Annotated in this window: 42 protein-coding genes and 1 riboswitch (2 of these 43 cut by a window edge); of the genes, 15 read left to right on the forward strand and 27 right to left on the reverse strand. The window is 47.0% G+C overall.

The annotated features are described in order from the left end of the window. The 6 genes from RIH33_RS09410 to acs form a co-directional block, all read right to left on the reverse strand. Positions 1 to 280, reverse strand: the beginning of a protein-coding gene (locus tag RIH33_RS09410) for an aldo/keto reductase (protein ID WP_406650034.1). Its footprint begins 698 nt before the window's first position; 280 of the gene's 978 nt are visible here — the first part of the coding sequence; its start codon is at positions 278 to 280; the stop codon falls past the left edge of the window. A gap of 21 nt (positions 281 to 301) precedes the next feature. Further along, positions 302 to 571 carry a Trm112 family protein gene (locus tag RIH33_RS09415; protein WP_406650035.1) on the reverse strand — a complete coding sequence of 90 codons (270 nt, stop codon included), beginning with the start codon at positions 569 to 571 and terminating at the stop codon, positions 302 to 304. Continuing rightward, on the reverse strand, positions 568 to 1,176 hold the full coding sequence (locus tag RIH33_RS09420; protein WP_406650037.1) for a thiamine phosphate synthase: 609 nt from the start codon (positions 1,174 to 1,176) through the stop codon (positions 568 to 570). The genes RIH33_RS09415 and RIH33_RS09420 overlap by 4 nt, the downstream gene beginning before the upstream one ends. After that, on the reverse strand, positions 1,173 to 2,237 hold the full coding sequence (locus RIH33_RS09425; protein WP_406650038.1) for an AIR synthase-related protein: 1,065 nt from the start codon (positions 2,235 to 2,237) through the stop codon (positions 1,173 to 1,175). Before RIH33_RS09425 ends, RIH33_RS09420 begins: the two co-directional genes overlap by 4 nt. Beyond that, entirely contained in the window at positions 2,234 to 2,941 is a 708-nt protein-coding gene (locus RIH33_RS09430; protein ID WP_406650040.1) for a class I SAM-dependent methyltransferase, read from the reverse strand. The genes RIH33_RS09425 and RIH33_RS09430 overlap by 4 nt, the downstream gene beginning before the upstream one ends. Before the next feature lie 86 nt (positions 2,942 to 3,027). Continuing rightward, positions 3,028 to 3,122, reverse strand: a riboswitch (TPP riboswitch). A gap of 59 nt (positions 3,123 to 3,181) precedes the next feature. Next, complete coding sequence (gene acs / locus RIH33_RS09435) at positions 3,182 to 5,137, reverse strand: acetate--CoA ligase (RefSeq protein ID WP_406650042.1); 1,956 nt, start codon at positions 5,135 to 5,137, stop codon at positions 3,182 to 3,184. A 253-nt stretch (positions 5,138 to 5,390) separates the two neighbouring features. On the opposite strand from acs, the gene RIH33_RS09440 reads away from it, so the two are divergent. Continuing rightward, a complete protein-coding gene (locus RIH33_RS09440) occupies positions 5,391 to 5,786 on the forward strand; it encodes a hypothetical protein (protein WP_406650043.1) in 396 nt (131 codons plus the stop codon). Continuing rightward, the gene (locus RIH33_RS09445) at positions 5,786 to 8,119 is read left to right on the forward strand and encodes an ATP-binding protein (RefSeq protein WP_406650045.1); all 2,334 of its coding nucleotides are present in this window, start codon (positions 5,786 to 5,788) and stop codon (positions 8,117 to 8,119) included. Before RIH33_RS09440 ends, RIH33_RS09445 begins: the two co-directional genes overlap by 1 nt. A gap of 6 nt (positions 8,120 to 8,125) precedes the next feature. Here RIH33_RS09445 and RIH33_RS09450 read toward each other — a convergent pair whose 3' ends face one another. The 4 genes from RIH33_RS09450 to RIH33_RS09465 form a co-directional block, all read right to left on the reverse strand. After that, positions 8,126 to 9,811: a sodium:solute symporter family protein gene (locus RIH33_RS09450; protein ID WP_406650047.1), complete on the reverse strand. Its 1,686-nt coding sequence runs from the start codon at positions 9,809 to 9,811 to the stop codon at positions 8,126 to 8,128. A gap of 8 nt (positions 9,812 to 9,819) precedes the next feature. Further along, positions 9,820 to 10,077, reverse strand: a complete 258-nt coding sequence (locus RIH33_RS09455) for a DUF4212 domain-containing protein (protein WP_406650048.1) — start codon at positions 10,075 to 10,077, stop codon at positions 9,820 to 9,822. Between the two features lie 81 nt (positions 10,078 to 10,158). Continuing rightward, positions 10,159 to 10,872, reverse strand: a complete 714-nt coding sequence (locus tag RIH33_RS09460) for a ZIP family metal transporter (RefSeq protein ID WP_406650050.1) — start codon at positions 10,870 to 10,872, stop codon at positions 10,159 to 10,161. A 139-nt stretch (positions 10,873 to 11,011) separates the two neighbouring features. Beyond that, the gene (locus tag RIH33_RS09465; protein WP_406650051.1) at positions 11,012 to 12,040 is read right to left on the reverse strand and encodes an FAD:protein FMN transferase; all 1,029 of its coding nucleotides are present in this window, start codon (positions 12,038 to 12,040) and stop codon (positions 11,012 to 11,014) included. 139 nt (positions 12,041 to 12,179) lie between these two features. Between RIH33_RS09465 and RIH33_RS09470 the strand changes: the two genes are divergently transcribed. From RIH33_RS09470 to RIH33_RS09485, 4 genes are all read left to right on the forward strand, one after another. Continuing rightward, positions 12,180 to 12,758 carry a hypothetical protein gene (locus tag RIH33_RS09470; protein ID WP_406650053.1) on the forward strand — a complete coding sequence of 193 codons (579 nt, stop codon included), beginning with the start codon at positions 12,180 to 12,182 and terminating at the stop codon, positions 12,756 to 12,758. A 47-nt stretch (positions 12,759 to 12,805) separates the two neighbouring features. Continuing rightward, a complete protein-coding gene (locus RIH33_RS09475; RefSeq protein WP_406650054.1) occupies positions 12,806 to 14,431 on the forward strand; it encodes a hypothetical protein in 1,626 nt (541 codons plus the stop codon). A 96-nt stretch (positions 14,432 to 14,527) separates the two neighbouring features. Continuing rightward, positions 14,528 to 15,553: a Holliday junction branch migration DNA helicase RuvB gene (ruvB, locus tag RIH33_RS09480; RefSeq protein ID WP_406650056.1), complete on the forward strand. Its 1,026-nt coding sequence runs from the start codon at positions 14,528 to 14,530 to the stop codon at positions 15,551 to 15,553. A 137-nt stretch (positions 15,554 to 15,690) separates the two neighbouring features. After that, on the forward strand, positions 15,691 to 17,685 hold the full coding sequence (locus RIH33_RS09485; protein ID WP_406650057.1) for a glycoside hydrolase family 9 protein: 1,995 nt from the start codon (positions 15,691 to 15,693) through the stop codon (positions 17,683 to 17,685). 66 nt (positions 17,686 to 17,751) lie between these two features. Here RIH33_RS09485 and RIH33_RS09490 read toward each other — a convergent pair whose 3' ends face one another. The 4 genes from RIH33_RS09490 to RIH33_RS09505 all read right to left on the reverse strand — a co-directional run bounded on the left by RIH33_RS09490 (position 17,752) and on the right by RIH33_RS09505 (position 20,824). Continuing rightward, positions 17,752 to 18,195, reverse strand: a complete 444-nt coding sequence (locus RIH33_RS09490) for a carboxymuconolactone decarboxylase family protein (protein ID WP_406650059.1) — start codon at positions 18,193 to 18,195, stop codon at positions 17,752 to 17,754. A gap of 68 nt (positions 18,196 to 18,263) precedes the next feature. Continuing rightward, positions 18,264 to 19,142: a sigma factor-like helix-turn-helix DNA-binding protein gene (locus RIH33_RS09495; RefSeq protein ID WP_406650060.1), complete on the reverse strand. Its 879-nt coding sequence runs from the start codon at positions 19,140 to 19,142 to the stop codon at positions 18,264 to 18,266. A gap of 99 nt (positions 19,143 to 19,241) precedes the next feature. After that, the gene (locus RIH33_RS09500; RefSeq protein WP_406650062.1) at positions 19,242 to 19,454 is read right to left on the reverse strand and encodes a hypothetical protein; all 213 of its coding nucleotides are present in this window, start codon (positions 19,452 to 19,454) and stop codon (positions 19,242 to 19,244) included. Further along, positions 19,451 to 20,824 carry a YeiH family protein gene (locus RIH33_RS09505; protein WP_406650064.1) on the reverse strand — a complete coding sequence of 458 codons (1,374 nt, stop codon included), beginning with the start codon at positions 20,822 to 20,824 and terminating at the stop codon, positions 19,451 to 19,453. Before RIH33_RS09505 ends, RIH33_RS09500 begins: the two co-directional genes overlap by 4 nt. Before the next feature lie 79 nt (positions 20,825 to 20,903). Here RIH33_RS09505 and RIH33_RS09510 point away from each other — a divergent pair, with 79 nt between their 5' ends. The 7 genes from RIH33_RS09510 to purU all read left to right on the forward strand — a co-directional run bounded on the left by RIH33_RS09510 (position 20,904) and on the right by purU (position 33,080). Next, a complete protein-coding gene (locus RIH33_RS09510) occupies positions 20,904 to 21,188 on the forward strand; it encodes a SelT/SelW/SelH family protein (protein ID WP_406650065.1) in 285 nt (94 codons plus the stop codon). 18 nt (positions 21,189 to 21,206) lie between these two features. Then, positions 21,207 to 22,709 (forward strand): BCCT family transporter, encoded by a 1,503-nt coding sequence (locus RIH33_RS09515; protein WP_406650067.1) that lies wholly within the window; start codon positions 21,207 to 21,209, stop codon positions 22,707 to 22,709. Continuing rightward, positions 22,706 to 23,632: a tRNA epoxyqueuosine(34) reductase QueG gene (gene queG / locus RIH33_RS09520; RefSeq protein ID WP_406650068.1), complete on the forward strand. Its 927-nt coding sequence runs from the start codon at positions 22,706 to 22,708 to the stop codon at positions 23,630 to 23,632. Before RIH33_RS09515 ends, queG begins: the two co-directional genes overlap by 4 nt. A 60-nt stretch (positions 23,633 to 23,692) precedes the next feature. After that, positions 23,693 to 29,191, forward strand: coding sequence for an alpha-2-macroglobulin family protein (locus tag RIH33_RS09525; RefSeq protein WP_406650070.1), 5,499 nt, complete (start codon positions 23,693 to 23,695; stop codon positions 29,189 to 29,191). A gap of 13 nt (positions 29,192 to 29,204) precedes the next feature. Then, complete coding sequence (gene pbpC / locus RIH33_RS09530) at positions 29,205 to 31,523, forward strand: penicillin-binding protein 1C (RefSeq protein WP_406650071.1); 2,319 nt, start codon at positions 29,205 to 29,207, stop codon at positions 31,521 to 31,523. A gap of 26 nt (positions 31,524 to 31,549) precedes the next feature. Then, a complete protein-coding gene (locus tag RIH33_RS09535; RefSeq protein WP_406650073.1) occupies positions 31,550 to 32,152 on the forward strand; it encodes a trimeric intracellular cation channel family protein in 603 nt (200 codons plus the stop codon). A gap of 64 nt (positions 32,153 to 32,216) precedes the next feature. Continuing rightward, positions 32,217 to 33,080, forward strand: a complete 864-nt coding sequence (gene purU, locus RIH33_RS09540) for a formyltetrahydrofolate deformylase (protein ID WP_406650074.1) — start codon at positions 32,217 to 32,219, stop codon at positions 33,078 to 33,080. 7 nt (positions 33,081 to 33,087) lie between these two features. On the opposite strand, the gene RIH33_RS09545 is transcribed toward purU, so the two are convergent. Continuing rightward, the gene (locus tag RIH33_RS09545) at positions 33,088 to 34,395 is read right to left on the reverse strand and encodes a pyridoxal phosphate-dependent aminotransferase (protein WP_406650076.1); all 1,308 of its coding nucleotides are present in this window, start codon (positions 34,393 to 34,395) and stop codon (positions 33,088 to 33,090) included. 93 nt (positions 34,396 to 34,488) lie between these two features. Continuing rightward, positions 34,489 to 35,031 carry a hypothetical protein gene (locus tag RIH33_RS09550; protein ID WP_406650077.1) on the reverse strand — a complete coding sequence of 181 codons (543 nt, stop codon included), beginning with the start codon at positions 35,029 to 35,031 and terminating at the stop codon, positions 34,489 to 34,491. A 222-nt stretch (positions 35,032 to 35,253) separates the two neighbouring features. On the opposite strand from RIH33_RS09550, the gene RIH33_RS09555 reads away from it, so the two are divergent. Both RIH33_RS09555 and RIH33_RS09560 read left to right on the forward strand, forming a co-directional pair. Continuing rightward, a complete protein-coding gene (locus RIH33_RS09555; RefSeq protein ID WP_406650079.1) occupies positions 35,254 to 35,838 on the forward strand; it encodes an NfeD family protein in 585 nt (194 codons plus the stop codon). A 3-nt stretch (positions 35,839 to 35,841) separates the two neighbouring features. After that, the gene (locus RIH33_RS09560) at positions 35,842 to 37,293 is read left to right on the forward strand and encodes a flotillin family protein (RefSeq protein ID WP_406650080.1); all 1,452 of its coding nucleotides are present in this window, start codon (positions 35,842 to 35,844) and stop codon (positions 37,291 to 37,293) included. 79 nt (positions 37,294 to 37,372) lie between these two features. Here the strand turns inward: RIH33_RS09560 and RIH33_RS09565 are convergent, their stop codons facing one another. The 11 genes from RIH33_RS09565 to RIH33_RS09615 form a co-directional block, all read right to left on the reverse strand. Beyond that, positions 37,373 to 38,554, reverse strand: a complete 1,182-nt coding sequence (locus RIH33_RS09565; protein WP_406650081.1) for a serine hydrolase domain-containing protein — start codon at positions 38,552 to 38,554, stop codon at positions 37,373 to 37,375. Continuing rightward, positions 38,551 to 39,120: a hypothetical protein gene (locus RIH33_RS09570; RefSeq protein WP_406650083.1), complete on the reverse strand. Its 570-nt coding sequence runs from the start codon at positions 39,118 to 39,120 to the stop codon at positions 38,551 to 38,553. Before RIH33_RS09570 ends, RIH33_RS09565 begins: the two co-directional genes overlap by 4 nt. Before the next feature lie 88 nt (positions 39,121 to 39,208). After that, positions 39,209 to 39,748, reverse strand: a complete 540-nt coding sequence (locus RIH33_RS09575; protein ID WP_406650084.1) for a Crp/Fnr family transcriptional regulator — start codon at positions 39,746 to 39,748, stop codon at positions 39,209 to 39,211. A gap of 147 nt (positions 39,749 to 39,895) precedes the next feature. Next, on the reverse strand, positions 39,896 to 42,544 hold the full coding sequence (locus RIH33_RS09580; protein WP_406650086.1) for a TonB-dependent receptor: 2,649 nt from the start codon (positions 42,542 to 42,544) through the stop codon (positions 39,896 to 39,898). A gap of 410 nt (positions 42,545 to 42,954) precedes the next feature. Beyond that, a complete protein-coding gene (locus RIH33_RS09585; RefSeq protein ID WP_406650087.1) occupies positions 42,955 to 45,444 on the reverse strand; it encodes a glycoside hydrolase family 31 protein in 2,490 nt (829 codons plus the stop codon). 70 nt (positions 45,445 to 45,514) lie between these two features. After that, the gene (locus RIH33_RS09590; protein ID WP_406650089.1) at positions 45,515 to 47,899 is read right to left on the reverse strand and encodes an RICIN domain-containing protein; all 2,385 of its coding nucleotides are present in this window, start codon (positions 47,897 to 47,899) and stop codon (positions 45,515 to 45,517) included. A gap of 40 nt (positions 47,900 to 47,939) precedes the next feature. Continuing rightward, on the reverse strand, positions 47,940 to 50,624 hold the full coding sequence (locus RIH33_RS09595; protein WP_406650090.1) for an amylo-alpha-1,6-glucosidase: 2,685 nt from the start codon (positions 50,622 to 50,624) through the stop codon (positions 47,940 to 47,942). A 77-nt stretch (positions 50,625 to 50,701) separates the two neighbouring features. Next, a complete protein-coding gene (locus tag RIH33_RS09600) occupies positions 50,702 to 52,456 on the reverse strand; it encodes a glycoside hydrolase family 66 protein (protein ID WP_406650091.1) in 1,755 nt (584 codons plus the stop codon). Positions 52,457 to 52,539: 83 nt separating this feature from the next. After that, complete coding sequence (locus RIH33_RS09605; RefSeq protein ID WP_406650093.1) at positions 52,540 to 54,012, reverse strand: SusF/SusE family outer membrane protein; 1,473 nt, start codon at positions 54,010 to 54,012, stop codon at positions 52,540 to 52,542. Positions 54,013 to 54,024: 12 nt separating this feature from the next. Further along, positions 54,025 to 55,503, reverse strand: a complete 1,479-nt coding sequence (locus RIH33_RS09610) for a RagB/SusD family nutrient uptake outer membrane protein (protein ID WP_406650094.1) — start codon at positions 55,501 to 55,503, stop codon at positions 54,025 to 54,027. Positions 55,504 to 55,514: 11 nt separating this feature from the next. Next, on the reverse strand, positions 55,515 to 57,671 hold the 3' portion of the coding sequence (locus tag RIH33_RS09615) for a SusC/RagA family TonB-linked outer membrane protein (RefSeq protein ID WP_406650096.1). It continues 936 nt past the right edge of the window; 2,157 of the gene's 3,093 nt are visible here — the last part of the coding sequence; its start codon lies beyond the right edge, outside the window; its stop codon occupies positions 55,515 to 55,517.

A 57,671-nucleotide genomic window follows, 5' to 3' on the forward strand; every position in this document is an offset into this window, starting at 1 on the left:
ATCCCACCACTACCTCCTCCTCTGGGTGGGCTTTGAGCCAGGAGCTTAAGAAAGATTCCGCCTTTCCGTATGATTGGGCAGCATCAAAATAATTAATCCCCTGCGCCCTGGCCAATGACAACATCGCATGGGTCTGTGCTTCCATCTTTGGAAGCTCATAAGTGCGTCCAAGGTCCTCCTCATGGCCCAGGTTGATATATCCCGGTCTGCCCAGAGCCGCCAGGCCAAGACCTATACAGGACACATCATATCCTGACGCTCCAAATTTTCTATACTCCATAGGTCCTAAACTAAAAAAACCCTAGGACTCCACCTGCTCAGAGAGCCTGAAATTGGTGACTTCTCCTATTTCCAGTCCCCATCGCTGCAGAATAGGGGCCTCCAGGGCAGGCTGGCGGTATTCATCAGGGGACATGATAGGGATACCATGTATAATGGGGTAATACCTGGCACAGGTGGTGCAGGTCATGAGCCCTTCCAGTATTTCCTGATCCGCTTCCCTGATCACGCTTATTTCCAGATCACTCTTATCAAACGGGCAACATAACTTCTTAAAAAATGATTTCTTCATGGTTTTGATATGATTTGATTAAACTTTTTGGTTGTCTCCAGTGGGTCTTCAGCGCTCAGCAATGCTGATATCAGGGCAATTCCGGACACTCCCAGCCCTGCTACTTCTCCTGCATTTTCAAGGGTGATCCCACCGGATGCAAACACCGAACCTTCAAAGTGCCGACACGCCTCACGCACGACATCCGGTGATACCAGTGCGCAGGTGTCCACAGATGAAGAAGGATACATCGCACAAAAACTGATATAGTCCACACCCCTTTTTCTAAGGGCCTTCCAGTCCGCCGGAGCATTGACCGTGAGCCCAATCATTTTATTAAAAGTGCATTCGGGATCCGGCAAATCCTCTTCCCGGTCAAAATGCACACCATCAATTCCGGGAAGGCAAGCCAGTTCCAGGTGGTTATTGACAAAGAGTGGTACTCCTCGTGTGACTGCCATCAACTGGTACAGAAACCCGGGCTTGTCCTGATCAGGCCGCCAGTGATCCCATATCTGTAAAGCGCCGATCCCTCCTTTCAAAATATTTAATACCCTTTGCTCCAATGCCTCAAATCCTTCCGCAGGATCCAGCACCAAATAAACTCCCTTTAGCTTCGCCTTCATTTCAATCCACTCTTCAGAGCATTAAAAAAAGCCGCCCAATAAGGATCAGTCCCTGGAGGTGTCAGTGGTCTATGCCCGTCTCGCTCTGCTACCCATCTACCTTCCGATGGCTCCAGTACCTCTCCAATCACGGAGGCACGAAACCCATCATTCATCAGGTGATCCACCACCCTTTGCTGATAACCAGGCGCTACAGAAAGCAGCAACGCTCCAGCACCAATACAATGGTTATGGTCAATGCCAAAAACCTGACAAATATGTTCCTGAGCCGTCTCATTCGGAATCGCTTCATAGTTGACCCGCACGCCACAACCTGCTGCCTGCATCATTTCCCATATGGCTCCCATCACTCCGCCCTCGGTCACATCATGCATGGCACGAACACCTTCATCATGAATACCCACAGTAATCGCCGACATGGAAGCTTCCACTGTAGACGATTCGTAAAACAGTCCCTGACCAGTCTCCAGAACCTCCTTCCCACATTTGTTCAAAATGGTTTCGGGAAAACTCAAAGCCAAAATAGCCGAGCTGATAATGGCTGGTTCCTTGACAAGGATCAGATGATCTCCGGGCCGAGCCATGCTACTAAGCAGCACCTGTTCCGAAGCAATGGTACTTAGCATGGTTACTCCTCCAGCTATGGTACTGTTTTGCCCCGCCACTTTGCCGGTATGACCACCAGTAATCGCCACACCCAGCTTCCTACTGTATTCACTGATGTGGTCCCAGTAGACATGAAAGTCCCGGGTGGTCAACGTCTCAGGAAGATTGAGACAAAACTGAGCATACTGGGGCCGTGCACCTGCCGTGGCCATATCTGAGGCCACCAGATGCACAGAGAGCCACGCGGACTCCTGTAGCCCAAGGGTGGGAATGAGTGACGCAGGATCTGTGGCCATGACCAAGGATTGGCCGGCGGCCAGCTGAATCATGCTCACGTCCACACCGTATCTCGGCCCGCTTACCACCTCATCTCGCTTCGCTCCGGTGGAAGAAAAAACATGATCCTTTAGGAACCCCTCCTGGATCTTTCCTACTTCAGGAAATAGAGACTTCATGGTTGATTTCTCTTGACATAAACCCCAAAAAAATCCCCAACTGGTACATGCCACTCCTGCACAGGAAACCACTTAGGCAGCCCTGTACATTGCCATTCCACTGTATAATCTTCGCCTTTGAGTGCAATGTCAATCACCTTCAGCAGCGACTTTGGCGTATAAAAATTGGCAGTCACATAAAAGGGATTTTTACCCATCATCTGCTGTACCCTCCGGCGTACATACTTGGTGGTATTTCGGTTCATCATCCCAAAGACAATCCCATGTTTCCCCACACGGGCCGCCTCCCTGATCACCTTCACCGGGTCTTTGTAATACTCAAAGGTGGTAATGAAAGCCACTGCATCGAAGGTGTTGTCACGGAAAGGCATGTGATGAGAATCGGCCAGCACCAGGTCACCCTGAAAAAGCTGTCTGCCCTGGGCGAGCATGAAGGGGCTTAAATCACCACCGGTAGCCTCTATCCCAATCTCATGCCACCACCTGGTGAACCGTGTGGTTCCACACCCAAACTCCAACAGGGTCTTTACCCTGGGATCTTTCCGGAGACGATCCCCTATGATCTTCTTTTGAAAAATCTCTGCCCGCTTATACCGCCCCTCATACCAGAGCTCGTACGTATCGGTAAACTCCCGGTTGAAAAACCACTCTTTTCGTCCCTGCCAATTGGTCAGGTTCTGTTTTACTAATTCATCAAAAGCCATCTCATCATTTTTTAAAAATGGAATAAAAAAAACCGTACCGTCCGGGCATGCGCGGACAATACGGTTTCATTGATGACTCAATATCTTACTAAGAATCAACCGATATTCCTACGCTGGCATTACCCAGATCAGGTTCAACGGGTATCATCTCAGCCGAATAACGGCACCCCGTGGTTACTTCAAATCTATAGGCTAAAAACCAGAACCAAAAAGGAATCCGGCTCCTTTCCATTAATTAATTTATTTACTCGCTCCTTTGACAATGGCCTCTACTACCTCTGGATTCAGTAAAGTAGAAGTATCACCTAACTGATCTGCTTCACCGGAGGCCACCTTCCGGAGAATTCTTCGCATGATTTTTCCGGAGCGGGTTTTGGGCAGCCCTGGCACGATCTGCACTTTATCCGGTTTGGCTATTGGCCCGATAATCTTGCTGACCGTCTCCCTGATTTCATTTTTCAGACTCTCTTCGGAGCGGCCTTCCATGTCACAGATCACGTAAGCATAAATCCCCTGGCCTTTCACTTCATGCGGGTACCCCACTACGGCTGACTCAATCACCTTAGGGTGCTCATTGATGGCGTTCTCCACTTCCGCAGTACCCATCCTGTGACCGGAAACATTGATCACATCATCCACACGGCCCAGGATTCTCAAATAGCCATCATGATCCCTTTTGGCTCCATCGCCTGTGAAATAAAGTCCCTTATAGGTGGAAAAATAGGTTTGCTTGCATCGGTCATGATCTCCGTAGGTGGTCCTGATCATTCCAGGCCATGGGAATTTGATACACAGGTTTCCCTCCACGTTGTTTCCATGAAGTTCATTTCCCTCCGTATCGACAATGATGGGCTGCACGCCCGGTAGAGGCAACGACGCATGCGCTGGCTTATTAGGCGTCACACCCGCGATAGGAGCGATCATGATCCCTCCGGTTTCGGTCTGCCACCACGTGTCCACCAAAGGACAATTTCCCTTGCCCACATGATCGTGGTACCAGTGCCAGGCCTCTTCGTTGATCGGCTCACCCACCGAGCCTATCACCTTCAGCGTATCCATTTTGTATGGCTCCAGGGGCTCCAGTCCATACGCCTGCAATGCCCGGATGGCTGTGGGTGCGGTATAAAACTGATTGACCTTGTGCTTGTCAATGATCTCCCAAAAACGACCAACATGCGGGTAAGTAGGCACTCCTTCGAACATGAGTGTGGTAGCTCCGGCCAGCAATGGCCCATATACAATATAAGAATGCCCTGTGATCCAGCCCACATCCGCAGTACACCAGTAAACATCTCCCACGTTATACTGAAAAACATTCACAAAGGAGTAGTAGGTATAGATCATATACCCTCCACAAGTGTGCACCACGCCCTTGGGCTTACCTGTGGATCCTGAGGTATAAAGGATAAAGAGCATATCCTCGGCATCCATTTCCTCAGCAGGGCAATCCAGCGGCTGACCATCGATGGCATCATTCCACCAAATGTCTCTTCCTTCTTTCATGGTCACTTCGGTGCCAGTTCTTTTGAATACGATCACCTTTTCCACTGAAGAGGTCTTTTCCAGGGCTTCATCCACCACGCTTTTCACACCGATACTTTTGGCTCCTCGGTAATTCCCGTCAGAGGTGAGCACCATTTTAGCCTGGCAGTCATTGATGCGATCTGCCACAGCGGTGGAAGAAAATCCGGCAAAGACCACAGAGTGTACCGCACCGATACGTGCACAGGCCAGCATAGCCACAGCGGCCTCAGGCACCATGGGCATATAGATAATCACACGGTCACCCTTCTTCACACCCTGGGTCTTGAGTGCATTGGCAAACTGGCAAACCTGATGATAAAGTTCTCTGTATGTAAGGGTAACGACCTCATCCCCCGGCTCATTGGGCTCCCAGATAATAGCTGGCCTGTCTCCCATGATGAACAGGTGCCGATCGAGGATATTTTCAGTGATGTTCATCTTCCCATCTACAAACCAGTTGACATCCGGCCCATCAAAATCCCACTTCAATACCTTTGACCATGGCTTCTTCCAATGAAAAGACTCTGCGACTCTCCCCCAAAACTCTTCTGGCTGGAGGACGCTTTTCTGATATTCATGGATATAACCGCTGAGGGTTTGAATCTTGTGACTCATGTGTTTTGAATTTTTATATTTTTGATAATTTACACTAGATAGGCCTTCAAATATCATGGATATCACTTACAATTCCTATGTGATATTCCCAATTTGACAATGATCCATCAGGGCAATCTCAAAGCGAAAGCCAAATATTTTACCGACATTTTCTCCACGTCCAAAAGAATATTCCATTTGTCGCTATTCCTCTCCAGTACCAGACTCCTTCTGCATGGCTGTATTTGAAAAGGCCAGAAACAATCGGTTAATATGGTCATGCGTATTACCCATCCAATGACTATATTTATGAACCCGACCAAACCACAATATGAAGATTAACAAGCTACTCATCGCTACTCTCGCATTATTTGCATTAAATATTCCGGCCTATAGCATGGACCAAATGGAATCAGGAAGCTTCAATATGACCCTCGGACTTCTGGAATTGCCCTTTCTGATGATGGCGGTCGTTTTCAGTTTCTTAAACGCCAGGAATCTCAAGGGAGGAAAATTTGGTACCGGAATGATCTACCTGGCCTGGGGGTTTCTTGTGATGGCCGTGGGGCATCTCCACATGCAGGTGGACTATCACTTCGGCTTCAACCTGTTTAATAGCGTCCTGGGCGAAAATGGAGGTCTTGTGGCCTGGTTTATCGCGCTTATGCTCACATGGGGGCTTTCTGGTTGGGGGTTTTATCAGATATGGAAGGTAAGTAAGTCCTGATGTTGAAGTCACTTTACAAAAGATTGAGTTCCCGACCCCATGGGAACCTCTTGCGTGAAGAGCATAACCGTTTTATTGAATACATTAAGTCCTATGAGGCGCAAGAGGTTTGGAACGAAAACCTGGACAACAGAATAAAAAGTCTGGCCAAAGAAAGCGTCGACAATCAGCTGAACAGGTCTGCCGGGCTCTATCTCCTCTTCGAACATTCCTTCATTTACAAGCAAAAAAATCCGTCCAAATATCAGGCTCAGCTAAGAAGGGAAATGCGGAGCCGGTTTCCCAATTTGGTGGATACTTTGTTTTTCAGGATCATCTTCAGCACTGTCAACAATCAGGAACGTGATCTGGCCTATCTCATAGTGGATCTGGTGTGGTCCAAATACACCGACATAGTGGGGAACTCCAAAAACGAGCTCCTCAAAAACTATAAGTACCAGGTGGACAAGGCAGCCGAGCAGTTAAAATTTAATCAACTCAACAGGAGCGAATTCAGGAGTACCGTGAAATATGAGGTATCCAGGCTTTATGAATACCTCTGCCTCTCTATGGGGCAAGCCAAAATATCGGAGTGGCTCCAGGAGGCTTATCAGTTGCTGGCAGACAATTATCAGTTTCTCGATGGCTTCTCCCTGCTGATCGGCATACTTCCCGAACCCCTGCTGAATGAACAGCAACTAAGCCAGCTGAGTCGGGAACAAATTCACGGGGTGCTACTGGAAAAAACTGAAAAGCTGGAAGAAACGAACCAGAAATTGCAGGTACAGATCGCCGAGCGTGAGAAGATTCAACGCGAGCTGGCTCAGAGTGCTGAAAGGCTCTACACGGTAGTGGAAAATGCCATGGACGCGGTAGTGCTGCTGGATGCTTCCGGGAGGATTACTTTTTGGAACAACCAGGCTGAGACCATTTTTGGATGGTCTGGTGAGGAAATCATTGGTAAGAAATTCTCTGAATACATCGTGCCCCCGGACCGAAAGGAGATTCTCGACAGAGGACTGGATTTCTTCCTGAAGGGCCACAAAATGCCCACCATCAACCGAAGATTTGAGCTGGTGGGGCTTTCAAAAAAGGGAAAGCTCATTGACCTGGAGTTGTCCATTGGTGCCAATCAGATTGGTGATGAAGTCATTTTCACCTCATTTATCAGAGACATCTCCGACAGAAAGCGCTACGAAAAGCAACTCATGGATGCACGGGACAAAGCCCAAAAGGCCTCTCAAACCAAAGCAGAGTTTCTCTCTACGATGAGTCATGAGATACGCACCCCCATGAACGGGCTGTACGGTACCATTGAGTACCTCCTGTCAGAAAATCCAAGGGACGATCAGCGCGAATCGCTGAAAATGATGAAGCACTCTGCAAAGGGTTTGCTCGTGATACTGAACGACATCCTCGACCTTTCCAAACTGGAAGAAGGTCATGTGGAATTTGATCAACGCGACTTCTCCATTCAGGAGCTGTGCAACAGGACGATCTCCACGTTTATGCAAATGGCTGACGAAAAAGGGATCAAACTGCACCTCAACCTCCATCAGCCCATATCCGGACTCATAGGAGACCCCGTACGCATTGGGCAAATCCTGAATAACCTCATCAGCAACGCCATCAAATTTACTGATGAGGGCTCTGTGGAGCTGCGGGTGGAGTGCCTGGGAACTTCCGATGAATCCGTCAACCTCCAGTTCAAGGTCATCGATACGGGTGCAGGTATAGCGCAGGCGGATCAGGAGCGGATTTTTCATCGGTTTACGCAGATTGACAACCACGGAAAAGCACATCTGCGAACAGGCACAGGACTTGGGTTGTCCATTTGTCAAAAACTCCTGCAGCTTCAGGGAAGCGATCTCCGTGTGGAGAGTACACCCGGTAAGGGATCCAGTTTCTTTTTTCAGCTTTCATTTCCCAAATCAATCCAAAACAATGCGCAACTGACCAAACCGGAAGATCAAAAAAGGGACCTCTCGGGCATCAGGGTGCTCCTGGCAGAAGACAACCAAATCAACCAGATAGTGGCCAAAAGATTCCTGGTGAAGTGGAACTGCGAAGTGGACATTGCCGACAATGGCTTAATTGCCCTGGACCTGCTGGCGATCAACCAGTATGACGTGATTCTCATGGATCTGCAAATGCCCGAGATGGATGGATTTGAGGCCTCCAGAGCCATCAGAAATCAGGAGAATGACCATATGAAAAACATCCCCATCATTGCCCTGACGGCAGATGTATTTCCTGAAGTAAAGGAAAAAGCATTGCAATCGGGCATGAATGATTTTATGTCCAAGCCTTTCGATTCCGAAAAACTCTACTTTACAATCGCCTCGAACCTCTAAACAGCACTAATGATGAGTGGCTCCTCCGGCCCCTCTCGGGTACCTGATCTGCTCCACCATCTCCTGCACGTCTGTGGGTGGAGCCGGATAAAACCTGGAAATACTGAATGAAACGGCAAAATTGACCAGCATGGCAATGGTACCAAACCCTTCCGGAGAAATCCCCAACCACCAGTCTGCCTGGGTACCCCCTCCAAATCCATCAAACTTAAACTTGATCATATAGAACAGCATCAGCAAAATACCCACCACCATTCCGGCGATGGCCCCCTCTTTGTTCATGCGCTTATCGAAAATGCCCAAAATGATGGCCGGAAAAAAAGAAGCTGCAGCCAGGCCAAAAGCCAGTGCCACGACAGCTGCCACAAATCCGGGTGGGTTAATGCCAAAATAACCAGCCACCAGTACTGCACCCAGCGCGCCTACCCGTGCCCAAATCAATTCCTCCTTATCAGAAAGGTTAGGCTTGAGCTGTTTCTTGATCAGGTCATGTGAGATACTGGCAGAGATCACCAGCAGCAAACCTGCGGCAGTAGACAAAGCTGCTGCCAGACCTCCGGCTGCCACCAGCGCAATTACCCAATTGGGCAAATTGGCGATTTCCGGATTGGCCAGTACCATGATGTCCCGGTCTATGGTGAGTTCATTCTTTTCCCCAGCCACGTACTGGATCTTCCCATCCCCATTTTTATCATCAAAAGCAATGAGCCCCGTTGACTCCCAGTTGGAAAACCACTGGGGCACCTCCTCATATGCCTGGTTGGAAACTGTCTCGATCAGATTGGTCCGGGCGAAGGCCGCTATCGCCGGAGCAGTGGTGTAGAGAATGGCTATGAAAATCAAGGCCCACCCGGCTGACAAGCGAGCATCCTTCACCTTCGGAACGGTGAAGAACCGTACAATCACATGGGGCAGACCTGCCGTACCCACCATCAGTGCAAAAGTGATGGCAAAAACGTCAATCATGGACTTGGTGCCGCCGGTGTACTCCGCAAAACCCAACTCCCTGTGAAGATTGTCGAGTTTGTCCAGCAAGTAAGTACCATCAGCCACCTGGCTCCCAAAACCCAGCTGAGGGATATAATTTCCTGTTAGCTGAAAACTGATGAAAATAGCGGGTACCATAAATGCAAAAATCAGGACACAGAACTGAGCCACCTGGGTATAAGTCACCCCTTTCATTCCGCCAAGGACTGCGTAAAAGAAGACAATACCCATACCTATGTACACACCCACATTTACCGGTACCTCCAGAAAACGTGAAAACACGACACCTACACCGCGCATCTGACCTGCCACATAAGTGAAAGACACGATGATGGCACAGATCACCGCCACCGTACGAGCTACATTAGAATAGTACCGATCTCCAATAAAATCAGGTACTGTAAACTTTCCGAATTTCCTGAGATACGGAGCCAGTAGCAGTGCCAATAACACGTACCCGCCGGTCCAGCCCATGAGGTATACAGAGCCATCATAGCCCATAAAGGAAATGAGCCCGGCCATACTGATGAAAGAAGCCGCAGACATCCAGTCTGCTGCAGTAGCCATGCCATTGGCTAAAGGTGATACGCCACCTCCGGCTATATAAAAATCGTTGGTAGAGGCCGCGCGGGCCCAAATGGCAATCCCAATATAAAGTGCGAAAGTAAGTCCTACAATGAGGAAAGTCCAGCCTTGTACATCCATTTCCAGCTCTATTTTTCGTCTACATCAAACTCCTTGTCCAGCTTGTTCATCAGGCGGACATACACAAAAATGAGGATCACAAAAGCATAGATAGATCCCTGCTGGGCAAACCAAAAGCCCAGTTTGAAGCCTGCAAATTGAATTTCATTGAGTAGGTCCACCAGCAAAATGCCGGCACCAAACGAGACGACAAACCAAATGGTCAGGAGGATTAGTAAATACCTGACGTTTCTGCGCCAGTACTGCTTCATTCTATTTTCACTCATGGTTGGGATAGTTACTTAACCTTGAAAGATATAAGATTTTACATTCCCGAAAAGAATGAATCCTAACTCAAAATGAATTTTTCATAGAAAATATTCTGTAGCGATGGCCGTGAAAGCCCCAAACAGACTAATTAAGAACTTTTTAAGTCCAAAGTGATGATTGGGGCTGCTCTCCACAAAAATGGTGGTGGAAATGTGCAGGAAGCTCCCTGATACAAAAGCAAAAAGCAGAAGGAGTACCTCAGCTGACAAGTTGAGGATCTGGTCACTCATGAGAAAACCAACTGGTGAGGAGATACTGAAAATGATCAGTATGGCCCAGAGTCGTCCATCAAAACCACTTTGAGTTCTGAGGGTAGTGACCAGCGCAAATGCAGCGGGCATCTTGTGGAGCACTATCCCCACAAGCAGTGAATACGATTCATGTTGCTCATGAAATGGGGAATCATGAGTCAGCAGCGCACCTTCCAGTAGCGAATGGATCACAAGAGCGATCAACAATCCTAGTTTGGAGATTCCCGTGCGGTCGTCATGGGTATGTGCATGCCCATGCTCAATACCGGAAGTAAAGTATTCCAGTAACTGCTGAAAGAAAAAACCTACCAGCACGTACAGGCCTATTTTCATCGGGTCTCCTGACAATGAAAAAACTTCGGGCAGTATATGAATGATGGTAATGGAGAAAAGAAAGGACCCGGCGAAGATCAAAGGATAGCGAATGCTTTGGGTATGGTGGCCGAAAAATTTAGAAGAAACACCTCCCAGTACGGCTGATAAGAAAAGAATAAGAATCATTAAAACCATGGATTGGCGATATTATAGTGCTGATGCCGAAGCCTTAGTAGCTTCTTCGCTGCGACTTCACAAAAGGGATAATGCAAATCCTTTGAGGAAAATTCACCCAACACTGAACTTTTGTTAAATTTTAAAAATGTTATTGAATGTTGTTTCGTTCGATCCGGGTTTGCAACCCCGGGGATACATAACTTTTCAATATACCCTGATCATCCTGATAAATCAAAAATGCCTCCAGGTCAGCGGACGCCAAAACCTCTTTTGAGGCTTCCACTCCCAGCACCATAAAGGCCGTAGCATAAGCATCTGCTGTCATGCAATCAGCTGCAAACACAGACGCACTCAGTAAATTATGACTGGTATTGTATCCCGTGCGCGGATCAATGGTATGGGCAATGGTACGGTCACCCACCTGATAGTAATTTCGGTAGTTACCGGAAGTAGCCATTGAAAGGTCATCTAGCTGTACGATGGCAAGTAATCGTTGCTCATTACTGGCCACTAAAGGATCTTCTATCCCGATTTTCCAAATCTCATTGTCCTGATTCTGTCCACTCGCCCGCACCTCACCACCTATCTCCACCATATAGTGCTCAAAGCCCTTGCCCTCGAGAAACTCAGCCACCAGGTCCACGGCATAGCCCTTGGCAATGGCACTAAAGTCCAGATACATGCCGGAATCCATGCTCACCTCAGTCCCCATAGAAATGATGCGCTGAAAACCCACCAGCGATCTCAAAGAATCAATCACCATGCTATCGGGCACACTCACTGACTTATCCGGGCCGAAGCCCCAGGCATTCACCAGAGGTCCCACAGTAGGATCAAAGGCTCCACCTGTCTGCTCAAAGACCCGCCTACTGGATTCGAGAACTTCCGAAAACATTTTCGTAGGGTACCTTATACTGCCCGTACTGTTAAGCAGAGAGATCTCCGAATCCGGAATATATGTCGACAATGACTGATTGAAAACCTGAAGAACTGAATCAATCTCCCTTTTGTAGTTGGGCACGTCCTCACCCATATACTTCACATTGTAGACGATGGTGCCCATGGTCTGACCGGTGACATGCGTCAGCTGAAATGTCGGTTGACCTAAAAACACCCGGTACATGGCTCCCAACACCACAACCGCCAGGATGAGTCTAAAAAATAATTTACTTGTCATACTTTAGAAAAATCGAAGACAAAACTAACACAAAAGTGCACAAGACCATTCCTTCCTTCGAGCATAGAAAACCAACACTCACTATCACTTATCTATGAATCTTTATTAACTTTCCAGTACTACTAGCCTTCAACCAGCTATGAAAAAAATTAGACTCACCCTGTTTCTAACAGGGATACTTACGTCCTATGCTCATGCCCAGAGTGATAGCACTTCCCTGTCCTATTACTTTGATGATGGTGGCATATCCACTGGCACCATGTATAAGACCGATCTAATCTCTATCATCCATGGGGATTGGCCAATCATTGCAGAGATTCGCTTAAAAAACAATCTCACCCTGGAAATGGGCGCCGGTCTTTTGATGCCCTACTATGTGCATGATTTTTTGGCACTTGCCTTCACTGATAACAAGGGTATTCAGAACGACAGGCTCGGGTATAGTACCCGCCTACATGTCAAGTGGTATACCAAAGCCCCCGAAAGAAATTATTGGGGGGTGCAGTACTATCGGCGTTCTTTCCATCACGTCAAGGTAAACGAATGGTTCTTCACAAAAGGAGACCAGCGGATCATTGGCAAACGCCTGATTCTGGACATGGCCCTTGGACTAGGGGTGAGGTTCCAGCAAACGAATGGGCCAGACTACATGTTCGATCCTGACTTTGGCTTTTTCCCCATCATGCCACTAATGATCCGGTTCGGTGTGATCCCATAGCTTATAAGCATCTCAGCAATAATTTTAACAACCTAAAAATAACCAGCATGAAAATCAATTTGAACTATCCACTAAGCCTTTGTCTGCTTTTGTCAGTCACTTTTAGCTATGCCCAACAAGCCAAAACCCTCATGGGTGCAACTCACCGAATGTCTGTGAAGGAGGGTGGCTGGTCCGATGTAGATGGAATTGGCCAGGACGAAACAGGACTCTATTATTTGCTATACCCCTTCTCCAAAGTTTATAGCGGTACTTACATAGGCAATAAGGATACTTATGTGGGTAAAGTCAACAACCAAATGGAGTTGGAGCGCTTCGAGCTACTTCCGCTTGATTATGAGGATAAGCAATTGGAATTGGAATTCGGCTTCCAACTGGGAGGCAATATCTACCTCTTTTCATCTTTTCAAAACAACCTGCTCAAAAAGACCTTCCTTTTTGCCCAAACATTGGATAAAAATAGTCTTGCTCCCAATCCAGACCTGGTGCCTGTTGCCGAAATAGATTACTCCAGTGAGGGTCGGTATAAAAATGCCTCTTTCAGCTACAAGCTATCGGATGACAATTCTCAAGTACTGCTTGTACATAACCTCCTCGATAAGGATGGTTCGCTTCTTAGTTTTGGCTACTCTGTCATAGATAGCCAGCTGAAGACCATTGACAAGGTGGAGGGCATAGCACTAAAAGATGACGGCATCTACAGCTTCCAGGACTTCTACCTCTCCCCCTCTGCTGAGGTGTATATGCTGACCAAGTTTTTCGATGAAAAAAAAGAATACAAAAACAGTGTCCAACTCAAAAAGCAGGGAGTACTTTCATCAACACGTTCTTTTGAACTGGAGGCCATATACGACTTTAAGGTTTTAAAATTTTCTAAAGGATCTCCCACTCCCAAGGCCCTCACCTTGTCTTTGGGTGACCTTTTTATTACCAGCCTTGACCTAAAGCCCAAAAAAGATGGCGGATTAATGATCATAGGGTTCTATTCTGATGATGAAGATGCCCTGGCAGATGGCGTGTTTACCCAAACCGTAGACAAGACCTTGACTAAAATACTCAGTGCCGACAAGAAAAGCCTGGAGGGAAAATTTGAACAGCCAAGCAAATATATCAACGACACCTATGTCACCGGATTGCTGGGAAAAAGGGACGATCTTGATCAGTATAGATTTGTGATGAAAGATATACTCCAAAAAAAGTCCGGGGGTTATGTACTCACTGCAGAGAGAAACACCACCCTCGAAAAAACCCAAAATGACGGCCGCAGCATTACCGTATACAACATTTACCACTCCGACGACATAGTGGCTATTGATGTGTCAGCTGCAGGCAAAATCAACTGGGTGAATAAAATTGAAAAAGCTCAGGAAACTTCTGGTTTGCTTACACTATACTCCTCTTACGAGGTGGCAGAATATGAGGACAGTTTGATCTTCTTTTTCACAGATTTTTCTTCCCAAAACACAAAAACACTGGGAAAAATTGTTGACACTGAATCTGTGATGGTGACGGTAAATGCCTCAGGGGAACAAACCAGGCAAACACTTTTCACTGCCTCTGAGGATAAAATCACGGTGAGAGCCAAAAATACCTATCAGCCCCAAAAAGGACGCTGTATACTTTACGGGCACAATGGTCAACTCATCGTAGGGTTTACTGAGGTGAAATTCTAAAAGATACCTTCAACTCTCCACAAAATGGAGGAAATATGTGCTGGCAGCCTTGAAAAGCCCATCAAAAAACTGATCTTTGTTGAATAGCTATCAACCATGAGAGAAGACTACCTGAGAGGTGACGATGAGCAGATGGATTCCGGCGAAAAAGAGTTTGAAAAAGCACTGCGCCCTCTGTCGTTCGATGATTTTGCCGGACAGGACAAAGTAGTTGAAAACCTGAAGATTTTCGTGAAGGCTGCAAAGCTGCGCTCAGAGCCCCTTGACCATGTACTCCTGCATGGCCCTCCCGGCCTGGGCAAGACCACCCTCTCACATATCATAGCCAATGAGCTGGGCTCAGGCATCAAAGTCACCTCCGGGCCCGTATTGGACAAAGCCAGCGAGTTGGCAGGCCTGCTCACCAACCTGGAAGCGCATGATGTGCTGTTCATTGATGAAATCCACAGACTCAATCCGGTAGTGGAAGAATACCTCTACTCGGCTATGGAGGATTACCGCATCGACATCTTGCTGGACAGTGGCCCCAATGCCCGATCTGTGCAGATCAGCCTGGAGCCTTTTACCCTGATCGGAGCTACCACCCGCTCGGGCCTGCTCACCTCGCCACTGCGTGCCCGATTTGGCATTAACTCCCGACTGGAATATTATGATGCCAAACTCCTCACCTCTATTGTGGGCAGATCCGCAGACATACTGGAAACGCCCATAGATCAGGAAGCCGCATACGAAATAGCCCGCAGAAGCCGCGGAACCCCTCGTATCAGCAACAACCTTTTGCGTCGAACCCGTGATTTTGCTCAGATCAAGGGTGACGGGGCCATCACCCTGGAGATTGCCAAAATGGCGCTAAAAGCACTGGACGTGGATGACCATGGACTGGACGAAATGGATAACAGAATCCTGGCGACCATTATAGAAAAATTCAAAGGTGGACCTGTAGGGCTCTCTACCATTGCCACAGCCTGTGGTGAGGAAGCTGAAACCATAGAGGAAGTTTACGAGCCATTCCTGATCATGGAAGGCTACATCAAACGGACCTCCAGAGGACGTCAAGCCACCGAACGGGCCTACCAGCACCTTGGCCACATCCCTCCTCAGGAGATGGGGCGGCTCTTCTGAAAAGTCTGAAACCAGCCTTCTTTCAGGATCATATGTATCGCTGTGATACCACAAATGTCTATTTCGGGCTTATTGGGGCAGGGAAATTACATTTAAACAGGCTTTTCACTCTATTTTAGGACTATAGCGTGAAAACCATGAAAAAAATACCATTCCTGTTCCTATCACTTATCCTCCTGAAAGTCTCCGGGCAATCCGCTCCGGACAACATCCGCCTCAATCAGGTGGGCTTCCTGCCGGAAGCCCAGAAAATTGCGGTGGTCGTTGGCTCCAGCCAATCTGCGTTTGATGTGATCAAAAACAGTAACTCTGCGGTGGTCTATTCCGGCACATTGTCCGCTTCAAAATATTGGAACAAGTCGGAAGAAGAGGTGAAAATCGCAGACTTTTCAGACTTTAAAACCAGGGGCACCTATAGACTGAAGCTTGGCAATGGCGACCTCTCCCATCCGTTCAAAATAGCCGATGATGCGCTCCTGGATGTGACAAAAGCCACCATCAAAGCCTATTACTACAACCGCGCTTCCATGGAGCTCACCGAGGAGTTTGCCGGAGTATACAATCGCCCATTGGGCCACCCGGATAATAACGTCGTGGTACTACCTTCGGCGGCTTCCGCAGAGCGTCCGGCAGGCACCGTCATTTCTACCCCGAAAGGCTGGTATGATGCCGGTGACTATAACAAGTACATTGTGAACTCAGGCATCAGCACTTTTACCCTGCTGGCTGCCTACGAGAACTATTCGGAATTCTATGACACCCTTGATCTCAACATTCCCGAAAGCGGCAACTCCATTCCCGACCTCCTCGACGAGGCCCTTTGGAACATCGAATGGATGAGCACCATGCAGGACCCCAACGATGGTGGGGTGTACAACAAAACCACCGCAGCCAACTTCCAGGGGGTAATTATGCCACATAAGGCTACCGCCACCCGATATGTAGTGGCCAAAGGCACGGCCGCCACACTGGACTTTGCTGCCGTAATGGCCATGGCTGCCCGAATTTACGAGCCCTACCTCCCGGAATTTGCTGCCGAATGCCTGACAAAAGCCGAACTGGCATGGGAGTGGGCCAAAGCCCATCCCAATGTCACTTATAACAACCCCGGAGCCCAGAATGGCTATCCGGCAGTCCATACCGGTGGTTATGGAGATGGCAACTTCAACGATGAGTTTTTCTGGGCTGCCACAGAACTTTACATCACCACCGGGGAGGATAGCTACTATTCTACCCTTAACTTTTCTCAATACTTTGGAGTACCCGGGTGGCCCAACGTGCAAACCCTGGGTATCCTGTCGCTCATCACCCACCGAAAATCGCTCACGGCAGCTGCGGATACTGCGGCTATCAAGAACATCCTGACAGACCTCACCGACGACCTCAGGGATTTTCAGAAAAGCACCTCTCCCTATCTCATCCCAAACAATGACTTCTACTGGGGGAGTAACAGCGTGCCCGGCAACCAGGGAATGCTCCTGATGTATGCCTACGAACTTACCAAAGACCTTGACTACCTGAATGCTGCCATTGGAGCAACGGATTACCTGCTGGGGAGAAATGCTACCAAATATTGCTTTGTGACTGGTTTTGGCAGTGTGCCTCCGATGGACATTCACCACAGGCAGTCTGGCGCAGACAATGTGGCTGAACCGGTTCCGGGTTTCTTGGCCGGAGGGCCAAACCCACAAAATGTAAATGACGACTGTGGGGCCAGCAAGTACCCCAGCCTGATCGCTGCCAAATGTTATGTGGATGATTTTTGCAGCTACTCCACCAATGAGATTACCATCAACTGGAATGCCCCGCTGGTGTACACAGCCGGGGCCATACATGCCGTGTATGACCGGGACCTGAAAACACCCAACACCGATCCGGTGGAGGAACCCCTTTCCACGGGCAGCACCCTGGAGGTGGAGATATTTCCTAATCCGGCACACGATTTTATTACGGTGAAGACCAATGGTAACGCTCAGGAACCAATGGAAATTCGGATTTTTTCGATCAACGGAGGAGAGGTCATCCGTACGGATAAGTCCACTGTAGACGTTTCGGCACTTAGTCCGGGAGTCTATGTGATCAGGTATAAAAACCCGAAGCAAACCATCAGCCGGCAGATTCTCATCAGGTAATCGGAACCAAAACAAACAAGCTGGCAAACGTGTCTGCCAGCTTGTAAGCGAGGAATAACCCCTGGACTAACCTTTGTAAGACCCAGGCTCATAGCCGAAGGTGATCGCAATGCGATTCCATGAATTGATCTGACAAATGAGTAAAACAAGATTAGCGATCTCTTCCTTGCTAAAGTGCTCCGACGCATGGTCATATGCAGCTTTCGGATCAGTATGACTGATACCAGTCAATGCCTCTGTGAAGTGTAATGCAGCAGCCTCGGCAGGAGTAAAGCAGGTAGCCTCACGCCATACCTGAGTGAGGAAGAGTCGTTGAGCAGTCTCTCCATCCTTGGCCGCCTCTTTGGCATGCATGTCCATGCAATAGCCACATCCATTGATGGCCGAAGCCCGAAACTTCACCAGATGATAAATCATTGGATCTATTCCGGCCTTTTTCAGGTAACCCTCTGTATTCAGCATGGTGTCGTACCAGCCTTTGGGTAGTTCTTTTGCAGTTATTCTTTCCATTGTCATACTTTATATGGTTTGTGAAGGTATGACTGGCCCGCAGCCCAATACGTGACAGTTTTTTATGCTTAATGTTTTATTTTAAAGTCACTCAGCTTTTCCGGGTTTAAAACCACAAAGATTCCGGTGACTTTGCCCTCATCCACCTCCAGGATCATCACACGATACACTTCATTGTTCTCCAGGAAGGCAATGGCCGGCTGATGATTAACAGCAATGATTTTCACACTGGTGTTTTCCAGATAGTATTTGGTACCAATGGCCCGTAACAACTTCGACACATGGTCCTTCCCTCTGAGTACTTTCCGGGCTGCCGAAACGTCCGGTCCCCCGTCTGAGAAACTCACCACCTTGTTTTTGAGTAATTTCTTAAGTCGTGGCAGATCAGCCGCTCGCATCGCCCCCGTCAATTCATTGAGCAGTGTTTTATCCTCATTTGAAAGTGCTTTTTTCTTCCCTCTTTTCAGGTGAATCTTATCCTTTGACCTTTTGTGAAGCTGCCTTGAATGCTCCTCCTCAATCTCCAGTACCTCACCTATCTCTTTGTGAGAAAAATCAAAAGCGTTTTTCAGCATAAAAACGGCCCGCTCCTGTGGGCTGAGTTTCTCCATGAGCACCAGCAGGGAATAACTCAGAATCCGTTCCCGATCTGCACCCTCATAGATACCATCTTCAGTAATCACTGGTTCCGGTAGCCAATAATCCGGATAATGCTCGAGTTTGTTTCTCAGCAGGTTTTTATGGCTGATCGATCGGTTGATGACGGACCTAACCAGATAACCGGTGGGATTATTTACCTCTTCGTGTTTTTTTAGCACAAAAGGCACCAGAACCTCCTCTACTACATCACGGGCTGGCTCCATGGCTCCCAGGATGTTATAAGCATAAGGCAGAAGGGTGGCCCTGAATTGCTCAATCTCATTTTCCGGATAATGAAGCTCGCTCATTTCAATTGTGCAATTTAAATTTTCATCGGTCTGCATCTGCTCACGTCTTTTGGTCCGAAGGAATGACGCTGGCAACCCGAAATCCGTGACAATTATTTTTTACTCGGCCAGCAGCTTTCGCATTTTCTTCTCCGCTCGCAGTGCATGATCACTTTCCGTATAGAAAAAAGCCGCCGGATCCATTTGCTCTTTCAGTATGATGGACTGCTGTAGCTTAAACGTCTCTGAGCTTTCGCCAAAGAACACAATACTGCGCTCCAGCCCCATAAGGATCAGCACGAAAAAAATAATATTTCGAATGCGTCGCCTCATATCGTTGCAGTGATTTCAGGAAAGATCTTGTAAAACACCAGCCAGGCCATGAGTAAGGTAAGTCCGAGGTTGAGCAACTGGCCACATACATAAAGAATCAGGGGCTTGCCACCAGAAAACTGTCCCCGCAGTTCCTTAAAGTTGGTAGACAGACCAATGCTTACAAATGCGAGGCAAAAGAGCCACCCGCGGATTCCTTTGGTAAACCCAAATAGCTGTTTTTCAATCAACACCTCAGAAAGCTCCGGGTTCATCGTTCCCTGTAGGAGGGAGAAGAAAATGGAGGCCCCTATAAATCCCAGAATGAATTTGGGGAAGCGATTCCATATTTCAGAAGCAGGTACTTTTTTACCCTGTACACGATCCACTTTGGTGGTCCAGTACATGGCCACTGCAAAAGCAATCACCCCGATGAGGATGTTTTGAATCATCTTGATAGTAGCCGCCACATTCATGGCAGTGTCCCCTAAAAAGGCTCCGGCAGCCACCACCGCTCCGGTGGCATCTATGGTGCCGCCCAGCCAGGCGCCACCTAGTACCTCCGGCATTCCCACCGCCTGAATGAAAGCAGGCAACGCCACCATCATCACTGAGGTAAAGACCATGGACAAGCCGATGGCCGTTGTAAGTTCTTCCTTTTTGGCATTGCAGGCGGCCGCTGTGGCTATGGCGGCTGATACCCCACAGACTGACATGTCAGCACTAATGGTGATATTCAGGCTTTTGGAGGACATCTTCAGTATTCGCTGACCAAACCAAAAAGTGCTGACCAGCACGATGGGAGTAACCACCCAGGCCACAAATATTCCGGGAAGCCCTATGGCCATGATCTTGCCGAAGAGTACCTCAGCACCTAATAGCACCAATCCGGTTTTGATAAACAGCTCATGTCTGAGAGCTGGCTTTAGCCACTCCGGCAGGCCAAAAGTATTGCTGATAAAAATTCCGAGCACAATGGCCCACAGCGCGTAGCCCAGGCCTATGGACTTGAAGCTGACCTGAGACTGTAAGACATAAGCCACCAACCCTACCAAAAAGACGATGACAAAACCCTTTAAAAACTTTTTGACGGGTGTACCCAGCACGGCCGCTCCTGCACCCAGAAGTACCCCAAATGCCAGCAAAAGGCTCAGCAGCCCCCAGGCGTAGTTTTTCCCCTCAAATGTGTCCAGCGGATTTTGGGTCCATTTCTGGAACTTCGCCACCATCAGGTGAAGGTGACTCGTCAATGTGGTCTGCTCTATGTTCACAGACCCGGTGGTCACCTGTTCACTGGCACTCGCATACGGCGCCATCACAAATACCACAAGGGCAAACCCCAAGATAAATACACCCGTGGCAATGGCCACCAAATCTTCTGTCCATTTCATCCGCTCAAATTTTCCAAAAAGATATGAATTCTCCGCAACTCACCATGTCAGATATTAGCCCAGCCTTTACCTTTAGGGCATGAGCCATCAGAATGTTACCATCATATATTGTAAAATGTGCCGCTGGATGATGCGCGCTCACTGGATGAGCCAGGAGCTACTGACCACTTTTAGTGAAGAACTGGACGAAGTAACACTCCGACAGGGTACAGGCGGCATTTTTGATATCTATGCCAACGATACACTGATTTTTTCCCGAAAGGAAATGGGGCGATTCCCTGAAATCACCGAGCTCAAACAGCTCGTCAGGGATCACATTGCGCCCGACAAAAGCCTTGGTCATTCTGATAAAAAGGCAGATTAATCTTTAGTTTGCAGCCGGATGCAACAACTCAACCCCATCAAATTCTGGCCGCCGCTGATCCTGCTTACAGGTACGGTCACCTACAGCCTGGTGGACAAAGAAGGGTTTTTGGCTGCCGCTCAATCCGCCAATACCCGGATTCTCCAACACTTCAGCTGGCTGTTTAGTTGGAGCGTACTGTTGTTTGTCATACTCCTCCTCATTATATATCTCTCACCTTTTGGTAAGACTACCATAGGAGGAAAAGGAGCTTCTCCGCTGCTCTCCAAATGGAAATGGTTTTCCATCACCCTCTGTACGACCATCGCCACGGGGATCTTATTTTGGGGAACTGCAGAGCCACTCTTTCATTTTCATCAGCCACCTGCCAGCCTGGAGATCAACCCGGCCAGTGCAGAAGCCCGGGATTTTTCTATGGCTACGATGCTCCTCCACTGGACCCTAAGCCCCTATGCCATCTATACCATAGCCGCGCTGGTATTTTCGTATTGTTTTTATAACCTCAAGCGCCCTTTCGAAGTAAGTTCCATGCTCTTTCCCCTCATGGGGAAACATGCCTCCGGGATCATTGGCCACCTTACAGATATCATTTGTTTGTATGGATTGGTAGCGGGCATGGCAGCTTCTCTTGGAGCCGGTATACTCACCATCTCCGGCGGGCTTCGCACATTTCTGGGCATCCCCCCATCGGGTTTTCTCCTGCTGGTCATTACCCTGACCATTGTGGTCACGTTCGTGGCCTCTGCCAGCAGTGGGTTGATGAGAGGGATACGCATACTTTCCGACTACAACATCAAGGCATTTATCCTCCTTGCAATTTTCTTTTTCTGCTTCGGCCCCACCATGCCTATTCTGGAAACAGGAAGCTCGGCAGTGGTCGCCTACATTCAAAACTTTCTGCCCCGTAGTGTCAACTGGAACAATGTCCTTGACCAGAGCTGGTTTCAGAGCTGGACGGTATTCAACTGGGCCAATTGGCTGGCCTGGACACCCATCACAGCCCTTTTTCTCGGTCGCCTGGGTAAAGGGTATACCGTTCGTCAGTTCATCCTCGTCAACCTGGTATTTCCCTCGCTTTTCGGAGGACTGTGGATGATGATCTTTAGTGGTTCGGCCATTCACTTCGACAGCCTGAGTGATGGCGCACTTTTTCAAACCCTGACTGATGAGGGACCTGAAAATGTCATCTATGCCATATTTGAATCATTGCCTTTCACCTGGCTGATTAGCATTATTTTCTTACTGATTACCTTTATCTCCTATGTCACAGCCGCTGACTCCAATACCTCGGCCATGAGTAATCTTTGTACCAAAGGGATCACCACTGAGCATCAGGAGGCCCCTGTTTTTACCCAGATCATTTGGGGTACTATTGTGGGCGCACTGGCGTGGATCATGATCTCCTACTCTGGCATAGAGGGCATCAAAATGATCTCTGTACTCGGGGGGTTTCCGGCATTATTTCTTGTGATTGCTGTGGCATTTGGCGCTATCAAACTCATGATCACCACCAAACCATGAATACACAGCAGCATACCGAACTGATCAAATCCCTGGCTACGGAGCTTGGTTTTAGCTTCTGCGGTATCTCCAAAGCGGGGTTTCTGGAAGACGAGGCGCCCAAAGTAGAGGAGTGGCTCAAACGCGGATATCAGGGCAAAATGGGTTATCTGGAAAATCATTTTGACAAACGACTTGACCCCACCAAACTGGTGCCCGGTGCTAAGTCCGTGGTATCACTCGTCTACAACTACTACCCTGAAAAAGATCACACTGAGGCACAAGGCTACAAACTAGCAAAATACGCCTACGGTCAGGACTATCACCATGTGATCAAAGATAAACTGAAGGGTTTCATGGACAGCATTCAGAACCAAATCGGGGCTGTGGAAGGCCGCGCATTTGTAGACTCCGCCCCGGTGCATGAGCGGGCCTGGGCGGCCAAAGGCGGGATAGGTTGGATCGGAAAAAATTCTTTGCTTCTCAACAGAAAAATGGGAAGTTTTTTCTTCCTGGCGGAGTTGATCATCGACCTGGAACTGGAGCCCGATGGCCCCATGAAAGACTACTGCGGTACCTGCACTGCATGCCAGGATGCCTGCCCCACGGATGCCATCTCAGAAGCTTATGTGGTAGATGGCAGCAAATGTATTTCTTATCTCACCATCGAGTTGAAAGACAGCATCCCCGCGGAGTTTAAGGGCAAAATGGAAAATTGGGCTTTCGGGTGTGATATCTGCCAGGACGTATGCCCATGGAACCGGTTCTCCACACCCCACCATGAACCGGCATTCCAGCCGCAGGGCTGGGAAGATTTCTCTACTCAGGACTGGGAAGAAATGACCCAGGAAGTATTCAGCAAAGTATTTAAAAAATCGGCTGTAAAACGGACCAAATACGAAGGGCTCAAACGGAATATTTCTTTCCTAAAAAATAACACTTAACCCCTGCTTTTCTGCGTTGGGTTGCGTAATATGGCACTGTTATTTTTTTAAGTCCCAATCATGAAAACAAAACACATTTCCCTCCTCACACTCCTGAGCCTCCTCTTTGCCTGCGGTGGCGACCAAACAGGGTCATCCGGCACCATTGTCAATGACTCCCGCTTTGGCGAATACATCAGTGGCTACACCAGTGGCACCATCTCGCATAAAGACAACATCAATGTACAGTTCACCGATATCGTACCGCTCCCTGATAACCCTGACCTGAAAACACTTTTTTCCATTTCACCCTCCATCAAAGGAACCATTGTGAAAACAGGTCCACATGCCCTCACGATTTCCCCGGAAGAGCCTTTGAAATCGGGACAAAAATTTGTATTCACACTCAAGCTCAATGAACTCTTAGAAGTACCAAAAGAGCTGGAAAAATTCAAGTTTGAAATCGCCATCATCGAGCAAAACTTTGAAGTGATCCTTGGTGAAATCCTCGCGCCGGATCCTGCTGCTCCTGATCAGTTACAGTTTGAAGGCACGGTGAATACAGCAGACTTTGCCGAAAATGAGGCGGTAGAAAAAATGATTCAGATGGACGGGAGTCTCCCCATCACCTGGCAGCATCGCAGCGGAACCTCCCACCGATTTGCCGTCACGGGGATCACCCGCACCAAAGACTCCAAAACCATCCAAATCAATGCCAGTGGTGCGCCAATAGGCGTGAAGCGATCCGAAGACCTGCGAATGGAAGTCCCCTCTCAGGCGGTATTTTCGATGATTTCCACCAAAGTAGACAACTCCGGAGACCCCTTTGTAGCCATCTATTTTTCTGACCCTCTGGACCCTGCTCAGAGTCTTGCCGGGCTCATCAGCCTGGAGGGTGTTCAAAACCCCGGAATGGTCATAGCCGGTAATCAGGTAAAAGTGTATGTCCCTCAAAACATGACCGGCAGCAAAAAGCTGCAAATCTTCGAGGGCATCAAAAATTCCAAAGGTCAGGTACTGGGCAAAACCACCACCAGCTACATTCCTTTCGAACCAGAAAAACCACAGCTACGACTGGTCGGAAATGGCACTATTTTGCCATCTACGTCAGGGCTGGTACTGCCCTTTGAATCCGTCAATCTCAAGGCCGTACAGGTAGAAGTAGTGAAGATTTTTGAAGCCAATATGCCTGCCTTTTTTCAGGTAAACAATCTGTCTGGTGAGGATCAGATTAACCGGGTCGGCCGAAAGGTCATGAGCCGGAAGGTTGACCTTTCGGCCAAGGCCGAGGACCTCAGCAGCTGGAACCGGTTTACCCTCGATTTATCCACGCTATTTGAAGCAGAAAGAGGTGCCCTGTATCAGGTAAGGATTGGCTTTCTTCCAGAATATACCAATTACCCCTGCGATCAGGTCTTTGAGTCACAAGACAATCCCTCGGAGAAGGAATCATGGAGCATTCATCAGGATGACAACTTTTACGAATGGGGTAACCTGTGGGACTACCGCTACCCAGAGGGTTATACCTGGAAGGAACGCGATAATCCATGCCACACTTCCTACTACAATTCCAATCGCTTTGTATCTACCAGCCTGCTGGCCACAGACATTGGGCTGATCGCCAAAATAGGTGGGGACAATACCATGAAGGTGATCGCCACCAACATGACGAATGCACAACCCATTCAGGCCACCATCAAGGTCCTTGACTACCAGCTTCAGGAGATGAACTCCATCATGACCGACGCACAGGGCTTTGCCTCCGTCAAACCGGAAAGAAGGCCTTTTCTCATTGTGGCTGAAGCTCAGGGTCAGAAATCCTACCTGAAACTGGAAGACAATGAATCGCTCTCACTCAGCAATTTTGATGTGTCAGGTACCAGGGTAATCGGCAACATCAAAGGGATGGTGTATGGCGAACGCGGAGTATGGCGCCCGGGGGATGATATATTCCTGAGTTTTTTACTTGAAGACCCTGAAAAGCAGATTCCCGACAATCACCCGGTGGTGATGGAGCTGCGGGACCCCAGAGGCAACATCAAAGACAAACAGGTGGTCAATCAGGGAGTGAAAGGGCTTTATACTTTTCAGACGAAAACCAGTCCGGATGATGTAACCGGAAACTGGTGGACGACCGTCTCTGTGGGAAACAACAGCTTTTCGAAAACTGTGAAGGTAGAAACCGTAAAGCCCAATCGCCTGAAAATAAACCTGGACCTGGGCGGAGAGAACATCACGTATGAAGACCGTGCGTTAAAAGGAAAACTGAATGTCAAATGGCTGACCGGACTGACCGGAAGCAACCTCAAAGCCGAAACAGAGCTCAAACTTCTGGAAACCAACACTGTGTTTGATGGCTATGCCCAGTATGAGTTTGATGATGCCGGAAAGAGATTTTACGACGACCCCAAGCAGATATTTAGTGGCGAAGTAGACCAAAATGGTGATGCCACGATCAACCTGCAGCTGCCCTCAAAACCCAACTCTCCCGGCGCGCTCAAAGCCATCTTCAACACCAAAGTGTTTGAGCCAGGAGCCGGTTTCAGTATCAACTCAAAAGCTGTGACCTACCTGCCTTACAGTTCTTTTGTGGGCCTGAACCTCTCTACAGCTGAGCGCGGCAGCCGCATAGAGCGCGACAAACCTCAGCAAGTGGACCTGATCACCCTTGGATCTAATGGTCAACTGATAGACCGTACAGGTGTAGAGGTTAAAATTTACAAACTCAACTGGCGCTGGTGGTGGGATCAGGCTGATGACTATAGCACGAACTACGTCTCTTCCAGCTATGCTGAGTTGATAGAAACCAAAAAAATCAACACCACAGCGGGCAAAGGCAAATTCAATTTCACCATCAAAAGCCCCAACTGGGGGCGGTTTATTGTGGTGGCCAAGGATCCCGTTTCCGGACATTCTTCCAGCCAGGTCTTCTACACCAGCTGGTATGGCTCATCAGGTGGCAATGCCATTGGTGCTACTTCTCTGGAAGTGAGCACGGACAAAACCGAGTACGCAGTGGGCGAAAAGGTCAATGTGACCATGCGCGGAAGCTACGAGGGTCAGGCGCTCATCAGTGTAGAGAATGGCAGCTCTGTCCTCCAAACCTTTTGGATCAAAACCGAAAAGGAATGGACCACTTTCACGCTGGACGTGACACCAGATATGGCACCCAATGTCTACCTACATGCCACTTTATTGCAGCCCCACGGCCAGACCAGCAACGATCTGCCCATAAGACTCTATGGGATTGCTTCTATTCAGGTCTATGACAAAGAAACCAGATTGGAACCCACCATCCAGATGGCGAATGAGCTGGCTCCCAACGAGTCGGTGGAAATCACGGTTTCAGAAAAAAGCGGTCAATCGATGGTCTATACACTGGCGGTGGTAGACGATGGACTGCTAGATCTTACCAATTTCAAGACACCCGCTCCATGGGATCATTTTTACAGCAAAGAAGCCATCGGGGTGAAAACCTGGGACCTGTACAACGACGTGATCGGCGCCTACGGTGGGCGCCTGGAGCGACTGCTGGCTATCGGTGGTGGTGAAGGAGGTCTGGATGACTCCAAAAAGAAAGAGGAAAACCGGTTTAAACCGGTGGTTCAGTTTATGGGACCTTTCTACCTGGAAGGGGGCCAAACCAAAAAGCATACCTTCACCATGCCCCAATACATTGGGTCCGTGCGGACAATGGTAGTCGCCGGCTTGAACGGAGCCTATGGAAGTGCAGAAAAAACCACTCCCGTGATCAAGCCACTGATGGTGCTGGGCACACTGCCACGGGTGGTGGGTCCAGGCGAGCAGGTGAGTTTACCCGTCAATGTATTCAGGTACAAAGAGAACATCCGAAACGCCAGTATTTCTGTGGATGCTTCGGGGGTACTCAGCCTAAGGGGCTCCAACAAACAGTCCATGGAACTCAAAGAATCCAATGGGACACTGTATTTCGATTTGGCTGTAGCCGAAAAGCTGGGCGCCGGTAAAGTAACCATAACGGCTACTTCTGGTGGTGAGTCAGCTAAACACGAAATCAACATCGAATCCAGGTCACCCAATTCTCCGCAAACCATCGTACAGGTGCTACCTGTAGAAACAGGCCAGACCGTGACCCCAAATGGGAAACTGTTCGGTATGGACGGTACCAATAAAGTGACTTTGGAGATCGCCTCCATTCCACCCATCAACCTCGAGCACAGACTGAGCTACCTCATCAGATATCCTCACGGATGCATTGAGCAGACAGTGTCTTCAGTCTTTCCGCAGCTTTTTCTCAAAAACATTACGGAATTAACAGTGGAAGAGCAGGTGAAGGTGGAGAACAATGTGAAAACCGCCATCAAGCGACTTGCTAAATTTCAGGTGCCTACAGGCGGCCTGGGCTACTGGCCCGGGTATGACAATGCCAACAGCTGGGGTACCAGCTATGCTTATCATTTTCTCATAGAAGCCCAGAAGCAGGGGTATCTGGTGCCCAATGAACTGATCGAAAAGGTACTGAGCTATCAAAGAAATAAAGCCCGAAACTGGACCAAATCTGTAGACCAGTGGGACTCTGACCTGATACAGGCCTATCGTCTTTTTACCTTGGCACTGGCCGGATACCCGGAAATAGGTGCCATGAACAGGCTCAGGAACACTTCCGACAAGTCTGTGCAGTCCGTACATAAACTCGCTGCGGCCTATGCCATCATTGGCCAAAAGGAAGCTGCGCAAGCCCTCATGAAGGACTATGGCCGCTCATCAGTGAAGGACTATGGATATAGCTACTATTACTACAGCTATGGCTCTTTTGAGCGGGATCTGGCCCTGTTGCTGGAGACCTATGTGTATATGGATAGCAAAGCTGAAGCTTACAAAATCCTTCAGGAGATCTCAGAAAAGCTCTCCGGAGAGGACTGGATGAGCACCCAAACCACGGCGTATTCTTTGCTGGCAATCAGTAAATACATCACTGCCAATCAAACAGAAAAGGGAATGAAAGCCAATATTTCTTATGGAAACAAGAGCACCACATGGTCTTCAGACAAAGCCATTTACCGATCCGAATTGCCTACAGAAGCACTTCAGTCTCTGAAGGTTGAAAACAAAGGCGGGGCGAATTTCTTCGTGACACTTTCCATCACGGGCACACCAAAGCCTGGCGATGAACCGGTCACTCAGTCTGACCTGGCGGTGAGCGTCCGCTATGTGGATCAATCCGGCAGGTCACTCTCTCCTGACAGCCTGCCACTGGGTCAGACCTTTGACGTATTGGTCACTGTGAAAAATGAATATGCCGCTGGTAGTGTCAAAGACATTGCCCTGGCACACATACTACCCTCTGGTTGGGAAATTCAGAATGACCGACTGACGGATCAGGAAACCTCAGAATACAGCTCATTTGACTATCAGGATATTCGTGACGACAGGGTCTATACGTATTTTGACCTGAATCGCAACAGCCAGAAAGTATTCAAAGTGAGTGTGACGGCTGCCTATCCCGGTAAATATTATATGCCCGGCGTACAGGCAGAAGCAATGTACAAAGCTTCCATTTCGGCGAAAACCGCAGGAAAGTGGGTTTATGTAACCAAATAATTTATCTACTCAAATGCTTTCAGGCAGCGGTGATCGTCGTTCAAAATTGAAGTGGGCCATTGGGCTATCACCGCTGCTTGTTCTGGTTATCTACCTGGCCATTCCGCCCAGTCTGGGTGACAGGCCCACCTCTACGGTGCTCAACGATCGAGATGGGCACTTGCTCAGTGCATCTATTGCGGCGGATGGGCAATGGCGATTTCCACTCTGCGATTCCGTGCCCGGAAAACTGGAACGATGCATATTGCTTTTTGAAGACGAATACTTCTACAGTCATCCCGGAATCAATCCTTTCTCTGTATTAAGGGCCATTCGGCAAAATGTCAAGCAACAACGCATTGTCAGTGGTGCCAGTACGCTGACCATGCAGCTGGCCCGAATGCTCCAAAACAGGGAACGCACCCTCCTCCAGAAACTCCTGGAAATGGGTATCGCCCTCAGGATGGAAGTCTGGTATTCAAAAGAAGAGCTGCTAAGGCATTACACCTCTCTGGCTCCCTTCGGTGGCAATGTGGTAGGAATCGACGCTGCCTCCTGGCGATACTATGGGCGCCCCGCTCACCTCCTGAGCTGGTCAGAAAGTGCCACGCTGGCGGTACTACCCAATCAACCCGGCGCGATCTATCCTGGTACCTCCATGGAAGCACTGAGGCACAAGCGGGATTTCCTGTTGAAAAAACTCTATCAGAGCTCTGAAATTGACAGCCTTACTTATGTGCTGAGTCTGGAGGAGCCACTGCCTGACAAGCCCTTTGACATTCCACAGCAGGCACCTCACCTTCTCACAACCATTCGTGAAAATGCTGAAGGACATACCCTGAATACAACCATTCACCCCTTTTGGCAGCAGAAAACCACGGAGGTGGCGGAGCGTAAGCACCGGTGGCTAAAATCCAATGGCATCGACAACCTGGCCGTGATCGTGGTGGATCTTCAAAATGGCAAGGTGCTTTCATACGTAGGTAACACCTCCGATCCCACAGCTGATGGGTATCAGGTGGATGTCATCCAAAAACCCAGGAGTTCAGGCAGTATACTCAAGCCATTGCTGTATGCCAGGTCGCTGGAAAAAGGCATTATCCTACCAAAAACCCTCCTTCCCGATGTGCCCAGCTTCTTTGGTGGATACACCCCTAAAAACTTCAACCTGGGTTATGCGGGCATGGCCAAAGCCAATGAAGCTTTGTCCATGTCCCTGAATATCCCCTTTACCCACCTCCTGCAGGAGTATACCTACGAAGCCTTTCATCAGGACCTCCAAAAGTTCGGGATCACCACTCTCAGTCAGCCACCGGGCCATTATGGCCTTTCCATCATTTTGGGTGGCGCAGAGGTCAAACTTTGGGATTTAGCTCAGGTGTATTTTAGCCTGTACCGAAAACTGGCCAATGAAGACAATTATCAGATCAGTTTCCTTCCCGATGCTGAAAAGATCCCTGATGTAGAACTTAGCGAAATCAACGTTTGGCACACCTTTCGGGCGATGACCGAACTCACAAGGCCTGGGGCAGATCACTCCTGGCAAAACTTCAGCTCCAGTCAATTGATCGCCTGGAAAACCGGGACAAGCTTTGGCTTTCGGGATGCCTGGGCCATCGGGCTGAATGGCAATATCCTCGTCGGTGTATGGGTAGGAAATGCCGATGGCGAAGGCCGCGCCGGACTCTCGGGCGCTTCATCCGCAGGCCCCATACTCACGGAGCTGATCCGTCTAGGGGACTACGATAACCAATGGCTCGAAAAACTCAAGCCGTTTTCATTCCCCCACCAAACCTGCACAGCCTCCGGGATGCTGGCCGGGCCCGCATGTAAACATACCGAAAACATGGACCTTGGCCCGGAGGCAGAGCGATCCGGCCTGTGTACCTATCATCAGCACCTCTGGATGGATGAAAGCCTGACGTATACCGTGAATCACTCCTGCTATGACATGCGAAAGGCTTCCCAACAATCGGTGTTTGTACTCCCACCCAAGCAGGGGTATTACTATCAAAAAAACCACTCCGACTACTCGGGAAGACCTCCTGTATTTCCGGGATGTGAACAAGGTGCCGAAGAGGTCCTGGCCATCAATTACCCTTCGGCCAATGCCAAAATATTTATCCCCAAAGAATTGCAAGGCCAGTCCGGTGAGGTGATCCTGGAAGGTTCCCATCAGAATCCAAATGCAGAACTCTTCTGGCATCTGAACGACCAATACCTCGGCAGTACCCACGGTGAGCATAAGCAGTCCCTTCTCCTCCCACAGGGACAATACCTCATTACCATCCTGGATGCCCAGGGAAACGCTACCTCCAGAAGTTTTGAGGTGGTATCTGACCCTTCATCTTAGTACCTTCGCCAGAAAAATAAGAACCATTGAATATCCTCTACTTCATAGACCTCCTCGGCACCATGGTATTTGCCATTAGCGGAGCGCTCACAGCCTTTGACAAAAAGCTGGATATCTTCGGCATCTCGGCCGTGGCTTTTATCACGGCTCTGGGTGGCGGCACCCTGCGCGATGTGCTCCTGGGGAGCACCCCTGTCTCATGGATGCAAAATCTCAACTATCTATTCATGATCCTCCTTGGTATTGCTATAGCCATTTTGTTCAGACAGGCCGTTCAGAAGCTCAGAAAGACCTTTTTCCTGTTTGATACCATAGGCATCGCCGTGTTCACCATTTTAGGTCTGCAAAAAGCCCTTGACTTTGGTGTCTCTCCAATCATCGGCATCATGATGGGTATGATCTCTGCGGTTTTCGGTGGAGTGATCCGGGATATTGTTTGCAATGAAATCCCACTGATCTTCCGTAAGGAAATATATGCACTCACTTGTATCGCCGGGGGCATCGTGTTCATACTCCTCGATTTTTGGGCTGTGGAGCAATTACTCAACATTCTCATCACTGCCGGATTCATTGTCTCCTTTAGGATACTGGCGGTCAGGTATCATTGGGAATTGCCCCTTTTATCATAACTGATTCTTATTACTTTTACCCACCCAAAAAGTCAGCCCCACTTTTGATAAAAACCGAATAACTATGGGCTTAAAGAACCATGCCATACTGCTGATCCACTGTACCGACCGCAAAGGTCTGATCAGCACCATTACCAACTTCCTCTTTGAACACAATGGCAACATCATTGACCTGGATGAGCATGTGGAGAAAACAGAAGGAGTGTTCTTCATGCGGGCTGAGTGGGAACTCGAAGGGTTTACCATCCCCAGAGAAGACATTCATGGCGCCTTCCAGGATAAAATAGCCAGCCGGTACGACATGGACTGGCAACTGCATTTCACGGACAAAAAGCCAAGAATGGCCGTGTTTGTCTCCAAATCTTCGCATTGCCTCTACGACATCCTGTCGCGGCACTACTCAGGTGAATGGGAAATTGAGATTCCGGCCATCATTTCCAACCATACCGTGCATCAGACCATCGCCGAGCGTTATGACATTCCATTTTATCACTTTGAAGTCAACAAAGACAACAAACAGGAAATGGAGCAGGCCCAGCGGACCCTGCTGGCGGAACTCAACATTGACTTTTTGATTTTGGCGCGGTACATGCAGATTCTCAGTGATGATTTCATCAATGCCTATCCGAATAAAATCATCAATATCCATCACTCCTTTCTTCCTGCATTTGCCGGTGCCAAACCATACCATCGTGCGCATGAGCGGGGGGTGAAACTAATAGGCGCCACCAGTCACTATGTGACTGCTGACCTGGATGCCGGGCCCATATTGGAGCAGGATGTGGTGAAGATCTCTCACAAAAACTCAGTAGAAGATCTGATCAGAAAAGGCAAAGACCTGGAAAAAATAGTGCTCTCACGAGCCATCTGGACACACCTGCAACGCAAGGCACTGGTGCACAACAACCGAACAGTGGTTTTTGATTAGTCCCTAATCACGTAGACTGACAGTACTCCATCACGCCTTCTTTGATCAGCTGGAAGGTTTTCTCGATGATGCTTTCGTCCTCCTCCAGTAAAGTCAGTCTGAAGCCCAGCAGGTCTGATGAAAATGAGGATATCGGGACGATGCACACATTTTTGGCAGCCAGCAGGTAATACACAAATCGCTTGTCCAGCGTCATGTGATTGGCCTTCATCCAGGACTCCAGTAGCGCTTCCACCCGTGGATCCGTGATCTTGAGTGTCTGCTTTTCATTCAGCACACCCGGCTCAAAAATCATGGTATTGTAAAAAGCGCCGTTGGTCTGATTGAATTTTACATAAGGCACATCACTGAATACCTCATTCAGATAAGCACTTCGCTTCCCAATCTTGTCCCTTGTTTCCCTGATAAACTCAGGATATCGCGGGTCTTTCATGATCCTGGGAATGGACAACTGCGGAAGCTTGGTAGAGCTCACCTCTATCATCTTGGCATTGTCTATGGTCTCACACAGCCTGGTAAACTCCGTATCGCTGGTACGGTTATAATATTCCGCCCATCCACACCTGGCCCCCGGCCAGGGAAACTCCTTGGAAATGCCCTTCAGCGAAATGGCAGGTACATCCCCAATCACTTCAGCAAGTGTGCAGGTTTTGGCACCATTGTAGACGATATTCATATAGATCTCATCACAGATCAGGAAGAGGTCAAACTCCCTGGCAATGGCCACCATCTTTTCCAGTATTTCCTTCGGATAAACCATGCCGGTTGGATTGTCCGGGTTGATGATGAGGATACCTACGATGCTGGGGTTATACTTTACCTTATTATACAGGTCATCCATGTCCGGATACCAGCTATTATCCGGATCCAGCTTATAGGTGATCGGGTGATGGTTCGCGTGGCCAGCCTCTGCCGAACTGTGCGTGGAATAAGCAGGCGATGGCCCGATCACCCTTGACGTAGGCAGCAGGTACTGATAAATCTTCTGAATGGCGTCACCCAGTCCATTGAAAAAAGTAATGTCCTGAGGCGCTATCTGAGCACCGCCGCGCTGGTTATTCAAATCGGCCAGAAACTCCCGGGTAGACAGCACGCCCTTTGAGTGACTATACCCGTAGGTATTGTCCTCATACAGGAGACCTGCAATAACATCCTTCATCCATGCCGGTAGCTTATGGTTTTTCTGAATGGGGTCGCCAATGTTCTCCCACAGAATCGAATATCCAAGCTGCTCTAGCTGCTCTGCCTTCTTCACAATCCCACGAATCTCGTAAGAAAGCTCGCTAGCCCCTTCCCTAAGTAGTTTCTGTCGCATACGCTAAAAAAATGAAGCTACGAAGGTAGGAGAAAGTGTAGGTCTTTTGAAAATTGACGAAAGAATATTGTTTATAATTGTGAGCACACGGAATTAATCACCCAGGCGAAATGCCAACTTGGCCGTGAGCAGGTTAACGTTCTGCACCTTATCATCTGGTAAACTATAGTACCGGTAATATCCATTTTTCAACCGATGGTTGGTCAGCCAATAGTACCGGACTTTCAGTGCCACGCGTGACCCGATGGGTAGAGAAGCTCCTACCGTAAACCCAAAACCCGTGGTTCCTTTGATCTTGTACACATCCCTGCCTATAACCATCGCCGTAGGTTTAAAAAAGCTAATCACTCCCCCCACAGACACCTGCCAGGTATTTCGTGGGGAAAAATTAACTCCCGCCGACATGGGCAGGCCAAAGTAGTGTGAATACTTCAGGTTATCCGGTGGGCTGCTCATCGATGATTCAATTTGGGTTTTGGATGATTCATCAAAAGGGTTCCAAATAAAGGAGGCATTGAAAAAGATCGCCAGCCCCAAACTGTCTGACGGGCCTACAAACTCATACCCAAAGGCCATTCCTGTGGCCGCCATTCCGCTGGTTGGGCGCTCTACGTCTGCATCTCCAAAGTCTGCCATAGGTACTGCAGGCCCGGCACCCAGCCAATGGGTTTGTCAGGTGACACCTGTGAAGAATCCCACAAGGAAAAGGGTGAACAATATTTTTTTACACATAAAGGATCGCTTAAGGGGAATATTGGCTCAGTTCATCAAAATAAACCGCTAAATTTCTTGGGGAAAAGGTAAAGCACACGCATTAAAAAGAAAAAAGTGATATTTTAAGGTCAAAATAACCAACCCATGGATTTCAACTTTTCAGATTGGTGGGGTACCCTCACCACCCTTCAGCAAATTTATTGGGGCTTTGCCATCCCTTTCACCCTCATCTTCCTACTCCAGATGATCATGACTTTTGTGGGTGGGGATATGGATACAGATGGGTCTGCAGACTTTGATGTAGAGACCGATGATGGCGCAGGATTTCAGTTTTTCACCATCAAAAATTTCGTGGGCTTTTTCACACTTTTCTCATGGACAGGCATCGCCTGCCTGGATTCGGGGCTTTCGGCCAGCCTTTCAGTGGTGATCTCCATTGGTGCGGGCATCCTGATGATGGTGATCATGGCCGCCATTTTTTACTATTTCAGTAAGCTTACAGACTCTGGCAATATGTCGGCCAAAAATGCCATTGGCGGGATCGGTGAAGTATATCTACCCATCCACTCCGGCCGGGGCAACATCGGCAAGGTAAGCATCAAAGTTCAGGGGTCTCTACGCGAGCTGGATGCGATCACCGATGACAATCAGGATTTGCCAACTGGCGCCGTGGTGACTGTCACAGACATCACCAGCAATGACACATTAATCGTTACTAAATCTAAATAATCAATGTCGAGTACCTTCTTATTTATCATCGCCGCAGTAGTCGTATTCGTATTTGTACTGCTCATTGGCCTCTTTCAGCGCTACAAGCGCTGCCCTTCTGACAGAATACTGGTGGTCTATGGAAAAGTCGGCAAAGGTGCCGATGACCAGGGCCGGTCGGCCAAGTGTATCCATGGGGGCGCCGCTTTTATCTGGCCCATCATTCAGGATTATGAGTTTCTGGACCTGACGCCTATCTCCATTGAAGTGATGCTGTCGAATGCCCTTTCCCGACAAAACATTCGGGTGGATGTGCCCTCCAGATTCACCGTGGGGATCTCTACAGAAGAAGGCATCATGAACAATGCCGCCGAACGCCTGCTCGGTCAGTCGCAGCAGAGTATCCATGACCTGGCCAAAGACATCATTTTTGGTCAGCTGCGTTTGGTGGTAGCCACCATGGACATTGAAGAGATCAACAGCAACAGGGATAAATTTCTGGCCAACGTAGCCTCCAATGTGGAGGCTGAACTCAAAAAGATAGGTCTGAAGCTCATCAACGTGAATGTGACGGACATCAAAGACGAGTCCGGCTACATAGAAGCCTTGGGTAAAGAAGCGGCGGCCAAAGCCATCAACGATGCCCGAAAAAGTGTGGCTGAGAAGGTAAGAGACGGATCGATCGGTGAGGCCAATGCCCATCAGGAACAGCGGGTAAAAGTAGCTTCAGCTGATGCCATGGCTGTAGAAGGTGAAAACACCGCCAAGATCACCATCGCACAATCCGATGCTGCGAGGCGGGAAAAAGAGGCAGAAGCTCAGAAAATTGCCATCGCGGCAGAGAAAGTACAATCAGCCAAAGCCCTGGAAGAAGCCTACGCCGCAGAGCAGGAAGCTGAAAATGCCCGTGCCAGACGTGATAAAGCGACCCAGACTGCCGATGTGGTGATTCCTGCACAGATTGACAAAGAAAAAGTGGAAATAGCTGCTGAAGCGGAGGCCGAAATGATCAGGAGAAAGGCCAGAGGGGAAGCAGACGCCATCCTGTTTATGAAAGAAGCAGAAGCCAAGGGTATCTATGAAGTATTGACCAAGCAGGCAGAAGGATTTAAGCAAATCGTAAGTGCCGCCGGCAATAACTCCCGTGATGCGGTACTGCTGATCATTGCGGACAAACTCAATGAGCTTGTGAGGCTGCAAACGGAAGCGATCAAAAACATCAAAATCGATAAGATCACCGTTTGGGACAGTGGCAATGGGGAGAATGAGAAATCCTCAACAGCCAACTTCATTTCAGGCCTTTATAAATCTGTACCGCCACTCCAGGAGATGTTTGGTATGGCAGGTATGGAGCTCCCGGATTACCTGAAAGGGAAGTCTACCGAAGAGATCCAAAAACTGGCCAGCGAAGTGAAAAAGAAAAACGAACCCAAAAAACCCAAAGAGACCACCGATCCTCCGAAGGACGATCAATAACAAAAAGGGCTTCGGCCCTTTTTTTAATCAATATCCATGCCGCTGATTGAACTCATCTGCATTGCATTTGGCTATTATTTCACTTAAACATCACCTCCAAACTCTCTCTGTAAATATTCAAACGTGGCAGGTTGACGTAAGAGCCACTATTGACTAACAACACAAAGGTGGCATCTTGCTCCGGGAAATATTGCGCGATAGAAAGGAAGCCATCTATGCCACCGGTGTGGCCCACGGAGTTACCGTAGGGGGTTCGGTTGTGCTCCAGCCCAAGTCCATTCTGAAAGTGACCAAAATCCTCATCTTCCCAACCCTCCGGTAAGTCAAACCAATTAGTCATATCCTGCATGGATTGTGCGCTGATCAATTCTCCTTTCATCAGCTGCTCAAAGAACAATCCCAAATCATAAGCATTAATGGCAATCCCTCCATCAGCCGTATTGAGCTCATCTTTATACAGAAACTCACTCTCCACATACTGATCATTACCATAAATGTCTACATACCCTTTGACTGTACCTGATGGGATCGGCACCTCCGTATCGTAATAGGCACTGGCCAGCCCGGCAGGAGTAAACACGCGGGTATCGTATGCTTTGGCCAGTGTGTTACCTGTTGCCGACTCAATGATCATTCCCAGCAGCAAAAAATTGGTGTTTGAGTAGTAATAAGTTTCACCTACAGCGTGTGTCGCTTTTTTTCCGTACGTATATTTTAATACATCTTCTTGTTGCCAATCATTGTCTATTCGATTGATCCGATCCAGCTCAAACTGAAGCGTGTAATAATCAGGAATGCCACTGGTGTGTGCAAGCAGATGGGCGATGGTGCTTTCGTTGACGTTTTCAATCCTATCTGTGATAGAATGCTCAATCCATTTGTTGACCGGATCATTGAGCGATAACAACCCCTCATCAACCAACTTAAACACCACGGTCGCGGTAAAAACCTTGCTAATGCTGGCAATCAAAAAAGTATTGCATGGATTCACCTCAACATCTGAGGCAATATCCGCCATCCCACTGGCACCTACCCAGGTGCCATGGGCATCTTTGATCATCATGGTCGCCCCCACTATTCCCAGTTTGCGGTTGCGATCTAATATGGTCTGATAGGCTGCTGCATTTGGATGAATAGCGCTTGAATCGGCATAAGTAAAACCACAGTCATAATAGTCCTCCACGAACATTTCATTTTGCTCGCAAGCAGGCAAAACAGCAAGACTTATAGCCATTGACATCATTAGGATATTGAACTTCATAAGGATTGCAATTTTACGTTGACACCAACTTTTAAGAAAGAATGTATAATAACCGGAATCCCATTGGCAAAAGGGGTCTCCAACGCCAGGTCCTGCCTCACAAAGGGAAGAACGGGGCTGTCGTTTACCCAGGTGAAGCCAATACCCACTGTGGCAAGTGCATGTGCCCTTCCCAGTTGATTGATCTTTTCAAATTCACCTGTTCTTGGATTGACTTCATACAATTCTCCAGGATAAAAGGTGTGCATATAGCCCAGTCCATAGGCAAGGTTGGTAGCAAGCCAATCGGTCAATCCAAATTGGTGACTCTGCTCCACCCTCAGAAAAATACCATTTTCTACCCTTTCGTGGTGGTAGCCACCCATGTAGACATTGAGCACACGAGGGGTTCGTTGATCCCAGACATAGAGCGTATAGCCCACCTCAGCTCCAGGGTGGATTGGAGCCAGCCTTGTCAACGGGAAAGCAATGCTCTCACTCATCAGAGCGATTGATAAATCGCCTTTTTGTTGTGCCGAACTCAATAAAACGAGTGTCGCAAAAATGAAGGTTAATAGAAGTCGCATATTTTAAAAGAAGGTTATTGCTTCCTATACGGGAGAGTTGGGGATAAATCGAAAAACAAGACGAAACCTTACCTTTTATTGACCTATGTCAAGAAATGACTGACCTCAGTCGCGAAAGTGTCTCTGGAGAAATGTTGAGATAGGAGGCCAAAATTCTATGCGGCACTCGATTGAATAAGGAAATACGTTCTCTATTGAACGCTTCCAGACGTGAGGCAGAATCGTTAACAATCAGCGACAGCTCCTTCTCATGTTTTTCGATGATAAAACTGATGAGCTGTTGATTCCTGAATGCTGCTACTTCCGGATGCTGCTCCATGAGCGTATCTAGCTCGCATTTCTCCCAGTACAGGAGCGTAGTATCGGTGAGTGCCTGACAGCTGATGTACGAAGGGTCGCCGGTGAAATGACTGACGATAGAGCTGTAGAAGAAATCATTTTCCTGGGAAAGTCTTATGGTCTTTTCAGTTGATTTGTGATCCAGAACATAGTGACGCACCACACCTGATTTGATAAAATATATCCGCTTACAAACCTCATCTGAACGGAGTAGGTGTTCATTTTTCCGGACGAGCTTTGAATGTCCTCTTTTTAATAATAACTGTAATACATCCAATCTGGCAATCATTTTACTTCTGGCTAACTAACCATAGTACACATAGAAACCATTAGTCCGAAATCCATTTTCTGCCCCAATAGCCCATTTTAAAATAAAAAACCTCTCCAATCCTGTATTACGGACGGAGAGGTTTTTTTGAAAACTAGGACCGATTAATTAGAAATTAAACCCTATGCGACCGAAGAAGTAGGCACCGCCCACACCCATCTGCACAGAATCCCAATATCCACCCGAATCTGTCCAGTCATCCTGCTGTGATGGATATACATTGAAAATGTTGTTTCCACCTAAAGAGAAGGTCATGCCATCTGTCACCTGAAAACTAATACTCAGGTCAGTAACCACTCCCGCTTCGTATACATCTTTGGAGGCATTGAGCTTATTTTGATACCCACCATAGTCGGCATCATCCTCATAAATCTGCCAGTCCAGTACCGTGATTTCACTGAAACGCGTGAAAGCCAGCGACACATCAAATCTGTCGGTGAAGTAGCCGATGTTCAGTCCGAATTTAGATGGAGGAGCGGAAGCTTTCAAAAAGTACTGCTCCCGCGGCCCAAAAAACACATCGGCATCCAGGTTGCCGTTATTGATTTTTTCAATGGAGATATCATTGATGTTTCCTGTGAGCGCTACACTGAGTCGGTTAGCGCCCAACTGCGCCCGGTAGTTCAGCACCATATCCAGACCGGTGGTTTTGGTATCCAGGCCATTGGCAAAAAACTGGGCATCTACCACATTGATGTTCAACGAAGAGGCATCAAAGTAATCGGTCAGTACAATCCTGTCCTGAACGGTGATGTAATATCCATCCACCGTAGCTGTGAAATTGCCTGCTTCGAGTGTCACCCCAAGGCTGGCATTGTTGGCTGTTTCCTGCTTGAGCTGCTCTATACCAAACCCACGGGTCACAGGACTGTTATTAGGTGCCAGTAGCACCTCCAGGGCTTCACCACCAATGAAGTTGGTAAACCGAAGGTTGTAGTAAATCTGAGCCAAAGATGGTGCCCTGAAACCCGATGAAACCGAACCTCTCAAGGCCAGATTGTCTGTCAATTCAAATCTGGAAGCCAGTTTGTAGTTAAAGGTCTCGCCAAAATCAGAGTAGTTCTCGTAGCGAAGCGCCGCTCCTATCAAAAACTGTTCGGTTAAGTTAACTTCGGTGTCCACATACAGGGCCAGGTTTGATCGGCTTCTCAGCACTTCGTTGGCAGGACTGTATCCTGGGAAACCCTGTGATCCTCCCGGGCGAGGCTCGCCATCATATTCCGGGGCCTGCTGATCGGGTCTGGTAATGGCCAGTCCCAAAGTATCGTAGGTCGCATAAGACCCTTCTTCGCCACTGAAAATACCAAAGGTCTCTGTTCGGTATTCCATCCCAAAAGCAAGGTTGGTACCCGCCAGGAACCCATCGTAGTATTTGGTCAGGGTAGCTGAGGTCACATTCATGGCCAGGCTATGTCCACCGGCATCAAAGTCAGTGGGAGAAGCCTCCTCCAGTGAGGCGTTCACGGTGTTTTTGATGTAGTAATGGAAATCGTTTTTACCGAAACTGTTGTTCACATCCATTTTCCAGCCATTCGGCAAAATCTGCTTGAAGCCTGTGGACACCGACGCATCTGAAATGATGGAAGTGATCCTGGGGGTGAACCCATTGGGATAGATAGAAAGCACATTACGACCAGATTCAGCATCTCGTGAAAAGGCGTAAGCATCTGTGTTTCTAAAATTTCGACCACCAAAGGCATAAAACTCTGTCTTATCACCTACCGGCACAGAGGCGTTCACCATAAAATTAAATCCCTGAATCCCTGCCTCGCCATAGCCCTGACGAAAAGAAGCTCCAGGTCGGAGTACTTTCTCCTTGTTGACAAATTCTGTGGTGAAGTTGACAAAACCACCATCATCGCCAATGTCAAGTCCGTAATTAAGAGAGGCGCGTACGGTATTGCCATCGAAGCTTCTATCGTCATCATATAGCCTGTTTTTACCATCCACATTGGCCGTACCCGGATCAAATGAGCCATCAGCAGCCGTGCTATATGCTCCATAAGTCACGTTACCGGAGATGTCACCTGTGTTATCCTTCAGCACGATGTTGATCACTCCTGCAATGGCATCCGACCCATACTGGGCAGAGGCTCCATCTCTCAGTATTTCTATCCTTTTGATAGATGCTACAGGGATGGCATTCAGGTCAGTACCCGTGTTACCCCGGCCTCTTGTTCCAAAAACGTTAATCAGGGAAGACTGGTGCCTTCTTTTTCCATTGATGAGTACCAGTGTCTGGTCAGGGCCCAGGCCTCTGAGTGTGGCCGGATCGATGTGGTCAGCACCGTCAGACCCCGACTGCTTGGAGGAATTAAACGAAGGCGCCGCATACTGCAGAATCTGATTGATTTCGATCTGCCCGTTTCGCGAAGGGATCTCAGCCAGATCAATCACGTCCACGGGTACAGGCGTACTCAGCTCTGTCCGGTTTTCATTTCTGGAGCCCACCACGGTCACTGCGCCGAGTTCCAGCCCCTCTCGCAGGGTTACGGAGAGGTTGGTTTGCCCGGCTACCGCCACTTCCTGAGACTTAAAGCCCACAAAAGAAAAAGTAAGCACGGCATTCGGGCTGCTCACCTGAAGGGAGAATTTGCCTTCATAGTCGGTAATGACACCATTGGAGGTGCCCTTCTCCAGGACTGTCGCTCCGACCACCTCCTGCCCAGCGTCATCGGTCACTTTGCCCGATATACTCACCTGAGCCCATGAGGTATAGGATATTACTGCAAGGGTCAATAGTAGAATTTTTCTCATAATCTTCATACTTACGTTGTTTAGGTTATGAGTAAAATAACAAATATCAGAGACTTTTCTTTTTCATCTCTCAACCATTTGAAGGGATCATTGCCAAAAAGGTAAATGTTTCTTCGATACACTCCGCAAGTGTTTGCAGCAGTTTTTTTAATAGATCGTTTCGCGCCTGGATCGGGAGAGTAGTACCTGGCCTTCAAACTGTTGATGGAAATCTGAGCTGCATTTTTCGTCATCAGACAATTTGAGATTTTACCCAAAAAGTCAGTTTTAACTATCAAGGTATAAAATAACCTTAGTCAAGTAAAAGCCTGGAGGTTATATCTACTACTTGCTTTTTTGATGCTGGTGGTGCTTTTGAATTTGAAAGAAGGCTCCCCACGTAAAGCGTGGAGAACCTGTATGAAGAAGTACTATTGTATTGTGATCTGGCTTTTGCCATCATAATTATAAATCTTGATGTATAATTTTCCGGCATTGTTGTCATATGACCACATTCCCTGATCAACTTCAGATGTCAATAACTTTTTAAGCTTTGCCGATTTTAACTTGCGCCCATTTTGATGTACCATTTTGGGCTTACTACTGATTGCAAGTTCAATGTTGATGCTTCCTGATGAAACCTTATAAGCATCATGTACCCTTTCAATAGTGATGACCTTTTGCCCCTCTTTACCCAACGTGTTTGCCACAAGTGTGCTCGTGAAAATATTCTTCTTGTAATCATTAGTCACTCCATCATCTTCATAAAGTTTGAAAGAAGAAGGAACGTCAGAACCGTAAATTCGAAAAGTAATCGGGTAATCCTGAACTTGATGTATGTACTGCATTACCGGCATCATGGGAATAGTTGAACCTGATTTCACAAAAACAGGGATGTCATCCAAAGTCACAGGGTAGTCAATCCATCGACCTCCGACATAAGGTTGATCGCTAAAAAAGTCAATCCATTCTCCTGTTGGCAAATACACCTGTTTGACCTTAGCTCCGGGCTTAGTAACCGGGGCTACCAACAGCTCTTCTCCAAACATAAATTGATGTTCCGCTTTTAGAGTTTCTGGGTCGTTCGGGTACTCTAAAACCATGGCTCTCATAATTGGTATTCCGGTATCATAAGCTTCCCGGGCATAAGTATACAGATAGGGGAAAAGTTGATATTTAAGCTCTATCGCCTTTTTAGATGCAGATTCAGCTTGATCCCCAAACAGCCATGGCTCGACAGCATTGTTTCCTTCATGATGGGCTCGACTAATCGGGTTAAAAACTCCAAACTGAAGCCATCTCACATATAGCTCTGCCATAGCATCATAATCTTCTATGTCACCACAATACCCAGAAATATCAGTTGCCCAGAATGGAATAAGTCCCATTCCTGCGGACAATGCGACTGGAATTTGGTTTTCAAACTGCTGCCAGCCTTCATGAACATTGCCACCATTACCAGCGTCACCGGACCATCCAAAAGCGTAACGCTGCAGACCAGCGTAAGCAGCACGCGTCATTTGAAAGGGTCTCTGGTTCGGGTTGTGCTTTTCGAATTGCTCTGTAACCACCTTATCCCATGTTAGTCCATATACATTATGTATTTCTGCATGCATGCCAAGATGGTGCTTCATATAGAGACGGTCTGTGGTTTCCTGATTGCTCCAGGCCGGCTCACCCATATCAGTCCAGAAGCCCTTGACCCCTACATCCAAAGGCTTTTGCTGATACTGCCCCCACCAATCAGCCACTTCAGGATGGGTAAAGTCCACTACACCACAGTTGCCTCCCCATGGCCAGGGCATGTCATACGTTTTGCCAGAGCGAACATCGATGGTAAAGTATCCCAGTGAATCAGCTTCCTTCCACTGTTCAACGGTACTTTGGGAAATCACAGGATCCTGAGACACGATTACTTTAAATCCATCGCTGGCAAGATCAGTTAGCATTTGCTTAGGGTTTTGATATCTATCTTTCCTCCATTCAAAATTTTGGAGCCCTTCCACCCATCCAATATCTTGATAAATGATGTCACATGGAATTTGTCTCTCTCGATATCCAGCAGCAATTTCCCGGGTTAAAGCTTCATTGGTAAGCATTCCTCTGCTTTGAGAGAATCCCAGGGCCCACTCTGGTGGCATAATTGGGTTACCCGTAAGCTGGGTATACCCATTGATGATTTCCTTATAGTCTTTGCCAAAGATGAAGTAAAATATCATTTCACCGTCTGGAGCTGAAAATGAATAATAATCATCGGACGAGGCCCCAAAATCAAACTGCGTCAGGTAAGTATTATCAAAAAAGATCCCATAGTTATAGCTGCTCATGAAGAAAGGAATGCTCTTGTAGAGAGGGTCTTCATTCACTCCATAGCACGGCTTATCACTATTCCACATCTCATAGGTTTGACCTCTTCTATCCAGCGAGCCAGTCTTTTCTCCCAGTCCAAAAAAATGCTCATCGTCCCTGAGTAAACTAACAGCTTTCACTTCCGAGCCGGAGTATTGAAAGCCCTGAGCCTGATAACCTTCAAATAATAGTTTCTGCCACTTGTCAAATATCTGTAGCTGGAAGGGTTTGCGATTAACACGAATGCGCAAAGGCCCGGTAAAAATTTCATATGCAGAAGCTGACTCATTTACCTGAATACCATTGACCTGTTCCAGGTTTTCATTGACTACCGCAAAGGATTCATTATCGCGTTGGAATTTACCCTCAGGAGCGTACCAGACTTTCACTATTGAACTATTCACCAATTTAAGTCTGACCTTCGCACTGTCTTCGCAATTAAATGTTATTTCAGAGCCTTTCACTGAGTAGGAGAGGCATTCTCCGAGCGTTTGAGCTTGACCAAACATGCTGAGATGTATCCCAACATACATAAGAAGTATTAGAAAATATTTCACGGCATTCATCTGCATTAGTTTAAAGCACTAAAAGAACAGAAGGAAACCTGTCCCTTCTGCTCATTATTGCTGGTCAAGTATAAATTTATTTGATAAATAATTTCTTGGTTATCTTCATTCCCTGCATTTGGAATTCTATATGTAAAAGGCCTGATTCCAGCTGGTTCGTATCAATGATGAATTTCGAACCAATAACTTTTTGATGGAAGAGTTCTTTTCCAGTCAGATTTATTACGCTTATTTCAACGTTTCCATCAGCAAAGTCAGGCATATTGATGGTTATTTTATCACCAATTTCCACTGGGTTTGGATAAACAGCAAACACTTTATCATCAGAGAAATCATTAATACCATTAGTGGTTCTTGAACCCGAGGAAGTTTCTGTAAACTCCCAAATTTGACTATCGAGTCCATAATCTGTCCATTGATGAATATTCCCTCCGTTGTTGGTAGAGCCTGATTCAATGTCTAACACCTTCCCACTATGAACCGATCTAATTTTGAAATGATCATTCCCCGCATCTACAATTTCCCACTTCTGGTTATTATTCCCAAAATACTCCCATTGGTGAATGTTTGCACCATCGGATGTAGCGTTGGAAACTATATCCAAGCTCTTCCCACTCAATACTGAAATGATACTATATTGATCATTACCAACGTCGGTAACTATCCATTTTTGACTTTCTCCACCGTGAGGGTCCCATTGGTGAATATTCCCCCCATCGACTAAAGAGCCTCCTTCCAGATCCAGTCTTTTCCCACTATGGAGTGATTGGATGGTGTAAGTAGCCCCTGAGGTAATGCAGCCTCCAGAATTGCAGCCACTATCCACGATAGAGTAAGCCAGCGATTGATCATCGAAGAAAATGTCATAATCACCATTCTGACCAATATTAAATGTAATATTTGATCCCCCTCCTGTGGTCAAAGAAGCCGTGCCAGACAACCCATTGGCATCTCCCCAATCATCTCCAGACCAATCACTGGTATTAGCAAATTTAAGTTGATGATCACCGGCATTAACATTGACATTTCGGGCTTCCCATGTACCATTTACCAATGACATTGATATGTTAAGAGACCATCCTGTAAAAGTGCCCGCAACGTTCATTTGACTCTGATGTCCACTGCCCGTAGGTACTACTTTTAAAATGACACATCCGTGCGGCGGAACATCCACAGCATAGGAAGACATTTCACCAAGATCCTGGTGGGCCCAAAGGTCGCGCACCGATGCATTTCCGCTAAACCCAAGCCAGCTAAAGTCTAAGCTCCTGTTACGGGTATTCTCCTCACGATTGAACAAGCCGACTATCCAGTCGCCATTGGACATTTGACCTGCCCATACCTGGCTGGATTCATCAGTAGGATCATTTGTAAATAATGGTTTTCCTACAAAGCCATCCTGATTTAAAGCCAGCATTTCCGTATTCTGATAGAGCCATAGGTCATTGCCTATAGTATTATATTGATCTGCAACTGACAGTGGGCCTCCGGCCATCAGATTTAGGGAGATAACTGTCTTCTTCTCATCGTCATTGGCCATGGTATTTAATCGGATAAAGTCGCCATCCAGAATCATTTTGTTTCTACCAGAGATGTGTGACCAGTAAGTATACCCATCGAAAGTATTATACCATTGTGACCACCAGGAATGACGAATTCCGCGTTCGAAATCATTAAACCTCTGCCAGCCACCATGGCCTACATCTTCATTGATCCGAACCATATGACCATACTCAATTTCTGTAGCCGCTTCGTTCTTCAAGTGAGGCATCACCAGACTAAGAAACATTCCATTTGCATCACAAGCTTCTTTCATCCATCTAAGCGCTGTTTCGTATTCTGAATGCGGACGGTTGACCCCTACGGTTCCCAGGTTTTTATCGTAACCATCTTCGAACCAGGACAGGAAGTCTACTCTAAGGTATGTGACACCCATATCGGCGAAATGCTGGATGTAGCCCTTTACATATTCCTCGGCTCCAGGACGGTCTACCTGTACCCATGTGAACCAAAGCGCATTCTCAGTATCATCGATAAGACTGGATAAAGGAATAGTAGTTCCTTTAATCAATGCGCCATTATCTGCAGAATACCGGTCTATCCATAGAGGGTTTTGATATATACCAAGTTCCATGCCTCTGCTTTGCAAGTTATTGGACCACCAGGCATAATCATGGGTCCAACTACCGTCGTGAGATGTTCTGTATCCATACTGATCATGAGGAACATTTTCACCCCAGCCATCAATGCAAATCATATGATAACCATGCTGTTTTAAGTTTTGATCCATCCAATCGATATTGGCGGACCATTCACTTTCAGGTATGGGACCATCAGTAGTAAAGTTATATTCATAGGGATTCCAGTACAAGGGCGCCTTGAAGGGATTACTCTGCGCTTGTATATTAAAATACATAGCTAAAAACGGCATTATCAATACCACGAACTTCATGTGTCTCATTTTGTTTAGGGTTTAGTTAAATAAAGAGCTCTAGTTTGAGTTAATTGACCTTGGTTAATTGTACATAGTCCAGTATAGCTTCATTGATTTTTAAATTCATATTTTCATCAGATGGCTGAAAGGCCAGGAATAATTCGTGCGTACCAGCAGGCAGGTACGTCTCCACTTCATTGGTCATTCCCCAGCTCGACCACTCTCCTTTGCCTCGCTGAGGCATTATTATAGAACCATACCTTTGGCCGTCAACGAAAAGGGTACGTATTGCACATTTATTATCTGTATTCCAGGGGCCACTTCCATTGGCATAGCGGAAGCAGATAAGATATTTTCCTTCGCTCTTTACACTTATCGGGATTTTTAACTCTGTGTTATCCTCTTTTGAGATCCTCACAAACCCACTACCACTATAGCTGACCAGACTTGCACTGTCTCTCGAAGCGAAATTTTCCACTTCAATTTTAACTACCTGATCATTATAATGAGCAACAGGCATGCTTGTGAATGATGAAACTCCCTGCTGGTCTATACCCATCACTTTGTACTGTCCATTGGCATCTTCCGGTATCAAGTAAGTGGTGTCATTTGTTTGATGCACCTCTTTGCCGTTCAGGAAAACCAGATACCTGGCGGCTCCATTAATCTTTTCCCATCGAATCAGACGGTTTTCCAAACGCACTATGGGTTCTGGTAGAGATACTTTGTTTTGTACCATGTTATAACCACGATGTTCTGCTGCTTGGTTGTTCATTTCGATCACAACCTGATGATGTCCCTTATATTGGGCAGGTATTTCTATATTTTCCTTTTCTACTCCATCAACTAAAAATCGTGTGACCTCATCTCCGTATCCTCTCACCTCAATGTCCAGAGTGGCATCTCTATACCGAAACCCTTTAACTTGTTTGATCCCTTGGTAAGCCTGCGGTATAAATGGCTGGAATAAGAGCTTATCCGGCTGAAAAGACATTCCCAAAAAGACCCTGTAAACCATAGCGAGGTTTCCTGCCATACTCCAGAGCATTCTATCGGAGTTGATTTGTGTGTTGGCATAATCTCCACTCTCCGCCACGAAATTTTCCTTGTTGGTAGTAAAAAGTGCAGCAGGGCGATATATTGAAGCCAAACCATGTAGCAGTGCCTGTTCGTTTCCAGCTTTTTTTACCGCCAGGTTCCAATATCCCTGCACAAATGGCCAAATTCCGTTGTTATGGTAGGGAGGTACATTAGGAATCTGTGGATAGATACATGGAATACCAAAAGGCATAACCGGAGTATTCGCCACCACCTTTTGGATACGCTCCGGCGAGGCCACACCATAGAGAATGCTCAAAGCTTCACCCAGTGCTTCGGAGCGTGGAGATGCATTCATGTAATGACGACCATAGAGGTATTGATTGTAGTAGCTCTTTTCACTGTTCCATAAATTTTCATTTATAGCGCTTCGCACAGACTCAGCCATTTCTGAATACTGTTCACTGGCGACACCTTCACCCAGCTCTGCAGCCATAAAGGAAAGTATCTCCAACACCCTGGCATACACCACGTTGGTGCCGAGGTTCAGCGACTGGGAAATATCCACATTATCCATCCAGTTAGGATAAGTTTGCTCCCTCCAATCCAAAAAGGAAGACTCTCCTTTGAAGAGGCCAGTATTTTGGTCATAGACAGTCTGAAGGTCATCATTCAAAGTATTACCAATAATATGGTAGGTTTGCTTAAGCCACTCCATATCGCCTGTTGCCACATATACCTCCCAGGCAGCAAGTGACCAAACCACACGATCTGAAGATACAGGCCAGGCACCTCCCGAACCAGTATCTTGTATGATGCGATCACGTTCATTTACTTTCTTCATCAGGCTTATCCTGGCAACGGCAGGTTCGATGTAGGCAAAAGCCAATAGAATGCTATAGCTGATATCTCGGGTCCATACCCCTGACCATTCTTTCCCGGTTCTGAAGGTGCTGTCTTTTTCTATATTATGGATCATTTCATCCAGAGCCATATTGTGAAGCGCATCCACAAGCAGTTGATCGGAGGTATAGGACGGATAGTTAGAGATGTCATTTTGAAGCATCCACTGCTGTTCTGTCGGAGCTTCAGGGTCATGAGGGTTCAGGATAAACGTGCTTTCATATATACCATCAGCATCCGGGTCTTCCAGCAGATATGAAGGATTATTGTGCAGGTTATCAAAATCCCAGCTCAATGGTGCGGAACCTCCTGCAATGTACACTCCTTTAAAATCCTCCTGACGAATCCGATCGCCACTAAAAGTGGTATAATATCCTTTTTCCTGAAATTGCTTCAGGACATTACTCATATCTACACGAATTGTAAACCTTGTATTAGCCGGTAGCGTTTTTGGCGCATCAGGTTTTATATAGGACACAGGGTCTTTGGTTCCGAAGCTAATGACCGGCGAAATGAACGCTCCATTCTCAGGCACTACCGTCAATACATGATCCTGACCGGAGGGAGCCTCATTGTCTTTCCCATTAATAGCAAACTTGAATGACAAGGAAGAAGCGTAATGTGTTCTTGCAGGACTTTTATAATCAGAAACAATGTGGGTCCTATCAAGAGCCTTTGCCAGATAGGGTCCTTGCACCACTTTGTCAGAAAAAACTGTATAGTTCTCTGACTCATAAAGTACTTCCGACTCACTACATCCCATAGGTCCCATAACAGCGACTAGTGTATAAAGAAAATATCTAAACTTCATCTGTTCTTATTATTTGGAATCTGTCGGACAAAAAAACCTGTTCCGACGCATTAACTTTTATTTCGAGATGACTCATTTCAGTATTCCACAACCAACATGTCCCAGAAAGTTAGAGACGGTAGCGTAAGTGAAACCTGGCTAGCATTTTGAGCAAAATCAAGCTCCTGGGATACTCCCTCATTTACGTCCGGGGAAGCCCACCATACTTTAGTTATCGGTTGATCGCTGATAAAATTGACCCTGAAGTTTTTCACTTCTGTTGGAAAAGGCTGGGTGCCATCAGTATCACGCCAATTCAGACTATTAGCACTATTAAAATTGATTAAATGTACTACCCGCCTATTACTGAATTCTTTGGCAAACGCGGACACATGCCCCATTTGGGGTGGCCAGGAACTTATGGTTACTTTGCCATCACCGGATTCCAATTCGGGGTATATAAATTCACCCCCATCCCTAAGTAAATTCTGATAGGCCACCATAAAGTCATAATACTCCAGTAGCGCTTTCTTCAGGTCACCCCGTATTTTCAGATTGTTGTTAGGAAAGTATTCTTTAGCTAGCATATGCTCTCCCAACTCCAAATGTGCTCCTCCAAACCCAAAGATTACGGCATCTGTGAGGAGTACAGCCGGAGTGTTAAATGATCCGGGACTATTAGCCAAATCATAGTTCATATATGCAGCAAGTACCGTATTTAGTTCACCGTTGCTCCACTCATTATTTTTAAGGATAATGTCTGCAAGCGCCTTGTAGGTATTGTTGGGATCCCAAACTTCAGTGTAAGCAAAATCCACCGCAGTATTCAATATCTCCGATTGCCCATATTGATTAACAGCATTAAGCACCATCTTCTTATCCGGAAATCCTGCATGGAGATGGTTTAAAAAGGGGGCATAAGTTTCGTTCAGGGAAATAGCATTTCCGAAATAATCGTACACGTTCCCACGGTTACCCAACTGATCAAGGTGCCAGCCGTCAAACTCCAGGTGATCGTATACCAATGCAGTCTTTTCAAAAATGTACTTTTGCCACTCTTGGTTTGCAGGGTTGGTCACCAGAATGTCGCTTTGCCAATCATCCGGAAGATCATGCTTATTCACATTCTGGTGATTGGCATCACTGTATATCATCCACTCTTCTGATACGCCATCCATGTCATAATCCTCCCACGCTCCATAGAGCAGGTTATATTGCATAGAAGCCATATTTAGTTCATGAGCCCTACTAATGTAACTTTCAACTGATGCAAAGGAGATAGGTCTTCCGATAACATCTACCCAGGTTGAAGCCGGACTGGTACCATTCATTTTAAGTGGCGAATGGTGCTTATTGTGCCAATCATAATACTGTAGACCGTTGATATGATAATCTTTCAAATTTGAAAGGATGTCTGTTATGTCATTCTCTGAAAGATCTCCAAACTCCGATAAGAAGCCGTACCTGGGAAATCTGGTCCAGTCTGATGAAACATCTATTGCTACGGTGCTGATGACCTGCTCTTCGCCATTTACAACATGAAAAAAGTCAACCATATACCCCTTGAAATCATCAGTGGGGGGTGTCCAGGTCCAGGTCTTGCTGGTCATTGGCTCCTCCGCAAGGACTTCATTCAAATGGCTGTACCTGATAATTACCTCTTCTGGCAACTCATCAGCGGTGAAAATCACCTCGGTGCCAGGAGTATATCTTGCCTGATCTGTTACTACTCTAAGACTGATGTTTGCTACTGAATCCTCAGGTATGTATACGAATTCACCGTCATTTTCCTTACAACCAAAGAAAATGGACAACAGCAAAATCAAAATCATATTTACTAAATCGCTCCTCATTGTATGCTTTTTTACAAGTGGCGGTGGTAACTCAACCACCGTCACTTGTGTTTATTAATCATTATCTGAAAATTACCCTTACACTATTGCCGTTCTATGGTCATCACTTCGGCATCCAGGTCAAAGGTGATCTCATAGTTGCCGGCAGCTCCTGAGGCAAGTTTCCACTTATTATCAGGGCCATCACATCCCTGAGTCACAATGTAATTTGTATTTGTAAGAGACTGATTTTCTGTAGCAGCGTTAATCCACTCGCCATCACACCAATCTCCGGAAAACTTGGAAAACTTGAATTCACCTGTGGCGTTTTCCGCACCTAATGAGCCATTGAAAGTATAAATTCCACTGCTGTAAGTCAGTGGCTCAGGACTCGCAATGTTCCAGCCGTTTGGACCACCATCTCCTATCAAATACAGGTTTACGGGATCAATAGAAATGGTACTTTCAAGGGTGTTTAGTGAGATTTTATATCTACCCTCTGTCTCTGAAGTGATTTGCCATTTATTGTCTACATCGCAACCGGCATTTTGGTCTACCTTGTCGGAGGTAATATCCTGATGGTTTTCCAATGGTCTGAACCATTCTCCACACCAGTCACCAAGAGGACCTGCGAAAATCTTGAATTCACCTGGTGTCAAATGCGCTTCATAGGTAAATATGAACGGATCATTTGGGCTTTGAGTCATCTCCTCCGGTGTGTCTACAGTCCAACCACTAGGAGTTGCATCTCCGACTATCCACAGGGTGGAGAATGCCGGACCTTCAAAGGATTCTATGCTGATAGTACGTGCAATTAAGTCTACCGCAATAAGATACTGTCCCCCTTCTGTAATCCTCCACTGCAGGTCATCGCCGCTTCCGCCTTCATTGTATATCAGCACTGTTGAGTCAGATGGATCTTTAGTGTAGAAATCCTGGCACCAGCAATCTTCCTGATTTACAGCCAACTTGAAGCTACCTGGAGAAAGCGCACCCTGATAAGTAAAGACCCCTGCTTCACTTGCTGGAGTCATAGCTGTAGCATTGGCAATGTCCCAGCCATTTGGTGTGGCGTCACCTACCATGTAAAGTTCTGCAGATACCGGCTTGTAAGGAGTAACTACAACCGAAGCGGTGTCCACCTGAGCTTCTCCGTTACCGTTTGCAAGTGTGGCTGTGATTCGTGCCTCTAAAACTAACGGCTTACCATGCTCAGCGCTAAAAGTAGAGAGCAAAATGCTATTTAAGGTGCTGTGTTCATAGGAAAAGGTGAAGGTATTCTTACCCATATCGTACGCAAGTGGTGAAGCAAAGTCATTTCCTTGAAGGTCTACTTCAAGCAAGTAGTCAATAGAAGATCCGGAACCCCCATTATTTGCTGGTGTCCAGTTAAAAGTAAGTTGGTTAGATGCAAACTGTTGCTGCAGCACCAACACACTATCAGAAGAGCGAAGACTAAGCTGCCCATCTTTTGTGATCTCGTTATTTTCCAGTTCGTTCTCACAAGACGTTGCGGAAAGAACGATTAAAACTGAGGCCCAGAAAGAGAATAAACTGATTTTATATGAATTTTTCATATCGATAATATTTTAGTATCCTGTGTTTTGAGATAGTTTTGGATTGGTATCGATTTCTTTTTGTGGGATGGGTAAAAGCAAATGATTGGTGGTAGCATTCGTCTTACCTATGGAATGAAGAAAAGCTAGTGCATATGCTCCATCTCCCACGCGGATGAGATCAAACCAGCGCTGTCCTTCAAAAGCCAATTCCATCCTGCGCTCATGTAATACTGCTTCCCGAAAACCCTCTTTACTTAAGCCCGTGGCAATGTCTTCCAGCCCTGCACGGTCTCGTACGCGGTTTAGCGGTGTTTCCGCTTCACTGGTTTGACCCAACTCATTCAATGCTTCTGCTTTCATCAATAGGATGTCAGAAAAACGCAGAATTGGAAAATTGAGCGGACTATTGTCATAGGATGCCGAGACAGCCAAGGGCACCAAAAATTTACGAACATTATATCCTGTCAGGGAGTATGCTGCGTCGTAGGACTTACCATCAAACTGTGGACCCTGCTCATACAAAATGGTAGCATCTTTTCGTAGATCATCTTCTTCGTAAGAATTTACAAACTCCTCTGTGGGCTGATTCCATCCATAAGCGCCTGCCACAAAATTTGAGCCTCTCGGCCCCATAAATGCACTCGTCCAGGCCGCCTGATTTTCATTGCCCCAGAAACCATAGCCGCCATTACTTGCATACTGTACCTCAAAAAGAGATTCTACAGAATTTTCAGCAGCCGGATTGAAGTTATCTGCGTAGTTTTCATTGAGGTCATATCCTAGTCCCTCTATCTCTGAGGTAAGGTCCACTACTTGTTGCCAATTACCTAATGTTAGGTGTACTTTTGCCAACATTCCCAGTGCCGAGCCTTTAGAAGCTCTGCCCAAATCACCAGCAGAATACGTGTTTTTTTCTGGCAAAAGATCTACTGCCAGCTCCAGGTCTGAAATAATCTGCGCCCAAACGAGTTCTTCCGAATCACGTGCAGGATATAGATCATCATCTGCACTTTGAGGTTCTACAATCAGAGGGACGTCTCCAAAAAAGCGGACTAGAATAAAGTAATAATGCGCCCGGAGAAAATATGCCTCTCCCATTGATCGATCCTTGATTTCCTGATCAATACTCAGCTCGGGAGCCACTTCCAGCGCAATATTTGCTCGCAGTATGCCCGGCCATGGTCCTCTCCAAAGATCAAGTACCCCGGCGTTATCAGATGTGGTAACAAAATTGGAAAGATCCTGAGTCTCGATACCATCTGTACCTCCGCCCGCACCAACTATGCTGTTTCCAGCCATGATGTCGGTTGTCCACATACGCAAATTATACAGCTTAGGCCATTGCAATGGCTGGTATGCCCCATTTACAAGAGAAACCAGCTCAGATTCATTGGTAGGATAATTTCCCGTATTTATTGTGTCAAGAGGCGCTTTCTCCAAGTAATCTTCAGAACAGGCTGCACAAAACAGTACGGCCATGGATAAATATATATTTCTTAGCAATTTCATATTAGTCATCTTTAAAATTTGACATTCAGTCCAATCGATACAGTTCTTGTCACCGGATAAAGATTATTATCGATACCATCTACACCCACTTCAGGATCAAGACCAGAATAATTAGTGAAAGTGAACAGGTTTTGACCAGACAGGTAGACCTTCGCACCTCCAAAGCTCCCTCTGCCAATAAGCTTTGCAGGGATGTTATAGGCCAGTGTAATATTTTTAACTCTTAGGTAAGATCCATCCTCAATGTACCTGTTTGAAGGTCTGGCGTTATTATTAGGATCACCATAAATAGCCCGAGGCATGGTGTTACTGGTACCAGGCCCCATCCATCGATCAAGAACAGATGCGTTCTGGTTTGTTGTAATAGCCATTCCTTCCGTATATATCCTGTTAGCATTGAAAATATCCCTTCCCTGAACACCCTGCAGAAAGATATTTAATGAAAAATTTCCATAGGTAAGGGTGTTATTCAATGAATAAATAAAGTCTGGATTGGGGTTGCCAAGGAAAGTCCGATCATTGTCATTGATAATCCCATCATTGTTCAGGTCCTGGAACCGGATATCACCTGCTGATGTACTAGTCGCTGATGAGCTCCCAGGAATCTGGACGGCACTTTGCTGTACACCCTCATCTGTCTGAAAGATGCCATCTGTAACAAACCCGTAGAAGACGTTGACCGGATATCCGGGCTGTATCCTTGCCAGGTTATAGTTAAGTCCTATTCCTCCCCGGGTCAACGGCGTTTCACTATTAATATCAATCACTTCATTATGATTGAAAGAGAACACAATATCAGATGTCCAGATTAATTTCTCATGCTCAATATTCACGGTATTAATAACTGTCTCAATACCCTTATTTCGCATTTGTCCGGCATTAATTGACGGTACGTAAATATCAGAATAGCCCGATGTTACCGGAACAGACTGAGGAACCAGCATATCTTTCGTATTCTTAACATATCCATCAATAGTGGCACTTACTCTACCCTTGAACATTGTCAAATCCAATCCGACATTTATTTGCTCCTGTGACTCCCACCGAACATTCGTATTGGGAAGTACGGTCGGCACAACAGCACTTACAAAAGTGTTGTTGAAGTTGTAGAGGTAAGTGTTGTAAGAGGACGCGAATGAATAGTTTCCAATCTCCTGATTTCCGGTAATACCGTATCCACCTCTTATTTTCAGATCCTCTATGAAGCCAACATCAAAGAAATCCTCCTGTGATACTCGCCAGGCCACGGAGCCTGACGGGAATGTACCGTATCTGTTACCCTCACCAAATCTGGATGAACCATCCCGCCTTACTGTTCCAGTGAGGTAATACTTGCTTTCAAAGTCCAGATTGAACCTTACGAAATAAGAAAAAAGCGCCCATTCAGACCCACTACCATCCAAGTTCATCTGCGCGATTCCATTGTTCAATGTTTGTGTTTCTTCACTTTGAAAATCCTGAATAGAACCACTGATAAATTCGAAATCATTTTGCTGTGCACTTGATCCGATAAGTGCAGTTAAATTCAAGCCGTTATCTAAACTTTGCTGATATGTAAGGGTATTGTCCCACAGTAAAGTGATACTTTGATTAGCCGCTTCATATAAGTATGCATTTTGTGAAATATCTGAATCCCATTCATAAGATGGAGTCCATGTGCGGTTTTTCCAGATATTAGCTTCTACGCCTCCGATTGACTTAAAAGTGAGATACTTTAAGAATGTAATTTCTCCAAAGAGTGAACCTTGTGCATTGTATCCACGAGTACTCATATCCACAATAGTGGCTTTCCCAATCGGGTTATCAACATCTCCGGAGTACAAAGGCTGTCCAATAGCACCTGAAAAACCGCCATCCTCACGTCTTATTGGCTGGGTGGGCAATGAAAGAATTGCATTTTGAATATTAAACTCTCCCTGTTCTTTAATGTCATGGTTGAGTTTAAGGCTATTGCCAAATTTTACGTTCCTGGTAATTTCCGTATCAGTATTGAATTGAAGGTTGTATCTTTTATAACCGGTATTCAGTATGATTCCCTCCTGATCGAAATAATTTAAAGAGGTATACACGTTGGATTTATCATTCCCATTGGAATAAGAAAGTGTATAACTGTTTACTTTTCCTCTGTCAAAAAATGCCCCTAACCAGTCGGTTCCGTTTCCAAGAGA

This window comes from Marinoscillum sp. (assembly GCF_040222955.1).
Taxonomy (GTDB): domain Bacteria; phylum Bacteroidota; class Bacteroidia; order Cytophagales; family Cyclobacteriaceae; genus Marinoscillum.

What these genes read in the sequence shown, in the direction of transcription:
- RIH33_RS09555 (WP_406650079.1), top strand. Translation starts at nt 35,254, where the DNA reads ATGGATTTCAACTTTTCAGATTGGTGGGGTACCCTCACCACCCTTCAG.
- RIH33_RS09545 (WP_406650076.1), bottom strand. Translation starts at nt 34,395, where the DNA reads ATGCGACAGAAACTACTTAGGGAAGGGGCTAGCGAGCTTTCTTACGAG.
- RIH33_RS09580 (WP_406650086.1), bottom strand. Translation starts at nt 42,544, where the DNA reads ATGAGAAAAATTCTACTATTGACCCTTGCAGTAATATCCTATACCTCA.
- RIH33_RS09490 (WP_406650059.1), bottom strand. Translation starts at nt 18,195, where the DNA reads ATGGAAAGAATAACTGCAAAAGAACTACCCAAAGGCTGGTACGACACC.
- RIH33_RS09425 (WP_406650038.1), bottom strand. Translation starts at nt 2,237, where the DNA reads ATGAAGTCTCTATTTCCTGAAGTAGGAAAGATCCAGGAGGGGTTCCTA.
- RIH33_RS09575 (WP_406650084.1), bottom strand. Translation starts at nt 39,748, where the DNA reads ATGATTGCCAGATTGGATGTATTACAGTTATTATTAAAAAGAGGACAT.
- RIH33_RS09510 (WP_406650065.1), top strand. Translation starts at nt 20,904, where the DNA reads ATGAGCCATCAGAATGTTACCATCATATATTGTAAAATGTGCCGCTGG.
- RIH33_RS09565 (WP_406650081.1), bottom strand. Translation starts at nt 38,554, where the DNA reads ATGAAGTTCAATATCCTAATGATGTCAATGGCTATAAGTCTTGCTGTT.
- pbpC (WP_406650071.1), top strand. Translation starts at nt 29,205, where the DNA reads ATGCTTTCAGGCAGCGGTGATCGTCGTTCAAAATTGAAGTGGGCCATT.
- RIH33_RS09465 (WP_406650051.1), bottom strand. Translation starts at nt 12,040, where the DNA reads ATGACAAGTAAATTATTTTTTAGACTCATCCTGGCGGTTGTGGTGTTG.
- acs (WP_406650042.1), bottom strand. Translation starts at nt 5,137, where the DNA reads ATGATATTTGAAGGCCTATCTAGTGTAAATTATCAAAAATATAAAAAT.
- RIH33_RS09450 (WP_406650047.1), bottom strand. Translation starts at nt 9,811, where the DNA reads ATGGATGTACAAGGCTGGACTTTCCTCATTGTAGGACTTACTTTCGCA.
- RIH33_RS09485 (WP_406650057.1), top strand. Translation starts at nt 15,691, where the DNA reads ATGAAAAAAATACCATTCCTGTTCCTATCACTTATCCTCCTGAAAGTC.
- queG (WP_406650068.1), top strand. Translation starts at nt 22,706, where the DNA reads ATGAATACACAGCAGCATACCGAACTGATCAAATCCCTGGCTACGGAG.
- RIH33_RS09585 (WP_406650087.1), bottom strand. Translation starts at nt 45,444, where the DNA reads ATGCAGATGAATGCCGTGAAATATTTTCTAATACTTCTTATGTATGTT.
- RIH33_RS09590 (WP_406650089.1), bottom strand. Translation starts at nt 47,899, where the DNA reads ATGAGACACATGAAGTTCGTGGTATTGATAATGCCGTTTTTAGCTATG.
- RIH33_RS09505 (WP_406650064.1), bottom strand. Translation starts at nt 20,824, where the DNA reads ATGAAATGGACAGAAGATTTGGTGGCCATTGCCACGGGTGTATTTATC.
- ruvB (WP_406650056.1), top strand. Translation starts at nt 14,528, where the DNA reads ATGAGAGAAGACTACCTGAGAGGTGACGATGAGCAGATGGATTCCGGC.
- RIH33_RS09600 (WP_406650091.1), bottom strand. Translation starts at nt 52,456, where the DNA reads ATGAGGAGCGATTTAGTAAATATGATTTTGATTTTGCTGTTGTCCATT.
- RIH33_RS09515 (WP_406650067.1), top strand. Translation starts at nt 21,207, where the DNA reads ATGCAACAACTCAACCCCATCAAATTCTGGCCGCCGCTGATCCTGCTT.
- RIH33_RS09460 (WP_406650050.1), bottom strand. Translation starts at nt 10,872, where the DNA reads ATGATTCTTATTCTTTTCTTATCAGCCGTACTGGGAGGTGTTTCTTCT.
- RIH33_RS09500 (WP_406650062.1), bottom strand. Translation starts at nt 19,454, where the DNA reads ATGAGGCGACGCATTCGAAATATTATTTTTTTCGTGCTGATCCTTATG.
- RIH33_RS09420 (WP_406650037.1), bottom strand. Translation starts at nt 1,176, where the DNA reads ATGAAGGCGAAGCTAAAGGGAGTTTATTTGGTGCTGGATCCTGCGGAA.
- RIH33_RS09445 (WP_406650045.1), top strand. Translation starts at nt 5,786, where the DNA reads ATGTTGAAGTCACTTTACAAAAGATTGAGTTCCCGACCCCATGGGAAC.
- RIH33_RS09550 (WP_406650077.1), bottom strand. Translation starts at nt 35,031, where the DNA reads ATGGCAGACTTTGGAGATGCAGACGTAGAGCGCCCAACCAGCGGAATG.
- RIH33_RS09525 (WP_406650070.1), top strand. Translation starts at nt 23,693, where the DNA reads ATGAAAACAAAACACATTTCCCTCCTCACACTCCTGAGCCTCCTCTTT.
- RIH33_RS09455 (WP_406650048.1), bottom strand. Translation starts at nt 10,077, where the DNA reads ATGAGTGAAAATAGAATGAAGCAGTACTGGCGCAGAAACGTCAGGTAT.
- RIH33_RS09470 (WP_406650053.1), top strand. Translation starts at nt 12,180, where the DNA reads ATGAAAAAAATTAGACTCACCCTGTTTCTAACAGGGATACTTACGTCC.
- RIH33_RS09415 (WP_406650035.1), bottom strand. Translation starts at nt 571, where the DNA reads ATGAAGAAATCATTTTTTAAGAAGTTATGTTGCCCGTTTGATAAGAGT.
- RIH33_RS09610 (WP_406650094.1), bottom strand. Translation starts at nt 55,503, where the DNA reads ATGAAATTGCTAAGAAATATATATTTATCCATGGCCGTACTGTTTTGT.
- RIH33_RS09440 (WP_406650043.1), top strand. Translation starts at nt 5,391, where the DNA reads ATGAAGATTAACAAGCTACTCATCGCTACTCTCGCATTATTTGCATTA.
- purU (WP_406650074.1), top strand. Translation starts at nt 32,217, where the DNA reads ATGGGCTTAAAGAACCATGCCATACTGCTGATCCACTGTACCGACCGC.
- RIH33_RS09430 (WP_406650040.1), bottom strand. Translation starts at nt 2,941, where the DNA reads ATGGCTTTTGATGAATTAGTAAAACAGAACCTGACCAATTGGCAGGGA.
- RIH33_RS09560 (WP_406650080.1), top strand. Translation starts at nt 35,842, where the DNA reads ATGTCGAGTACCTTCTTATTTATCATCGCCGCAGTAGTCGTATTCGTA.
- RIH33_RS09595 (WP_406650090.1), bottom strand. Translation starts at nt 50,624, where the DNA reads ATGAAGTTTAGATATTTTCTTTATACACTAGTCGCTGTTATGGGACCT.
- RIH33_RS09475 (WP_406650054.1), top strand. Translation starts at nt 12,806, where the DNA reads ATGAAAATCAATTTGAACTATCCACTAAGCCTTTGTCTGCTTTTGTCA.
- RIH33_RS09570 (WP_406650083.1), bottom strand. Translation starts at nt 39,120, where the DNA reads ATGCGACTTCTATTAACCTTCATTTTTGCGACACTCGTTTTATTGAGT.
- RIH33_RS09605 (WP_406650093.1), bottom strand. Translation starts at nt 54,012, where the DNA reads ATGAAAAATTCATATAAAATCAGTTTATTCTCTTTCTGGGCCTCAGTT.
- RIH33_RS09495 (WP_406650060.1), bottom strand. Translation starts at nt 19,142, where the DNA reads ATGAGCGAGCTTCATTATCCGGAAAATGAGATTGAGCAATTCAGGGCC.